This window comes from Cryobacterium zhongshanensis (assembly GCF_022760445.1).
GTDB classification, from domain to species: Bacteria; Actinomycetota; Actinomycetes; order Actinomycetales; family Microbacteriaceae; genus Cryobacterium; species Cryobacterium algoricola.
In genome coordinates, this window is record NZ_JALGAR010000002.1 from 284149 (window position 1) to 339228 (window position 55080).

The window sequence follows — 55080 nt, forward strand, 5'->3', positions numbered from 1 at the left end:
GATCCGGAAGCCGGTGCTGAGCATCGTCTTGAAGTCGATGAGGCAGCAGTTCGTCATCGGGGCATAGGGGTGGTAGTCGAGGTCGTGGTAGTGCAGGTCGCCCTTCTGGTGGGCGTTGGCCACGTGCGGCGGCAGCATCTTCAGCCCGATCGCCTTGCCCACCGCTCCGGCGGTCAGGTCGCGCTGGGTGTTGAAGACGTCGCTGTCCTTGTTGGCGTTCTCGTTGACGACCGTTTCGTCTTTACTGATCAGCTTGATAATCGAGTGGTTGATGTCGGTTGACTTGCTGCGCGCGAAGTCGCGCTGGATCCGGTAATTGATGTACGCCTCGGCGGCGTCGTATTCCTTGCTGTCCAGCAGGGCGTGTTCCACGATGTTCTGGACCTCGTAGATCTTGATGTCCACGGCGAAGCGGGACGCTATCTCGCGGTCGACGCGGGCGACCAGGTCGCGGATAATCCGGTGCGTGAGCGGGGTCAGTTCACCGTTCACTTCCGTGAAGCTCTTGGCTAGCGCGGCGTAGATTCGTGCGTCATCGAATGCGAGCCGGCGACCGTCGCGTTTCGCCACCATGAGTGTGCTGAGACTGCTGCCAGCCGTAAGTGTCCCGGTGCCGGGGGTTTCCATCTTCAACACGCGCTGCCGTCTCCTTGACTAATACTCCCCACGACAATCGAGCGGGACAGTAAGTCGGGCGAAAGACCATATCTAGTGGTTGGGGCGTGAGATCGATACTACCTGTTGTGGTCAGACCACAGCAGCATATTCTGCATCGCGTCGCAGAAATCGAGATGGCGGCATCAATCGTTCCGGACCGCACTCGGGCTCGGTCGAAGGCCTGCAGGGTGGGGCTGCGCGGTGCGTGGGCAGCCTGGCGAGGGGCTGCGTGGTGACGCCTGGCGAGGGGCAGCCTGGCGAGGGGCTGCGTGGTGACGCCTGGCGAGGGACAGCCTGGCGAGGGGCTGCGTGGTGCGGAGGCCTGTGGGCAACTCCGCACCACGCGCACGGCGATGCCCCGCTATCGCGCATGAACTCGCGTCGTGCCTGGTTCGGACATGCCGGTTACGGCGTTCCCCCCGGAACTGTAACCTAGACATGTCCAACCGAAGGTAAGCGTAGCAGACGTTAGACATGTCCAATGTTCGGTTCCGGAACCGACCTGGATGTGGCATGGATAGGGGAGTCGCCATGGATCACGACGAACGTCGAGAGCGGGCCAGCGAGCTGGTCGCGGCGCTCAAGCTGCCACGGCCGCTGACCGCGGAACTGCTCCACCGGCATATGGAAGGGCTGCGGCACAAGCGGATCGTTATCCGCGCGGCGAGTGCCCGGATGATGGAATCCGGGGTGTGCGGACTCTGGATCGCGGTCGATGGTGAGGACTTCGAACGGATTCATTACGCTCCAACCGAGTCCGCCGTGCACCGCCAGCAGTTCATCAACCACGAATTCGGACACATGATCCTCGACGGGGAGAAGGTCCTTCTACCGGCTGAACGGGTCGCGCTTCTCGCTCCCCTCATCCCCTATGACGCGATCGTGCATGCCCTGGCCCGGAGCAGCTTCACCGAGGAGCAGGAAGCGCTCGCTGAGGCCATCGGCGATTGCCTGGCCTTGACGATGTTGACCGATAGCACCGACGTTCGGCGCGGTCCGCAGACCGGATTCGGGCGGGTGCTCTGATGGTCGTGATCGTGCAAGTGATCGTATGTTCCCTCCTCTGGATCGCAACCCTGGTCTGCCTGCCTTCCGCGTTCCGTGGGCGTCGGCGGCTGCTGTTCTGGCTCCTGGCCACCTTCGCAGTACTCATGACGCTCCAGCCCGACCCCGTCTACGCAGTGATCGACTCCGCCATCGGCGGCGTGAACGTGACCTACTTCGTATTACACGCCGTCGCGATTGTTGCCGTTGCGCTCGTGAACAGCCTTGTTCAGGCGGCGGCCTCGCCCGATGGGATCACCCGGCGTCAGGCGAAAGTGACCGGGAGCGTGACGGTCGCGGTCATCGTTGTTCAGGCGGTCTTGTTCTTCGGAGCGGACTGGCGGATCACGGACGATATCCACCATTCGTTCTTCGACCGCTGGGACTACACGATCTATGCGTCGACGACCTGGGTCGTTTTCGCATACTTCTCGGTTTCGGTTGCTCTCGCTTGCCTGGCCGACATGCGCCGCCAGCGCCGTACCCTGACCCGGGTTTCCCTCGGCTTCGTGGCGCTCGGCTGTCTCGGAGTGTTGATCTGGGCGCTCGTCAGCATCACCAACGCCACGATGACGGTCATGCACCACGATTCCGACTTCACCAACTGGTCACGGCCGCTCTATTTCACTACCTTGCTTCTTTCTCCCCTGTGCATGGTCGTCGGACTCGGGCTCACGGCCGCCGTTGACGGAACGCTCACGGTGCAACGCCGGGTTCGGGACCGCGTCCTGTTGTGGCGACTTTCCCCACTCTGGGAGCGCCTTCTTGCCTCGTCCCCTGAGCTCAGCATGGACGCGTCGGTTCCAAGGATCCGGCTGGTCCTCTCCCGCGATCCGGCAGCGCGGCTCTACCGTCGCTACGTCGAGATCAGGGATAGCCTGCTGCTGTATCCTCAGCACATATCTCGCTCGGAACAGGTCCTCCTGACCGCCACTGAACGTCAGACTCATCCCGAAATGGCAGGCGAACACACGGTATGACCGACAACTCGACGAGCGGCCCCGCTCCGTCAACACCACAGGTCGAATTAGCTCGCAAGCTGAATCTGCTCCTCGACGTCGTGGTCGCAGAGGGGAACACCCCGCACACCTACCGTGAAATCGCCGAGGGCCTTCGGGAGAAGTCCCTGTCGCTCTCCCGCGCCCGGTGGGCGTACATGATCGCGGGGTCCGGTCCGCTCGTCACGGACGTGGAGCTCCTGACCGGAATCGCCGAGTTCTTCCGAATTCCGCCCGCGTACCTCCTGGGGTCTGATGACGACCTCCCTGAACGAGTGGATGCCCAACTCGCCTTCGTGAAGAAGATCCGCGCCCAGCGCGTGGTCACCTTCGCTGCGCGGACCCTGGGTGACGTTTCCCCGGAAACCCTGCGCACCATCACCCAGCTCCTGGAAGACGACGGCCTCGAGTAGCTCCGCCCGATCCCGCTCAGCCGAGCGAACTCAGGCGGCGATCGTCAGGACGAGTGCGAGGGCGGCGGGGAAGAACTGGAGCGAGGCCGCACGTCGGTAGGAGCGGCCCGTCGAAGCGAGGACGATCCCGGCGATCGACATGCAGGCCGTGCCGAAGATGACGGCCGTCTTGCCCGCAGTGAACGCGGATCCGGACTGCGCGAGCAGCACGACACCGACGAGTACCCCGCCGGCGAGCGCGAGGTTGTAGAAGCCCTGGTTGTATGCCATCGACCGGATCGTTGCCGCTTCCTCGTGCGAGGCGATCCCGAATCGTCCGTAGACGGACGGCCGCATCCACAGCACGCTCTCGAACACGAAGAAGACGACGTGCAGCAGGGCGGCGACGGTGGCGACGATTTGGGCGGCGATGAGCATGAATTCCTCCGGAATATTGTGGACCAATCGGTACGGAATCTATTCTGCCGTATCCGCGTCCCGAGCGCGACCACAGGAAACGACGGCCACCGGGGTGCTGAACAGACGGCAAACAGTGGCGGTTTCGAGGTTCGCGGGCCGTCGACACGGCCATGATCAATCATGCGATCACTTCTCGACGCCTGGATCGGCCCCCATACGGGTGATCGTGTGGTCTGCCTCACCGATCTGGCCACGGATGCGCAACTCATCTCCGCGAGTACCCCGGTTTCCGAAATCGACAGGATCTTCCGGTCCGAGCGCCAGCTCCGTTCCATCGTCGTCCAGGAGGGTGAGATCTATTCGCTGCTCTCCCGCGATCAGGTTGAATACACCCTGACCGGACGACTCGGCTACGGCCGCGGACTGCACAGCCGGTCGACCGCGGCCCAGCTCGTCCCCGAACGGTCGCTGGCGCTCGACGGGAGCATGAACCTCGCCCAGGCGGCCCAGCGCATCCTCGTCCTGCCCGAAGACGTCCGGTACCGCGACGTGCTCGTGCTCACCGAGGAGGGCCCCCGGGTCGTGTCGGTGTCCCAGATCTTCCAGCAACTCTCCGCTGACTTCCGTTACGCGGCCCTGCACGATTCCCTGACCGGGCTGCCCAATCGTCGCCAGCTCGAGGAACGCGCGGCCGCGATCCTCGAGGCCGGCAGAGACTTCGCCGGTATGGCCGCGCTGTACATCGACCGGGTTCAAGGCCGTCAACGACAGTCACGGTCACCGGGTGGGCGACCAGGTGCTCGTCGCCTTCGCCGATCGCCTGCGGGAGCACTCTCGGCCGGCAGATATCCTCGGCCGCCTGGGCGGGGACGAATTCGTCGTGCTCCTCGACAGCGTCACGAAGGCCCAGGCCGCATCCTTCGCCGAGCGCATCCACGCGAGTGCGGCCCGTCCCTTCGCCTGCGAGGGGCGGCACCCGCACGTCTCCGCGACGATCGGAATCGCGATGGCCGAAGACACGGGGGAGTCCGGCGACCTGCCTCGGCTCGAGGTGCTCCTCAGGAACGCCGACGACGCCATGCGAGCCCAGAAACAGGCGGGAAGCCGGTCGGCGAAGCCGGCCATGCTCGCCGCAGCGTCCTCGGCTCAGGGATTCTGACCGCGCCGTCCGCGCGTGCCCTCGGGGTCGTCAGCCGATGCGGGCGACCGTGACCGCGATCTCGGCGATGACCGGGTCTCCGGCGCGACTGAAGTGCTCCGCGATGGCGTCGTGAACGCGGCGGCAGACATCCGGTGCAGCATGGTCGGGGCCGACGCCGATATTCGCGGCGATGGAGAGTCCGCCGGAGCGCTCGACGACGACGACCGGATTGGGAGCGTCCACGCTCGGGATCAGCGCGGCGACGACCGAGGTGACGACCGTGGCCAGGAGGGGGCCGGCCGGGTAGAGCGCGTCGACGCCGGGGACGGCGAGGATGTCGTCGTCGAGTCGATCGGGTGCGACGGCGGGCTCACTCATCGGCGTCTCCTTCGGGGGTCGACGGGGTCGTCCTGAGGTACAGGTCGGTGACCGTGATGTCGACGGCGGCGATCGAGAGTTCGGTCTGCTGCACGAGCACCGCGTAGACCGACGCGCGCAGGCGGGCCGTGAGTACCGGGACGCTCTCGCCGGCATCCATCCCGTCGGTACCCACCGAGACCTCGAGGCGCACCGTGATCGGCGCCCCCGGCTCGGTGACGTCGCCGTCGAGGCGGCAGCGACTGATCAGGATGCCGTCGATTCCGTCCCCCGCGGTGCGCAGGACACCGATCACCGCGCCTTCGGTCAGCGCCAGCCGGGCGACCGGTGAGTCGGACGCGAGCGGGATCCGCCGGCCGGCCCGGGTTTCAAGCCGGATGCTGTCGATGATGGTCGCGACCCAGCCGTCGTTCCGCGCTGCTTCCCGGTCCACGGCGGCCGAATCGACCCGGCGCAGCGCTGAGCGGAGCCGCTCGAGCCGGGTGAGTGCCGTCGTGCATGCCGGGGAGTCGTCGATGCTCGAATCGCTCGGGGTGCGGCCGCGGTCGAGGTAGTCGTTGAGGTCCTCGATCGTGTGCCCGGACAGGCGGGCCTGTTCCTCGGCCTGTTCCTCGGGGTCGAACGCCACAAAGGGGGTGTCTGGGGTGCTCATCGCCAGTCCTCCAATTCCCGCAGCAGGGTTTTTCGGGCGCGTGCCAACAAGCCTCGCACGGTCGACACGGGCAGGTCGAGTTCTTCGGCGATATCGGTGTAGCTGTATTCGCCGAGTTCCCGCAGCGTCCAGCAACGCCGCTGGTCGTCGGGCAGTTCCGCGAGGCAGCGTGCGAGCGCCTCGGCCTGTTCCTGCGTCTCGGCGACGTGGTGCGGCGTGAGGGCGGCCGGGGCCGCGGCATCCGTCTCGGTGATGTCCGCGTGGTCGCGGCGGGCGCGCACCCGGTCGATGCTCTTGCGCCCGCAGATGCGCATCAGCCAACTCTTCACGGCCGCGCCGTTCTCGAGGGTCGGCAGTTGCCGCCAGGCCGTGATGAACGACTCCTGCACCACATCGTCCGTTTCGTCGTTCGAACCCAGGATCCGGGTCGCGTGCACCCGCATCAGCGGGCCGTGGCGGCGGACGAGGACCTCGAAGGCGCGCACATCGCCGTCGGCCGCACGGTCGGCGAGGAGGGCATCGGAGGCGGTGTCCAGAGCGGATGCGACGGCGAGCCTGGTAACTGTTGTCATCACGTCCTTCCCGAATCACCCGGTGGTGGGTTGAATCAATTTTCGATCTCCGCGTGACGAAACGGTTGCGGACTCCGTCATACCAGTGACGATCACCACGATCATCGCCCATCGACAACGAAAGAATACCTATCATGGCGCTTTCCCGTGCTCTTCGCGGTATTTCCGATCGCGACTCGTCTGGCGGTGCGTCCGGTGGCGATTCGCCCGGCGGGCAGACCGTCATCAGCGACAGTGTCGTCGCCAAGGTCGCGGGGGTCGCCGCCCGTGGCGTGACCGGGGTGCACTCCCTCGGCAGCGCTCCCGTCCGTGCCTTCGGCGCCATCCGGGAGGCCCTGAGCGGAACGGACCTGAGCCAGGGCGTCAGCGTGACGGTCGGCGACACGGACGTCGTCGTCGACATCGTCATTGTGGCGGAGTACCCCGTTCCCGTGCATGAGGTCGCGGCCGAGGTGCGGGCGAGCATCACCCGGGCGATCGAGGACTTCGTCGGCCTCGCGGTGTCGGCGGTGAACGTCACGGTCAACGACGTGCACCACCCCTCAGAAGACGACCAGACTTCCCGCGCAACCGCGTCGGGCATTCCCAGAGAAACACCGAGAGAAAGTGACAACACGATGAGCGCATCGGACAAGATCAAGAACGCGGCCGAAGACCTCAAGGGCAAGGCCAACGAGGCCATCGGCAAGGCCACCAACGACGACTCCAAGGTCGCCGAGGGGCGCGCGGAGCAGGCAGCCGCGAGCGCCAAGAAGGCCGGCGAGAACATCAAGGACGTCTTCAAGGACTAGTCCTGTCTCGGCGCGGCGGGCCCCGGCCTGCCGCGCCGATGTCGTGTCACCGCACGACTGCTTCACCGCAGGACCGTTTCACCGCACGACCGATTCACGGCACCACCGTTTCACCACATCATTCGCAACCACGCGTGACCAATATAGAAAAGAGCACCCCATGGGCTTCTTCGGTTTCCTTCTCCTCGGCCTGATCGCCGGGGCCATCGCCAAACTCATCCTCCCCGGCCAGCAGGGCGGCGGCTGGTTTGTGACCCTGCTCCTCGGTGTCGTGGGAGCGCTCCTCGGCGGGTTCCTCGGCGGCATCCTGTTCAACGCCCCGCTGCAGGACTTCTTCTCGCTGCAGACCTGGCTCCTCGCCATCGGCGGCTCCATCGTCGTCCTCCTGATCTACGGCCTCGCGACGGGTCGTCGCCGCGCGGCCTAAGCATCCGTTTGCCCCCCATTCTGGTGGGGCGCCGCGCATTGACAGGGCCGAAAGGTCACCCGTTAATGGTTCCTCCGGCGCCCCAACCCGACTGTCTTCCGTGCCGCCCCGGCGCGGAAGACAGGGGCCCAGAATGGAGCTCAGCGACATGGACGTTCAGCCAGGCATTCCTGCGGCCGGTAGTCACCGGCCGACCGGCGGATTCAGGAGAAGCCGCCCCCGTTGGATCGCCTGGGTCTCGACCTTCGTGCTCGCACTCGTCTCCGTCGGAGTCGCCGACGGATTCGCCGCCCTTCCCGCAAGCGCCGCCGTTCCCGCCGTCATCACGCTCACGTTCGACGACGCGAACGCGGACCAGATGACCGCCGCCTCGATCCTCAAGGCGAACGGGCTGCACGGCACCTTCTACACACCGTCCGGCTACGTCAATCAGCCGGGCTATCTGACGGTCGCGCAAATGCAGAGCCTCGTCGCCGACGGCAACGAGATCGGCGGACACACCGTGACGCACCCCGACCTCGCGACCCTGCCGACGGACGAGGCCACCCGCCAGGTCTGCAACGACCGGGTCAACCTCACCAACTGGGGATTCCGGGTCACGAGCTTCGCCTACCCCTTCGCCTCGCTGCTCACGCCCGCGACCGAGACCATCGTCAAGAACTGCGGGTACAACAGCGCCCGTGGCCTCGGCGACATCCAGACCCGGTTCGGTTGCACCGGCTGCGCGCTCGCCGAGACCATCCCGCCGGCGGATCCGTACCTGACCCAGGCTCCCGACGAGGTCGACAACACCTGGAGCCTGACGGATCTCAAGAACACCGTCACCCAGGCCGAGACCGCAGGCGGCTGGCAGCAGCTGACCTTCCACCACATCGCGACCGGGCTCACCGACCCGCTCACGATCAGCCCGACGCTGTTCACCCAGTTCGTGCAGTGGCTGAAGACCCGCCCGGCCACGACGACGATCAAGACGGTCGACCAGGTCATCGGCGGCACGGTGAAGGCCGTCGTCTCCGGCCCGGCCGTCACGCCCAAGCCGGCCGGCAGCAACCTCGTGTCCAACCCCGGCTTCGAAACCCTCACGGCCGGGGTTCCGCAGTGCTGGCAGGGTGCCTCATTCGGCACGAACACCCCTGCCTTCACCACTGTCACTCCGGGACGCAGCGGCAACCGGGCCGGCCGCCTGACCGTGACGGGCTACTCCAACGGTGACGCGAAATGGCTGCCGACCCCCGACCTCGGCGGATGCGCCCCGGCAGCCACCCCGGGCACGGCCTACGCGCTCGCGGCCTGGTACAAGTCCACGGCGGCGACGCAGATCGAGGTCTACTACCGCACCGGACTCGGGTCCTGGACCTACTGGACCGCAAGCCCACTCTTCGCGGCGTCCGCGACCTACCAGAAGGCGAGCTGGACGACCCCGGCCCTGCCGGCGGGCGCGAGCGCGATCACGTTCGGGCTCAACCTCCTGAGCAACGGCACCCTGACCACGGACGACTACACGGCCTTCGACGCCGCAACCCTGCCCGTACCGCCGCCGCCGGCCCCCGGAACCAACCTGGTTCAGAACTCGAGCCTGGAGACCGCCGGCGTCGCCGCCCTCCCGCAGTGCTACCAGATCGGCGGCTACGGCACCAACACCGCCGCGTTCACGACCGTCGCGACGGCGCACAGCGGAACCAAGGCGGAAAAGCTCGTCGTGACGAACTACGCCAACGGTGATGCGAAGCTGCTGCCGAGCCTGGACAGCGGGGCCTGCGCCCCGCCCGCGATCGCCGGGCACACCTACTCGCTCCGGGCCTGGTACACGTCGACGACGTCCACCCAGTTCGCCGTCTACTACCGCGATGCGAGCGGGACCTGGCAGTACTGGACGTCGAGCCCGTGGCTCGCGACGGCATCCGCTTTCACCCAGGCGAGCTTCACCACCCCGGTGCTGCCGGCCGGCGCCACCGCGATCAGTTTCGGGCTGAACCTGTTCAGCAACGGAACCCTCGTGACCGACGACTACGCGATCTTCGACACGGTCGGGGCCCCCGCGCTGTAACGGTGGCGGATGCTGGGCGCGACACCTGGGGCCGCGCCCGGCATCCGCTGGTCGTTGCCCGGTCGTGCCTGTCTCAGATCCAGTCGTTGCGCTTGAAGAGCAGGTAGAGGAGCGTGGAGAGGCCCACGATGAGCGCGATGGAGCTGTAGAAACCGCCCAGTTCGCTGAAGCCGGGGTAAGGGACATTCTGGCCGTAGAAACCGGTGATTGCCGTGGGCACCGCGATGATCGCCGCGTACCCGGTGACCTTCTTCGTGATCACGTTGAGCCGGTTGCCCTGGATCGCGAGGTTGGCCTCGAGCACGCTCGTGGCGAGGTCCCTGAGGCTCTCGGTCCACTCCATCGCGCGCAGCACGTGGTCGTAGACGTCCTGGAAGTACGGCGCCATGTCGTTCGGCAGCAGGTGCACGTCCCGGCGCAGCAGGGTGTTGACGACCTCACGCATCGGCAGGATCACCCGGCGCATCAACACGAGGCTCTTCCGGAGATCGAAGGAGCGGCGCTGCACGGCCTCCTGGTCGCTCCTCGGTTCGAAGAGCTGGCTCTCGAGCTCCTCGACCTGTTCGTCGAGGGCCTCGACGGCCTCGAAATAACCGTCGACGAGGAAGTCGAGGAGGCCGTGCAGGAGGAACGCGACACCATTCGAGGCGAGGTCGGGGGAGGAATCCCAGCGGGCTACGACGGCGTCGATGTTGAAATCGGGGTCCTTGTGCACGGTGACGAACGCGCGGTCGGTGATGAAGGCGGCGATCTCCGACGTTTCCACGTCGGCTGTCTCCGGCGAGAAGGTGATCGCATACGCGGACAGGAACAGGTGGTCGGAATACCGGTCGAGTTTGGGACGCTGGTGCAGCTTCATGGCGTCCTCGACGGCGAGGGCGTGCAGACCGAGTTCCTCTGCGAGCAGGTCGAGGTCGGCTTCCTCGGGCGAGCAGAGGTCCACCCAGACCACGCAGCCCTCGTCGGCGAGGTGTTCGGAGACGTCGGCGAGCGGGAAGCCCTCATCGACGAGGTCCCCGTTCCGGTAGCAGCGGGTTTTCGGTGTGCGCACACCTCAGTCAATCAGCATCCGCTCGGCCGCGGGGCCAACGCCCCTGCCGAGTCTCAGCGCCGCCCGGGACGAGTCTCAGGCCGCCGTGTAGGGCTCGTCGAGGTTGTGTGACGTTGCTTTACGTTTCGTGACCGGGCGTGACCGGCGGGAATGTCGCCCAGGGCATTCGGTGAATAACGTCGTCTCGAGGCCACCCAGGTCTCGTGACCAGTCCGGGTGCCTCGGGGCACGCCGTCCACCGAATGGAAGTGAAGCCCATGTCCACCAAGACCCCCACCACTGCTCGTCGCGCGGGGATGCGCCTCGCCCTCGGCGCGGCATCCGTCGCCCTGCTCGCCACCACCCTGAGCGGATGCGCCGCCTCGGCCGATGCCGCCTCCGTCGGCGCCTCGGCAGGCCCCGCCGCAGAGCTCCGGCTCGGCTACTTCGACAACGTCACCCACGCCCCCGCCCTCGTCGGACTCGAGAACGGCCTGCTGCAGGATTCCCTCGGCAGCACCAAGCTCAGCACCCAGATCTTCAATGCCGGCCCCGCGACGATCGAGGCGCTCAGCGCCGGGGCGATCGACGCGGCATACATCGGCCCGAGCCCGGCCGTGAACAGCTATATCAAGAGCAAGGGCGAGTCGATCAAGATCGTCGCAGGCGCGACGAGCGGGGGAGCGGCCCTCGTCGTGCGCGACGGCATCAACTCCGCAGCGGACCTGAAGGGCAAGACCCTCGCCTCCCCGCAGCTCGGCAACACCCAGGATGTCGCCCTGCGGTCCTGGCTCAGCGGCCAGGGCTTCACGACGGACACGTCCGGCGGTGGTGACGTGAAGATCACGCCGACCGACAACGCCCAGACGCTCACCCTGTTCCAGAGCGGTGCGATCGACGGCGCCTGGCTCCCGGAGCCGTGGGTCTCCCGCCTCGTCGTCGACGCGGGCGCGAAGGTGCTCGTCGACGAGTCCTCGCTCTGGCCCGACGGCGCATTCCCGACGACGGTGCTGCTCGTCCGCAAGGCCTTCCTGACCGAGCACCCGGACACCGTGCAGGCGCTCGTGGCCGGCAACGCGGCATCCGTCGACTGGCTGACGAAGAACCCGGCGGATGCCGCGACCGTGATCAACAAGAAGCTCACCGCCGACAGCGGCAAGGCACTCTCCGACGCCGTGATCACCCGCGCACTGACCAAGGTGACGTTCTCGACCGACCCGCTCGCGTCAACGTTCGCGGTGAGCCTCAAGAACGGCGTCACGGCCGGTACAACCAAGACCGGCGACCTGACGAACCTCTTCGACCTCACCGCGCTCAACAAGGTGCGCACGGCGGCCGGCGAGCCCCCGGTCTCCGCGGCCGGCCTCGGCGCCGAGTAGCGCCGAGCCGCCGCGTGTCCTCCGCGAAAGCGGGTGAATCGTCGGTTTCAGTGCGTCAAACCGACGATTCGCCCGCTTTCGCGTGAGGGGGAGGCGAGGAGGGCGACGAGAGCGAGGATCGCCAGGGCGAGGACGAGGCTCACCGGGCCTGTACCGAGGTCGAGGCCGCCCCGCGCGGGTGAGACGGCGGCCCAGTCGGCGAAGGATGCCCCGAGCGGCCGCGTCAGGACATACGCGAACCAGAATGCGAGCGTCGCATTCATGCCGAAGCGGAGATACGCCACTGCGGGGATCGCGATGAGCACGGCGAAGACGATCCCGGACGCGAGGTAGCCGAGCCCGAAGGTCATCGCGGTCAGGTCGCCGGCCGCCGTGCCGAGCGCGAAGGTCGTGAGCACCGTCGCCCAGTAGAAGCACTCGCGGCGGCGGGCGACGATGCTGTGGATGGAGAGCGACTTCTCGGTCGTCCGCCAGGCCAGGAAAAGGGCGGCGAGTGCGAGGACGAAGGCGACCGTGGAGACGAGGTAGGGGATTCCAAGGCCGACGTGCACGGCATCCGCTGCCATGGTGCCGAAGATGCTCACCATGACGACGGCGAGCCAGTAGACCCCCGCGACGTACCGGCGGAGGGCGAACTGCAGGAGCAGAATGGCCAGCAGGCCGAGGCCCGCGAGACCGACGGCGAGGGGCGGGTCGATCTGGTGCACGAGGTAGTCGGCTGTCGTCTCGCCCATCCCGGTCGTGAGCACCTTGGCGACCCAGAACGCGGCGGTCACCTCGGGGACCCTGCTCAGCATCGGCCGGGTGCTCTGCTCGATCTCTGCCACGTTCGCTCCGCTCGTCAGCCCTCCACGCTACGGAGCGGCGGGCGCGGAACGGTGGCGGATGGGGTCCGCGGTCAGGTTGCGGTCAGGCGCACCACCACGGAGTAGCCGTGCATCAGCGGCCGGAGCACCGATCGTCAGTGGCGATCGCGTCGATCGAGGCCCGGTGCGGCCGTCCGGGGAGGATCGCGCGCACGGCCCCGCTCCCGTGTTCGCCGAGGGCGTGAGCCGGGGAGGGCCAACGCAGGCGGAGCCCGAGTACATTGGCCGGCATCCGCAGTGACTGCGGGCAAGGGAAAGGGGAAGACGGGCGATGACCGAGGCAGGGGACGAGACCACCGAGGGTCCGCTCGACGCGTACTCCCGGGTCGTGACCGAGGTCGCCGCGACCGTGACCCGCCAGGTCGCGGCGATCGAGATGTCGGTCACCACGCCGCGCGGCCGGGTGCGCCGCGGCGCCGGTTCGGCCGTGCTCTACTCCGCAGAGGGCTACCTGCTCACGAATGCCCACGTCGTGCTCGGGGCGGATGCCGGCCTCGCCCTCTTCTCCGACGGCACGAGCAGCGCACTCGAGATCGTCGGCTCCGATCCGCTCTCCGACCTCGCCGTGCTCCGTTCCCCTGCCCTGACCCTGCCGGAACCCGCCCGGCTCGGCAACGCCGACACCCTCCGCGTCGGCCAGCTCGTCGTCGCGGTCGGCAACCCGATGGGCCTCGCCGGCTCGGTGACCGTCGGCGTCGTCAGCGCGCTCGGGCGCTCGCTGCCGACCCGGTCCGGTTCGGCGGCCCGGGTCATCGAAGACGTCATCCAGACGGATGCCGCACTCAACCCCGGCAATTCCGGCGGGGCGCTCGCCGACTCGCGGGGCATCGTCGTGGGCATCAACACGGCCGTCGCCGGCGTCGGCCTCGGCCTCGCCGTGCCGATCAATCCCACGTCCCGACGCATCATCGACGCTTTGCAGCGGGATGGCCGGGTGCGCCGGGCATACCTCGGCCTCGTCAGTACACCGATACCGCTGCCGCCCGACGTTGCCGCCCGCGTGCACCAGGACGTGGCCCTGCGGGTCGTGGACGTGATCGCGCGTTCGCCCGCCGATCGGGCCGGCCTCAAGCCCAACGACCTGATCCTCGCCGCGGGGCGCGAACCGGTCAGGGACGCGCAGGGACTCCAGCGTCTCCTGTTCGGCGACGCCATCGGCCGGCCGCTTCCGGTCACCGTGCTCCGGGGAGCGGCGATGGTCGACGTGATCGCCGAGCCGGAGGAGCTCGCCGCCGTGCGCTGAGCCGCTGAGCCCGCACTGCTCCAGACGACCGGGTGCGCGGGAGTGGGCGCGATTCCGTGCTAATTTCTCGACTGATGTCCGTTCCCGCAGCAGAAGTCCCCGCCCGGCCCCGTCCGGCGCGCTCCCGCTCCCGCGTCGAGGTGGCCGACATCGCCGTGCGCCTGTTCCGCACCAACGGCTACGAGGCCACGACCGCGAGCGACATCGCCCGCGCGGCCGGCGTCTCGCGCAGCACCTTCTTCCGCCAGTTCCGATCCAAGGAAGACGTGATCTTCGCAGACCACGACGAACTCGCCGTGCAGATCGCCGCGTACTTCGCCGTGCGCCACGACGACCCCTGGCTCGCGGTCCGTGACGCCGCGACGATGGTCTTCGAGCGGTTCCGCGAACGGCTCGACAGCGTCCGCGTGCGCGACCTCGTCGTCCGTGATACCCCGACCCTTCGCGACCGCGAGACGATCATGGCCATCCGCTACGAGCAGATGTTCGCCGCCTACCTCCGTTCCTCCCGCCCGGAGGTGCCCCCGCTCACCGCCATCCGCTACGCCGCAGCAGTCACCGCGACGCACAACTACGAACTTCGCCGCCTGATCCGAGGTGCCGCCCCCGCTTCGTCTCGGGCGGATGCCGCGTCGGGCGCCGAGCCGGATCCTGCGGCCGCTGCCGCGACGGTCTCCGCGGCCGAGTCCGGGGCGAGTGCCGAGCCGGGCGCCGAGAGGGGCTCGACGATCGGTGCCGAGCCGGATGCCGCGACAGACGCCGAGCATGCCGCGCATCTGGCGGCGGAGCTCGCCGCGGAACTCCGCGAAGTGGGGCGCCTGTTCCACCCGGACGCAGCATCCACCCGGGTCCGGCAGCCGGCGGACGGGCACCAGCCGGCGGGGGAGGCCCCGGCCGAGCTCGTGGTCGCGGTGTTCCCGGGAACGATCTCCCCGGACGAGCTCTCCCGAGAGGTCGCCCGCGCCCTCGGCGGTCGCCGCGCCGCGCACACATCGGGACCCGCAACTTGACACTCAGTGTCATTTGACCCGACACTGAGTGTCACACCAGCCGAACCCAACGAAGGGGAACCGTGCCCGACTACGACGTATCCGTGCCGCTTGACACCGACTACTACGAACTCTTCCGGGACGTGCCCGCGGCCGACCGCGCATTCTGGGACCGAGCCCGCGCCTTCGCTATCGACACCCTCGATGAGGTCACCGAAGCCTGGGACAAGGCCGAGTATCCGCTGCACCTCGTCCGCAGGCTCGGCGAGCTCGACCTGCTCACCGACGGCGTCGCCGGCCCCGGCCTCACCCCGATGTCCCCCCTCGCCGCCGGACTCGTCAACATGGAGATCTCCCGCGGTGACGGCTCGATGGGCACCGTCGTGGCCGTGCAGGGCGGGCTCGCGCTTCGCAGCATCGCCCTCTACGGCAGCGAGGCGCAGAAGGCGGAGTGGCTCGTGCCCCTCGCCCGCGCCGAGAAGCTCGGTGCCTTCGCCCTCACCGAGCCCGACCACGGCTCCGACTCCGTCGCGCTCGAGACGACCGCGACCCGCGAGGGAGACGAATGGGTGATCACCGGCGAGAAGAAGTGGATCGGCAACGGTTCCGTCGGCGACGTCACCGTGGTGTGGGCCCGCGACGACGACGGCAATGTGCGCGGGTTCCTCGTGCCGCAGGACACCCCCGGCTACCAGGCCCAGACAATCACCGGAAAGGGCTCCCTGCGCGGCATCCACCAGGCCCGCATCGTGCTCGACAACGTGCGCGTGCCCCTCGACGCCCTGCTGCCGGGCACCCGCACCTTCAAGGACACCGCGACCGTGCTCTTCGCCACCCGCCTCGGCGTTGCCTGGTCGGCGCTCGGCCACGCCACCGCGGTCTTCGAGGCGGCTCTCAGCTACTCGAACCAGCGCATCCAGTTCGGCAAACCCCTCGCCGGGTTCCAGCTCGTGCAGGAACGACTCACGCGGATGCTGTCCCAGCTGACCGCGATGCAGCTCTACTGCCTGCGCCTCGCCGAACTCGACGCCGCCGGAACCATGCGACCGATCCAGGCGTCCCTCGCCAAGTACCACAACACCCGGGCCGCCCGTGAGATCGCGGCGACCGCGCGCGACGTGCTCGGCGGCAACGGAATCCTGCTCGAGAATCACGTGATCCGGCACCTCGCCGACATCGAATCCCTGCACACCTACGAGGGCACCGAGAGCGTGCAGTCCCTCCTGATCGGGCGCGACCTGACCGGGGTGAGCGCCTTCCGCTGACCCTCCCCGCTCGCGCTTCCGTTCACCCCCGCCGCGAGAGCGCACTTGTGGCCCTTAAAACCGCGGTTTAAGGGCCACAAGTGCGCTCTCGCGAGACGGAGGGCTCCCGACCGATACACTCCGATTCATGGTTTTGTCCCTCATCGGCGCCGGTCTACTCCTGCTCGGCACCGTCGCCGCGGCAACCGGCCTGCTCCCGCTCCCCGAACTGCTCGTGCTCGTCGATCGGGTGGCGCCGATCCTGGCGTTCGTCGTCGCGATGACCGTCGTCACCGAGCTCTGCAGCGAGGCGGGGGTGTTCCGCTGGATCGCCCGCCGGCTGCGGCACTGGGGCGGCGGCCGGGCCTGGCTGCTCTGGCTGTGGGTCGCCGGGATCGCGATCGTCACGACCGTGTTCCTCTCGCTCGACACGACCGCCGTGCTCCTGACGCCGGTCGTCGTCGTGGTCGCGCGGCAGGCGGGCCTGCCGCCGCTGCCGTTCGCCCTGACGACGGTGTGGCTCGCCAACACCGGCAGCCTGCTGCTCCCGATCAGCAACCTGACCAACCTGCTCGCCCAGAACCGCCTCGGCGGCATCTCCCCGATCGCCTTCGCCGGTCTGACCGCGGCCCCCGCCCTCGTCGCCGTGATCGTGCCGATGGCCATGGTCGCGCTCATCTTCCGCAAGGACCTCAGCAAACGGTATGCGAGCGTGCCCGTGCAGCGGATGCGCGTGGCGGGCACGTCGGGAGCGGAGGCATCCGTCGACCGGGTGCTGCTCGGGACGAGCGCGCTCGTGCTCGCGGCCCTGCTGCCCGCCCTCGTCGTCGGCCTCCCGGTGTGGCTGCCGTCGAGCATCGCCGCGCTCGTGCTGGCCGTCGTCTTCGTCGTCAGGCGCCGGAGCGTGCTCCGGATCACCCTGATTCCGTGGTCGCTGCTTTTGTTCAGCGCCGGCCTGTTCCTCGCGATGGAGGCGCTGCAGAACCTCGGGCTGCCGGTGCTGCTCACCGCGCTCGCCGGGGCGGGGAACGCTCCGGGCGACCTGTTCCGCCTGGCCGGCACGAGCCTGGTCGGCTCGAACCTGGTCAACAACCTGCCCGCCTACCTCGCGCTCGAGCCGGTCGCCGACTCGACCCCGCGGCTGCTCGCCGTGCTGATCGGCGCCAACGCCGGCCCGCTGATCACCCCGTGGGCCTCCCTCGCGACCTTGCTCTGGCACAGCAGGCTCGAGAAGATGAACGTGCTGATCACGTGGCGCGGGTATGCACTCTTCGGCCTCGTGCTCGCCCCGGTCACGGTCGGGTTGAGCGTGCTCACGATGATCCTCGTCACCGCGTGACACCCGCCCGGCCGCCCGGTGCGGTGCGAGAATACAGGAACCCAGCCGTGCCTCGAGCGCGTGCCTCCAGGGAAGGAATGACCGAATGATCACCCTCGAAGGGATCGACGACATCGTCGTCAACGGCGGTGTCGTCGTGACGAGCGACGGGGTGAAGCTCGGCTCGGTCGAACAGGTCTTCCTGAGCGAGGACTCCGGCCAGCCGGCCTTCGTCACGGTGCGTACCGGCCTGTTCGGCATGCTCGAGTCGTTCGTTCCGCTCTACGGTGCGACCATCGACGGCCCGCGCGTGGTCGTGGCCTTCGACCGCGACCGCATCCGCAACGGCCCCCGCATCGAGAGCGACCGGGGATCGATCACCGCCGACGAGGAGAACGAACTCTACGGCTACTACGGCACGGCCGCGCCGGAGTCGGCTGGTGCGGCTGCGGCAGAGGAGGTGACCGAGCCTGCCGAGTCGGTTGTTCCCGGCGAGTCAGGCGAGGCCGGCGTCCCGGTCGAGTCCGGCGCGATCACAACGGATGCCGCCGGCCGTCCCGAGACGCGGCTGCCGTCCCCGGGCACGCCGCCAACCCCTGGGCAACCGCACCCTCACCCGTACGACGGCCCGCACCCGCCTCCTCACCCGAACGACGGCCCGCATCCCCACCCGCACCCTCCGCACGACGGCCCGCATCCGCACGGACCGCACGATGGGCCGCCCCCGGTCCCGCCGCACCTGCGCAAGCACGAGGTCGACGGCCGCCCGCACCCCCACGACGGCCCACACCCGCCGCCGCCGCACGACGGCCCGCCGCCACCGCGCCCCCGTCCCTGACGAATTCGACGGAGATTCTGGGGTTTCGGCACGTGGGAACGCCCCTGAATCGGTTCAGAAACGAAAATCTCCGTCGAATCGGTTCGGTGATGCGCCTGTAACACAGTGACGTTTATGTGACGATTCATCAGTTTCGCTGCGCGTTCGGTGTGGCGCCGCCCTACTCTGGTCAGCAACATAACTGCCTCGCACGAGACGTCGATCCCTCGACGGCTCTCACGCGAGAGTGACGACCGGCTCGATGCCCGCAGTGGGCGTCGCTCACCACCGTCCGATTCAGTTGAACCACCAGGCACCGTTGCCGGCGCACGACGCAAGCCGGCGGTGTCGTGAACCAGAAACAGTGCTGTGAACCAGAAACACGCAACCATGACCGATGATGAACTCCTGCTCGAGACGGACTACACGAGTTACGCCAACTCCTGCCGCGACCCGCACATCACGGCGACCCAGGAACTCGTGGAGTGCCGCCGCCAGAACGGCCACGACGACACCCACGCCACGCGCGCGGGGATCCGCGCCATCCGCTGGCACCCCGGGACCGAGAACCTGCCGCTCGCGGGCTGAGCCGAGCCCGGCTGTAGCCGACCGGGTCGTCGCGCTCCACGCCGTCGCACGTCAGGTCTGTGCGACCGTCGTGGAGTCAACCGCCCGCAGCCCGGCCGTGACCTGACGAGTCCTCACTCCGATCTCCCCCGTTCCGGCGCGCCGGAATGGATGCCCGCCCCGCCGCGGCCAAGCTGGGGGAATCCCACGAAATCGGTCGAGCCGCGGTTGCTGAGGCACGAACCACCGAACCCAGCAACTCTGTGCCCCGATCGGACTCATGCGCACCGTCGCTCCACTCCTGATCCACCCTGCCAGGCTCCTTGTCACCCTCGCCCTCTCGACAGCGCTCGCGGTGTCGGTAGTGCCTGTCGTCGCCACCCCGCCCGCCGCGGACACCGGGCACGCCGCTCCCGGTTCGGGAGCCTCCGCCTCCGCAGCATTCATCGCCCCCGGCGGGCCGGCGGGCGAGGTGACCTCGTCCGCTGTCCCGACAGCGGTCGCGGGGACTGCTGGCCCGGTCGACGGGGCAGGGAGCCCGGCCCCGGCATTCGCCCCGAAACCGATCGTCGACGAGCACGGAGCGCCCGTCGTGCCCAGAGCCGGCTTGCCGAATGCCGCCCCCGCGACGGGCCCCGCAGCGCAGTCGGGCGCCCTCGCTTCGATGGGAAAGCTCGGCGCGGCAACCGCGGCGACCGTGGCGGGTACATCGAGCGGATCAGCGGACACGATCACGGGAGCGACCCTCGCCGATCGCAACGAGCAGCTCGTCGTCGCCGTGCTGTCCGGAACCGACCAGTCGGCGACCGGGTACCCCCTGCACACCAACATCGTCTCGACGACATTCTGGGTCGGTGAGATCTTCAACGCGAACCTCAGCGACGGCAGCCAGGTCTGCAGCACCTACGACGGCCAGTGGGCGTTCCACTACACCGGGATCACGAGCGGGATCACTCCGGCCGCGGCGTCCGGTTGTGCGGGCAGCGCCTATGGCGGCTGCGACGGCGTGAGTTCCGGGACCGGCACCGCCTTCCGCTGCGCGACCGAGGCCCGCTCGGCGGCCAACGGGTTCCTGCCCACCCGTCAGCCGGCACCCCTGCAGAATGCCTTTTACCTCGACCTGCCCTTCGACGATGTCAACGACCCGACCGCATTTGCGACGCGCTGCACCATCGTGCCGTGGGCGGCGACACTCGGCCTCAGCCACTGCGCCGACCCGGGATTCTCCTACCTGAAGAATCGCTGGGTCCGCATCGTGGGCCCGAACGGTCACGTCTGCTACGGCCAGATCGAAGACGCCGGACCCTCGAGCGGCGCGCTGTACCACGACGCCGGTTACGTCTTCGGCTCCACCAACGCGCGCCCGGTCAACCTCAAGTTCAGCGGCGACAGCAGCCAGGGCGCAGGCATGGATGTCTCGCCCGCGCTCAACGGATGCCTGGGCTTCACCGACCTGGACGGCGATGCCGACCATGTCGACTGGTCTTTCACCGAGCGCGCCGATGTCCCGCCCGGGCCCTGGCTCCGCACGGTGACGACGAGCCAGGTCTCCGGCTGAGGTTCCGTGCCCGAGACTCGCCGCTTGTTCCGAGAGGTCCCTGCGTACCGTCGACGGCAGTCGCGAGCGGCGAATCTCCGCGATTCCGGGGCGCTGGCGCACGGCTGCCCGGGTGCAACTGAGGAAGAATCACGCCTAAACGAGGGGTAATCACTTCCGCCCGTTAGGCTGGTCTGTGGCGCGGTCCAGTTATTCCGGAGCGCACCAAAGCACGAAGAGCTGAGCTCGACGGAAAAAAGGCTGACCATGAAACACGAAGTATCCGTACCTCCTCGCATCCAGGCAACGATTCGTAGCAACGGAACCGGCGAACTGATCATCGACGGGGTGGGTCAGCAGGTGACGGCCGGCGACGAAGCCGGTGTTCGGGAAGAGATCATCAACCGCGTGACGGATGCCGCCCGTGAACTCGGCCGCCCGGTGCGGCTGACCGCCGACGACGAGCAGGGCCAATGGCCCCTCGTCGTGCACCCGGACGGCGAAGTCGAGGCCGCAGGCGACTTCATCCCCGCCGCCGCGCTCTCGAGCGCAGCACTCGAAGCCGAGGAATCCGCGGCGCAGGGCAAGATCGCCAAGCGCGCCATGGCCCACACCGGAGACCGCAGCGCCGCGGCATCCCTGGCCGAACCGATGGAACCGATCGACGCCCTCGAGGAACTGGCCGAGCTGGTAGCCCTCGGCGATCCCCTCGACGCCGCGGCGCAGTCCTCGGCCGACGAGGCCGATGCCGAGTCCGCGACGGAACGCGAAGCCGAATCCCACTCCCACTCCCACGCTGACGCCGACGCCGATGCTTCCGTCCCCACGGCTGCCGCGCCCGAGGCCGCAACCGGGCACGATGCCTCGCAGCCCGCTGAGCCCCTGACCGGCGAGTCCCTGAGCGCCGAGTCGCTGCCCGCCGAGTCCCTGCCGGCCGGCCCCCGCCGCACGCCGGGGCCGCCGCCCGGACTCTTCGAGGACATCATCTTCGAACACGGCGATCTCGACGCCGACGACGACGATGTGGAAATCGCGTCCGGTTCGGTCGCCGCCTTCCGCTCCACACCGGTCTCCGCGTCCTCCGCCCTGCTCGTCCCGGCACCGCACGCGACCCTGGTCGCCGCGGAAGACGGGCCGAACCTCGCCGACTTCATGAGCTCCCGTCCCGCGATCGTGGCAGGCCCCGCCCTGCTCGGCTGGCAGGGCACCGTGCGCCGGGTCACCGGCGGCCTCGTGAACCCGTCGCCCGGCCGGAGTGAACTCGCCCGCCGCGCCGCGATCGCTGCGGTGCAGCGCAGCCTCAGCGGTCCGCGCACGATCGTGGTGCTCAACCCCAAGGGCGGCGCGCACAAGACCACCGCGACCCTGCTGATCGCCGCGACCTTCGGCATCCACCGTGGCGGGTACACCCTCGCCTGGGACAACAACGAGACGATGGGCACCCTCGGCGTGCGGGCGCAGGGCGCCCATCACACGAACACGGCAGTCGACCTGCTGCGCGACCTCGATGACTTCGCGTACTCGACGTCTGCCAGGGTCGGCGACCTCGACAAGTACGTGCGCAACCAGGGCGACGCCCGCTTCGACGCGCTCGCCTCCGACCTCGATCCCGCCGGCGCCGCGAGCATCGACGATGTGGCCTTCCGCAAGCTGCACGCCGCGCTCAGCCGCTTCTACCGGATCCTGATCATCGACACCGGCAACAACATGCGCGCCTCCAACTGGGAGGCCGCCGTCGAGACCGCCGACCAGCTCGTGGTCGTCTCGACGATCCGGGAGGACACCGCATACGGCGCAGCCTCCCTCCTCGACGGGCTGCGGCTCAAGGGGCACGGCGACAAGGTCGCCCAGGCCGTGACCGTGCTCGCGTCCCCGGCGAAGACGGCTGACCGAGCCCTGTCCGCCCGGTTGCATGACCACTTCAGCCAGCTCACCCGCGCCGTCGTCGACGTGCCGTACGACCCTGCGCTCGTCGCGGGCGGCCCGCTCAACATCGATGCCCTCGCCCCGCGCACCCGCGAGGCATGGCTCTACGCGACCGCGGCGATCGCCGAAGGCCTGTAAGCCGCGACTACCGGGCGGCGGTGAAGCGGCCGCAGCCCCCGGCCGGGCACAGGCTGCAGTCCGTTCCGGGACGGTAATGCTCGTGCGCCGCCCGGACGTGCCCGCACGTGCAGAGCGCTTCGCCAGCCTCGATTGCAGATTTCATGGGGCCTCATCCGTGAATTTCTCCAAGGATAGTCCCGGGGCGCCCGGGCTCGTGCTCCGGTCCGGTCACTCTGTCCACGCGCGTGATACACGCGGTTCGCGGATGCTGCAATCCCCCCGAACTGGACCCTCCCCCGAACGGCCGTGACCCGTACAGTGGTGCCAACTTACCCAAGTTGACGTTGCACCAAGGACGCTGCGGCTGACAATCCCTTCCTGTTCCACGCGACCCCGATAGTCGACAGGACGAAATTATGAGCCAGCACAGCGGCGCGCCTGCGCCTGGAATTCCGCGGATCTCGATCGTGATCCCGGCCCGCAACGAAGCCAGGAACCTCGAGGTGGTGCTGCCCACCCTGCCCGCGGTCCATCAGGTCATCCTCGTCGACGGTCATTCCGTGGACGGGACCGTCGAGACCGCCCTCCGGGTGCTTCCCGGCATCGAGGTGATCCAGCAGACCCGTCGCGGCAAGGGCAACGCCCTCGCCTGCGGGTTCGCCGCGGTGACGGGGGACATCGTCGTCATGTTCGACGCGGACGGCTCGGCGGACAGCGGGGAGATCCCCGCGTTCGTCGAGGCCCTCCTCGGCGGGGCGCACCTGGCCAAGGGCAGCCGCTTCCTGCCCGGCGGCGGCAGCGCCGACCTCACCGTGATCCGGCGGATCGGCAACCTCGGCCTCAACCTCGTGACGAACGTGCTGCTGGGCACGCGGTACACCGACCTCTGCTACGGCTACAACGCATTCTGGACCGAGGCGCTGCCGCACCTCGACCTACCGGATCCCGGGCTGCCCGAACGTGAGGACGGCCGGATGCACTGGGGCGACGGTTTCGAGATCGAGACGATCCTCAACTGCCGCATCGCCGTCGCCGGCCTCGTCATCGCCGAGGTCCCGAGCGTCGAGAAACTCCGCATCCACGGGGTCAGCAACCTCAGCGCCGTCCGCGACGGCTTCCGCGTGCTCAAGACGATCCTCGACGAGCGCCGCCGCCCGGAAGCCGGACGTTCGCGCCCGGCGATCCAGCGGATGCAGGCACTCCAGCGTCTGCAGCTCCTCGCGGCGCTCCGCCGCCCGAGCCTGCGCGGCCTCGAGCAGGAGCCGACGGAGGAGGCGGCGTGAGCGGGCTCGTCCCGGTCAGCGTCGTGATCTGCGCATACACGCAGCGCCGCTGGGAGGAGCTCACCCTCGCCGTCGCCTCGGCCGCCGCCCAGCCGGAGACCGCCGAGGTGATCGTCGTCATCGACCACGAACCCGAGCTGCTCCGTCGCGCGTACCTGGCCTGGCCCGAACTCACCGTCCTCCCCAACGAGGAGAGGCAGGGCCTGTCCGGCGCCCGCAACACCGGCATTCGCGCGGCCGGCTGCGGCATCGTCGCCTTCCTCGACGACGATGCCGCAGCGGCCGCCGACTGGCTGCACTGGCTCGTCGACCCCTTCGCGGATCCGAACGTGGCCGCCGTCGGCGGGCGGGCCGACCCGGTCTGGCCGGCCGAGGCATCCGCTCGCCTGCTGGCCCCCGAGCTGCTCTGGATCGTCGGCTGCAGCTACCGCGGCCTGCCGGTCGAACGCGCCGACGTGCGGAACGTGATGGGCTGCTCGATGGCCTTCCGCCGTGACGTCCTGCTCTCCAGCGGTGGCTTCAACCTCGACACGGGCAGGGTCGGCCGGCTGCCGCTCGGGTGCGAGGAAACCGAGCTGTGCATCCGGGTGCGCCAGGCGGATGCGACCGCGCGCGTCGTCTACGAACCGCGCGCGACCGTGCACCACCGGGTGAGCCCCGACCGCACGGGCTGGTCGTACCTGTTCAGCCGCAGCTACTTCGAGGGCGTGTCCAAGGCGGCGCTGAGTCGCACTCTCGGCCGCCGCGACGCCCTCGCCGCCGAGTCCTCGTATGTGCGCACGGTGCTCCCGCGCGCCGTGGTCCGCGAGCTGCGCGGCACCGGTTCCGGCGGCGCCACCCGCGCGGCGGCGATCGTGCTGAGTCTGGGCGCCGTCGGCTCCGGCTACCTGCGCGGCAGCGTGCGCCGACCGGCCCGGGTCGCCCGCGCGCTGCGTGCGGTCTCCGCGGTCTCCGCGACGTCCGCGGCACCGGGGACAGGGGTGTCCTCGTGACGGGACAGGGGGCGACGGCCGGTCCCGCGCACGCGTCCACGACCGTGCCGGCGACCCCGGCAGTCGACCCGGCAGTCGACCGGGCCGTGGACCGCGCGGCAGGCCAGTCCCTCAACCGGCGCGTGACCGTCGATTCACTCTGGATCCTCGCCGGGTACGCCGTCACCAGCGGTGCCGGGTTCGTCTTCTGGATCGTCGCCGCCCGGCTGGTCCCGCCCGCCGAGCTCGGACTCAACACCGCGATCTACTCGATCGTCACGGCCGCCGCCGCCGTGGCCGCGAGCGGGGTCGGCAACGCGCTGCTCGTGATGCTTCCGGTGAGCGGCGGCGCCCGCGCCCGGCTGCTGCGGCTCGGCGCGGGCACCGGAATGGGCATCGCGACCGTCACCGGTCTCATCGCCGGCGTGCTGGTCGCCGTGTTCGTCGCGCCGCAGGGGCCCCCGGTCGTCACGGTCCTCGGCGTCGCCCTGGTCACCGTCGTCTGGTCGCTCTTCGTGGTCAAGGACCCCGTGCTCACCGCCCTCGGGCACGCCCGCTACACGCTCGCCGTGAACGGGCCTGTGAACGTGGCCAAGCTGGGACTGCTGCCGCTCCTCGTCGTCGTGGCCGGCACATCCGCCCTGCCCGTCGTCGTGGCAAGCGTCGCCCCGGCCGTGCTCGCCTGCCTGCTCGTCTTCGGGTTCAGCCTGCCGCGGTTGCTGCGCCGCACGCCCGACGGGGCCACCCGGACTGCCGACAGAGCGGATCAGAGCCGAGACGAGGCCGCCACGGCTTCAGGTAATGGGATCTCCCCGGTTTCGGTTTCGGAACCGGAAACCGTCCCGGAAACCGTCCCGGAGACCGTCCCGGAGGCCGTCCCGGAGACCCCGAGGGGCTGGCTGGAACGCAACCGGCGCGCGTTCGCCCTGTTCGTGCTGCGGGACGGCACCGCCAACGGGCTCTACCTCGGCGTGATCCTCGCACTGCCCTTTCTCGTGACCGCGCTCGCCGGGGCGGAGCAGGGCGCCGTGTTCGCGCTGTGCTTCCAGATCAGTCTCGTGCTCGACCTCGTCGTGATCGGGGTGGGTGCGGCCCTCGCGACCCACTCGGCCGGTGCGGAAACCGGAGCGCCCGCCGCCGCGATGCGGGTCTGGCTCCAGGTGCTCGCCGTCGTGACGTTCGGGGCGGTGGCGCTCATCGCGGTGGCCCCGTTCCTGCTCGGCGCCCTCGGCCGGTTCTACGAAGGCAGCGCCGGCATCACCGTGATCGTGCTCCTCGCCGCCGGTTCGGTGCTCCGCACGAGCTTCGAGATCTGGAGTGCGACCCTGCGTGCCCGGCAGCACACCACGATCGTCCTGATCTGCACCGCCCTGTTCGCCGCCGGCCTCGTGCCGCTCGTGCTCGTGCTGACCCCGCGCTTCGGGGCCGTTGGTGCGGCCGCGGCGCTGCTCGTCGTCACGGTCGGCCTGGGCGTCGCCGGTGTCGTCGGGTTGCTCCGTCCCCTGCTCGCGGGCCGCCGGTCGGCGCCCGCCGTGCCTGCATCCGTTGTGCCCGTGCCCGCGGAGACTGGGGTCCGCGCATGACCCGCCTGCGGCTCGAACCGGCCATGCACAACCCGATCGCCCCCGACTGGCCAGGGGCCAGCTGGGTCGGCACCATCGACGAGTTCACGCTCGCGCGCGCCGTCGCATCCCCAGCATCTCCCGCAGGGTCGGCCGCGTCCCGCGCGGCGGCGGGGGCAGCAGGGCAGGCAGACGCCGTCGCCGAGTGCGTCGACGCGACCGGCTACGCCAGGGCGCGCCTCCTGGTGCGACGCGGGGCGGACATCCGTGGGTTCGTCGACGTCGCCCTGACCGACGGATGCCTCGACCTGGCCGATCTGCACGCGCGCGTCGCCCTGCTCCCGCCGCCGGAAGCACGCATCGGGCCCGTCCCCGCGCCGGAGACGCTGCCCGCGTTCACCGTCGTGGTCTGTACCCGTGACCGGACCGCCCTGCTCCGCAGCGCACTCCTGTCTGTGCTCGCCATCGACTACCCGCACTTCGAGGTGCTCGTGGTCGACAACGCCCCGGCGACGCACGAGACTCGCGACCTGCTCGCGAGCGAGTTCGCCGGCCGGGTGCGCCGGATCGAGGAACCCGTCCCCGGCCTGTCCCAGGCGCGGAACACCGGCCTCCGGAACGCCCTCGGCGAGCTTGTCGCCTTCACCGACGACGACGTCACGGTCGACCCATACTGGCTGCACGCGCTCGCCACGGGCTTCGCGCGCGGCGAGGATGTCGAGTGCGTCGCCGGCCTCGTGCCGAGCGGCGAACTCCGCACCGCCGTTCAGGCCTTCTTCGACGGCCGGGTGAGCTGGTCGCGCAACCTGCGCCCGCGGCACTTCCGTCTCGCCGACCCGCCGGAGGGACTGCCGATGTTCCCGTTCTCGGTGGGGGAGTTCGGAACCGGCGCGAACTTCGCGCTGCGCCGCAGCTACGCGCTCGGGATCGGCGGCTTCGACACGGCCTTCGGCGTCGGCACCCGCACCGGGGGAGGAGAGGACCTCGACATGTTCACCCGGGTGATCCTCGCCGGGCGCGGCCTCGTCGTCGAGCCGTCCGCGCTCGTCTGGCACCGGCACCGCGACGACCTCGCCGCGCTCCGCCACCAGGCCCGCGGCTACGGCACCGGCCTCGGGGCGTGGCTGACCAAGATCGCGCTCAACCCGCGGACCGCCCGCATCGCCCTGCGCCGCAGCCCGACCGCGCTCGTGCACCTGGTCAGGAAGGGCGGCGGTGCGCTGCCGGATTCCGGGGGGCGGATGCCGGCGGCCGGCTCGGCAACGGACGCCGCGCTCCGCCGCGAGATCAACCGCGTCGGCTGGTACGAACTCGCCTGCGTCGCACGCGGGCCGTGGGCCTACCTCCGCCAGCGCCGGACCGGTGCACAACTGTATAACTCCTGCAGATCCGAACCGCCCGGCCAAACTCCCCCGGAATTCCGGGGGACTCCCCTCGGCCGTGCGGAATCTGCAGGAGTTATGCCATTCCGTGAGCGGGACCGGGGAACGGAGGCGGCCTCGTGAACGGGCGCCGGCCCACCCCGTGGGGGATCGTCGCGATCGCGGCCGGGGCCGCGGGGCTCGTGGCCGCCGCCGGACTGCTCCCGACGCCCGTGCAGGCAGTGCTCGTCGCGGCCCTCGTGCTTGCGGGGCCGGGGTCCGTCCTGCGGATCTGGGTTCCGATGCCCGCCTCGACCGCCGCCGTCCTCGTCCCGGCCATCGGGCTGACGACGCTCATCCTCCTGACGACGGCGATGGAGACCCTCGGCCACTGGCAGCCGGCAGCCTCCCTCCTCACGCTGTCGGGAGTCGCGATCGTCGGCGGCCTGAGCCGCTGGCGGGCCGCACGCGGTGCACCCGACGCGCCCGTCCCTGCGGGCCCTGCCGGGATCGCCCCGACCCGGACGGAAGAGGCGCCATGACCGCGCTTCAGTCCGGGGCGGTCGCGCCCCCGGCACCGGATCCGGCCCCCGCCGGTCGCGCCGGTCGCGCCGGCCGCAGCATGCGCCGGCTCATGACCGCGCCGCTCCTGCTGAGCCTGCTCGCGGCCCTCGTCTTCGCGGTCGCGCTTCCGGGCCTGGCCGACGCCATCCCCACCCAGAGCGGACTGCTCTTCTCGAGCGCACCGGGTCTGCCGGCCGGTGCGGTGTTCGTCAGCGCGGTGCTCCTCGCCGTGCTCGCGTTCTGCCTCGCGGTGCGCCGCCGGAACCCGCTCGAGGCATCCGTCGCCCTGCTCGTCTATATCGCGTGCTTCCGGCTTCCGGTCGCCCTCGCCGCTCCCGAACCGATCTATGGCTGGACCTACAAGCACCTGGGCGTCGTCGACTACATCGAACGCCACGGCACGCTCCTACAGGGGATCGACATCTACTCCGGCTGGCCCGGCGTGTTCGCCGCGATCGCCTGGTTCGGCACCGTGACCGGGGTCCCGGTCGTCGTGATCGCCCAGTGGTTCTCGCTCGGCATCCATCTCGCCCTCGCGGCGGCCGTCTTCGCCCTCTGCCGGGCCTTCGGCCTGGCCCCCCTCACGGCCCTCGTCGGGGCGTTCGTCGCAGAGACGGCGAACTGGATCGGCCAGGACTACCTCTCCCCACAGGCCCTGACCTACCTGCTCGCCGTCATCATGCTCACGCTGCTCCTGCGCAGCCGCGAACGGCCCGTGTTCGGCTGGCTCGCCGTTCCCCTGTTCGCGGCGATCACGGTCAGCCACCAACTCACCCCTTACTGGCTGATCGGCATCACCCTCGCGCTCGGCCTCACCCGGCAGGTCCGCCCGCGCTACCTCGGTCTCGTCTTCGCGCTGATCGCCGGCGGCTACCTCGCCGCCAACTACGACGCCGTCGCGTCGTTCGGCCTGCTCTCGGGCTTCGACCCGGTCGCCAACGCCCACAGCGGGTTCGCGGGCTCCGGAAGCCTCGGGCAGACCCTGACCGCCCTCGCCGCCCGCGCCTCGGCGATCGCACTCTGGGGTGGTGCGGCGCTCGCCGCCGTCCTCGCCATCGTCCGAGCGAAGCGGATGCGCGCACCCACCTGGATCGCCCTCGTCCTGGCGTTCTCCTCCTTCGCCCTGCTCGCCGGGCAGAACTACGGCGGTGAGGCGATCTACCGGGTTTTCCTCTACTCCATCCCCGGCTGCGCCCTCCTTGTCGCACCGCTCGTGGAGCGGGCGCTGTCCGCGGGACGGCCGGCCGGCCCGGGCAACCCGGCCAGCCCGGCCAGCCCGGCCAACCCGGCCAACCCGGCCGTGCGTCGGCGTCCCCGGCACGGGGTGGTCGCGGCGACGCTCGTCGCACTCCTCCTCTCCGCCGCCTCCCTGCAGGCGTACTACGGCGCCTGGTTCTCGAACCTGATCCGCAGCGACTCGCTCGCAGTCGCCGAGAGCCTGCTCCGCACCGGGAAGGCCCCGGCGCTGATCCTGAGCATCGCCCCGGTCGGCCCAAGCCGGATGCTCGCCGAATACGCCGACTTCGCCGCGATCGACGGCCAGTACGACGCGAGCATGACCAGCTGGTCCGGCTGGCTCGGTCAGGGGTTCGAGACGACGGATGCCACCGACCGGCTCACGACCGACCTCGCCGACTCCGACAGGCCGATCTACGTCTTCGTCACGAGCCAGATGGCCGACTACAGCGACTACTACGGCCTCTACCCCGCGGGGGCCGTCGACCGGTTCACCGCCCAACTGGCCGCGAACCCCGGCTGGACGACCCTCGTGGATACCCCGACCGTGCACCTCTTCACGCTGAAGGACCGCCGATGAGCACACCCCGCGAAGACCTCGCCCGGCCGACCCCGGCCCGCCCCGATGCGGCAGCCGTCGCCCCGGCACCCGCCGGCCCGGTCCTCCGTCTCCCGATGGCGATCGGCGACCGGATGGGCAGGGGCGGCATGATCGCGTGCGCCTTCGGCCCCCTCGACCTGCCGGACCGCACCGCGATCGTCGACGCCCTGGTGCGGATATCGACGGCGAGCCCGGAATCCCGCGCGGGACTCGCGTTCGCCGCGACCGGTTCCGGCTGGATCCACGACCCGGCCGGCCTCGCCGCGCACTGCGCCGGGGCCGTCTCGGTCGTCGACCCGCTCGACCCCGACGACCTCGCCGGCGACCTCTGCCGCCGGGCCCTCGACATCGACGCGGACCGGCCGCTGCACTACCAGCTCGCCGGTGACTACCTGCTCCAGTTCTTCGATCACAGCGTGGGGGACAGCGTCCTGCTGCTGAGCCTCCCGGCCGCGATCCTCGGGGTTGCCGCCGGGGGTCCGCTGCCGGAGTGGCTCGGGGAACGCACCGCGCGGCATCCGCTCGCCGACGCCGTGCGGCACACGTTCCTCCGGCATCCCGGCCAGTTCCTCGCCGCTGTCAACGCGCGCCAGGATCCCCGGGCCGAGCTCGACGCGCGAGCGGAGGCCGTCGGCCTCCCCGATCCGGTGCGGCCGCGGCCTCGGGAGACCCGCCCCTGGCGACCCGAGCCCGCGTTCTCCGCGGTCACGATCACGAAGGACAGCGCCAAGCTGATCCGGAGCTGGTCCCGGAAGCACGCGGGCGGCGCCTCGTTCACGGCGGTCCTGACGATGATGCTCCGGCGCGCGCTCGAGCGGAGCGGCGTTCCGGTCGCCCCGGCGAGCACCCTCGTCTACGACCTCCGTCGCTACCTGCCGCCGGGCTCGACGGTGTTCGGCAACTTCATCACGGGCATTCCGCTGCGGGTGGCGAACCCCGACGACCCGGAACAGCTCGACGCCAGGATCCAGGAGACCGTCGCCTCCGCCCGCCCGCTCGCCGCGCTCCTCGCCGGGGCCGCCAAGCACCGCCTGCGGCCGGCGCCGGTCCCCGTTCCGGACCGGGTGCCCGTCGATCCGGTCGCGACCCTGGTGCTGAGCAACGCCGGCGTGTCCCGGTCGCTGCAGCAGCTGCCGTGGACCCGCACCGAGGGCACCCCGCACCACGCCATCTTCGGCGTCCGCACCGTCGGCGCCGAACAGTTGAGCGTGCTGCTCACGATCCTCGACGGCGATGTGCACATCACCGCGACCTTCCACGGCAACGTCTTCGATCCCGCCGCCGTGGCGGGCGCACTGCGCCTGATGGCGGCGGAACCGGAGACGCTGCTGCTCGATCCTGCGGATGCCTGATGCCGGCCGGACCCACGGCTCCGGTGCCCCTGTGCACTCCGCGCCGGCGGCATCCCCGGTCCGCCGCCGCATCGTCGTGGCCGCAGCGGCCGGGACCGCGCTCGCGCTCCTCGCCGGGGTGTTCGGCGTCGTCGTCGCCTCGAGCGGAACGGCCGCGCTCGCCCACCCCGAGCCCCTGACCGTCTGGTCCGACGAATTCGACGGCCCGGCCGGGTCGCTCCCGAACCCGGCGAACTGGACCTTCCAGCTCGGTGCGGGCGGGTGGGGCAACCACGAACTGCAGACCTACACCGATACCAACGCCCGGCTCGACGGCGACTCGCACCTCCTGATCACCGCAGCGATCGGCACGGATGCCGACGGGCGCCCGACCTACACCTCCTCCCGGCTGACCACGGCGGGGAAGGTCACGGTGCAGTACGGGACACTCGAGGCACGCATCCGCCTGCCGGACGGCCGGGGACTTCTGCCGGCGTTCTGGCTGCTCGGCGACACCGTCGACACCGTCGGCTGGCCTGCCGCGGGGGAGATCGACGTCGTCGAAACGCCGGGGAGCACGGCCAGGAGCGCGCATCACCTGCACGCGGCCGCGACGACGGACCGGAGCGCCGACCGGAGCCTGTCCGCGGATGTTGCGCACTCCCCGGCCCTGAGCGGGGACTTCCACCTCTACTCCGTCGAGCGTGAACCCGGCAGGGTCACCATCCGGGTCGACGGGCGGGCCGTGCTCTCGGCGACCCCGGACACCGCGCCCGCAGACCTCGCCTGGGCCTTCGACGGGCCCTTCCAGGTGCTGCTCGACGTCGCCATCGGCGGCGACTGGCCCGGCGCCCCCGACGCGACGACCCCCGCGATCTCCCAGCTGATCGTCGACTGGGTGCGCCTCACCCCGGACCCCGGAGGCGCGAACCTTTCCGTTCGCCCGGATACGCCATAATGCACGGCGGGCACGCCAATCGGGGCCGCCCGCCGACAAGAAGGTCTACGCGTGCGCAGCTACCCCGCCCTCATCTCCCTCGGAGCCTCCGCAGGTCTCGTCGCGGTCTGCGTCGTGCTCGCCCTCACCGGGTGCAGCCCGGCCGCGACCCGGTCACCGGCCGCCCCTGCCGGCTGCGCCCAGCCCGGGGCGGCCTCCGATGCCGTGGCCGCGCCGGGGGCCGTCGGCAGTGTGCCGGAGGTCAGCTTCACGACGCCACTGACCGCCGCTGACACCGAGCGCACCGTCCTGACCGCCGGCACTGGGGTCCCGGTGCAGACCGGCGACTACGTGGAAATCGGCGTGGCGTTCTACAACGGCAGGACCGGTGCGAAGATCGACGCCCGAGGCTTCGGGCCCGGCACCTCCGGCCTCGACACCGGAGCCCCCGTCGGGGTGAACCTCGCAGCACCGGCCGGCACTCTGCCCGCCATCCTCAGGGGCGTCACCTGCTCGACGGTGGGCTCCCGGGTCGCCGTCGTCGCGAACCCGGCGGATGCCTGGGGAGCGAAGGAGAACGTCGACCTCGACCTCCACGGGAACGACAACGTCGTCATCGTCGTCGACGTGCTCGCGGCAGCGGCGACCCCGCCCGTCGCGACCGATGTCCCCGCGACAGGCGCACCCGACACCAACGTCGGTTAGCGACTGCCGGCGGGCGGCCGATTCAGGCTACTCATAGATGCATGGTCCATACTGACCGAGGCCCATCATCGAAGAGACCACTCTCGAAAAAGAAAGATCAGCGTGCGCAAACTTCCAGCCCTCATCACCGTCGCAACCGTCGCGGTGCTCGCCCTCACCGGGTGCAGCGGATCCCCGTCGTCGACTCCGACGGCATCCGCCGCTGCCGCGCTGACCTGCACGGACCCCGGCACGAGCTCCAATGCCGTGACCGTCGCCGGTGACGCCGGTGTCGAGCCGACCGTCACCTTCACGGCGCCGCTCACCGCGACCGCGACCGAGCGCACCGTGATCACCAAGGGCGACGGCGACGCCGTCAACACCGGTGACGCCGTCGAGATCGCGTACACCGCCTACAACGCCACCTCGGGCACCAAGCTCAACGCCGGCGGGTACGGCGCAGAAGCCGGCCTGACCGTCACGGTCGCCGAAACCGGCTCCGTCATCCCCGGCATCCTCAAGGGCATCGCGTGCTCCACCATCGGCTCGCGCGTCGCCGTCGTCGTGCCGCCGGTCGACGCGTTCGGCACCACGGGCAACACGGACCTCAACGTGTCCGCGACCGACAACATCATCTTCGTGATCGACGTCAAGGGCAAGGTGCCCACCCGCGCGAGCGGCGCAGACCAGGCACCGCAGGACGGTTTCCCCACCGTCGCGCTCGCCGACGACGGCGCCCCGACGATCACCATCCCGAAGGCCGACGCGCCGACCGAGCTCAAGACCGAGGTCCTCAAGAAGGGCGACGGCGCGACCGTCGCCGACGGCGCGACCGTGACCGTGCAGTATGCGGGCGTCGTCTGGGCCACCGGCAAGGTCTTCGACCAGAGCTGGGGCAAGGGCGGCCCGGCCACCTTCGCGACGGCCAATGTCGTCCCCGGCTTCGCCCAGGGCCTGATCGGCCAGACCGTCGGCTCGCAGGTCGTCATCGTCATCCCGCCGGCACTCGGCTACGGCAGCACCGGCAACGAGACCGCGGGCATCTCGGGAACGGACACGCTCGTGTTCGTCGTCGACATCCTCGCGACCGCGTAGTCGCCGAGCAGCGTCATCGCCTAACCAGACACCCGTACCAGGCGGCGGCCTTCGGGCCGCCGCCGGAAGGCCCAGTTCCACCATGCAGCGCACCATGTTCAAGTCCAAGATCCACCGCGCCACCGTGACGCAGTCCGACCTGCACTACGTCGGCTCGCTGACCGTCGACGAGGACCTGATGGAGGCCGGCGATCTGCTCGCCGGTGAACGCGTGAGCATCGTCGACGTGAACAACGGCAGCCGCTTCGAGACCTACCTCATCGCAGGCAAGCGCGGCAGCGGGGTCATCGGCCTGAACGGGGCCGCCGCCCGCCTCGGCATGCAGGGCGACCTGATCATCATCATCTCCTACGCGCAGATGAGCGACGAGGAAGCCCGCAGCTACGTCCCCGTCGTCGTGCACGTCGATGCCGACAACCGGATCGTCGCGGTCGACGCAGACCCCTCAGGTGTACATGTCGCCGGCCTGAGCCGTCCGCCGCTCACTGCCTGACGTCGAGCGCTCCTCGAACCGGCCGGTCTTCTCGGTCAGCCGGATCCGGTACAGAACCGGCGCCTGACCGGATGCCGCCACCCGGCCCGCCGAGGGCGGCACCGGCTCCGACGCGGTCGTCCGGATCCCGTGGAACGTTCCGTCGGGACCCGAGACCGGCTGCGCCGTCGTCGAGGTCACGTAGGGTGCGAGCCGGGCGAGCAGCTTGCGGAGGCCGTCGTCGGCATCCGCGCCGTGGAGTTCCTCGAACTCGCCCCACGCGACGACGGTGCGCCAGTTCGCGAGGTCGTCGAGCTGCTCGACCTCGAAGCAGACGGCGGGGTTGGCCCGCATCATCTCGACCTTCGTGCCCGCGGCGCTGTGCGCATAGACGGAGTCGCCGTCGAAGGCGTAGGTGATCGGCACGATATAGGTGCGGCCGTCGCTGTGGCAGCCGATCCGGCCGACGACGCTGGTGTGCAGTACTGCATCGATTTCACGAGTGTTCAATTCCCCGAGCATGAGCCCAGCATGGACCCGCCCGGCGAGGCGCACCAGTGCCCGGGATCGGCTCATCCGGCGTGTCCCTGCGACCGGCGCGACGCGCTGGCGAGGGCGGTATCGCGAGGCGCCGGGCGCATGCCATCATCGTGGGATGGAACGTAACGCATCCGCTCGCCTCGCCCTCGACGTGCGGGCGCCCGCCCGCCTGATTCTCTCGATCGGCGTCGCCGAAGACCCGGCCGTCTCGGTCGTGGAGACCTTCACGGCGACGCAGGACGGCACGCCCCTGGCGGCGCGGATCGTGTTCGACCAGCACGGCACGCGGCTGCACGTCGTCGAGGCGGAGGCGGGCTCCGTCGACATCGACTACCTCGTCACCGCGACCGGGCAGGCGAGCGACGCCGGCTTCTCGGAGATCGACCTCGTGCGCTACCTGCGCCCGAGCCGGTACTGCGAATCCGACCGGCTCTGGGGCACGGCGGCCGCCGAGTTCGCCGGGCTCTCCGGCACCGTTCTCATGAACGCCGTCGCTGCGTGGGTGGGCGGGAAGCTGCGCTACGAGCCGGGGTCGAGCCTGCCGACCGACGGCGCCGTGCGCACCCTGATCGACCGGCAGGGCGTCTGCCGGGACTTCGCGCACCTCGTCGTCGCGCTGCTCCGCGCGCGGGACGTTCCGGCCAGGGTCGTCTCCGTCTACGCGCCCGGGCTCTCGCCGATGGACTTCCACGCGGTCGCCGAGGTCTTCGTCGACGACGCCTGGCATGTCGTGGACGCGACCGGGCTCGCCCCGCGGCAGACGCTCCTGCGCATCGCGACCGGCCGCGACGCCGCGGACACGGCCTTCCTCACCACGATCGGCGGGGCAGTGTTCCTCCGCGACCTGACCGTGACCGCGACCGTGGACACCCTGCCCCGCGACGACCGGTACTCCCTGGTGCGCCTGCACTGAGCGGATGCGCCCACCCAGCGCCCGCCCGCATCCGCCGCCGCGCCGGTTTCGGCAGCCCGCGCCCAGATGTGTCCACCGCCGCGCCTGTTTTGGCAGGCCGCGCCCGCCGTTTCGGGAGCGGGCTGCGGATTCGGTAGCGGCGGTGGCTGGGAGGGGTCGGGCGAGCAATTTCCGGGGGTCGTGCGCGCAGGCATCCGCCGCCGCGCCCGTCTTCATCCGCGGCCGCGCCGGTTTTGGCAGCCCGCGCCCACCAGCATCCATGGCCGCGCCGGTTTCGGCAGGCCGCGCCCGTGAGCATCCGCCGCCGCGCCCGTTTCTGCAGGCCGCGCCCGCCGTTTCGGGAGCGGGCTGCGGATTAGGTCGCGGAAGCGGGGCGCGGCGATCTCAGTCGCCCGGTCGCCTCACTTGCCGGCGCCCTGGTCTCGGGTGAGCTCGGCGACGCGGTCGACGATCCACGAAGCGAGCGTCGCCGTCACGACACCGACGAGGGCGATCCCGCCGAGCATGAGGGCGACGGCGATCAGTCGGCCCTCGATCGTCACGGGGGTGAAGTCGCCATAGCCGACCGTCGCGATCGTGACGAAGGTCCACCAGAGCGCGTTGCCGAACGAGGTGATGTTCGCGCCGGGTGCGCGCCGCTCGGCGTCGAGCACCGCGAGGGAGGCGAGGAACACGAGCAGGACCGTCGCGGTCGTGACGTAGATGCCGACCCGGGATCGCACCGCCGTCCCCGGCGAGCGGGGAAAGACGGACAGGGCGGTCACGAGGCGGAGCAGGCGCAACGAACGCAGGACCGGCAGCACGACGACGAGCAGGTCGAAGAGGTGCGTGCGGAACCACAACCAGTGCTGGGGCGCGAGCACGAGGTTCATCAGGTAGTCGAGAAGGAACACCGACCAGGCCGCTTCGAGCACGAAGGTCAGGATGAGCCCGGGTTCGCCTTGGACATCGGCGAGAACCTTCCAGGCGTAGTCGACCAGGAAGATCGTGGCCGCCCCGAGGAGCGGCCACTGCACGAGCTGCTGCCAGCGTTCTTGAGTCATGCCCACACTCTAGGAGGACCGCCGCCCGCGCGGCAGGGCCGGTCGGCGGCATCCGCCTGCCTGCTGCCGGGGCGGCGGATGCCGCGACGCGCGGGTCAGCCGCCGGCGCCGGGAACGAGCAGCCCGCTCTCGTAGGCGATCACGACGAGCTGCGCCCGGTCGTGCGCGTAGAGCTTGGCCATGGTGCGGTTGACGTGCGTCTTCGCGGTCAGCGGCGAGATGAACAGGCCGGCGGCGATCTCGTCGTTCGACCGCCCGCGCGCGACGAGCGTCAGGACCTCCCGCTCCCGGTCGGTCAGGTGCGCGAGGCTCGGCGGCACCGCGGCCGCGCGCCCGGGCTCCGCGGGGAGCACGTACCGTCGGATCAGGCTCTGCGTCGCCGTGGGGGAGAGCAGGGCGTCGCCCTGGTGGATCGTGCGGATTGCCCGCATCAGGTCGGTGGCCTCCGTGCCCTTGCCGATGAAACCGCCGGCACCGGCCCGCAGCGCCTGCACGACGTACTCGTCTTCCTCGAAGGTCGTCAGGATCAGGATGCGCACGGCCGCGAGCCCGGGATCCGCGCAGATCGCGCGGGTCGCCTCGATGCCGTCGAGCACGGGCATGCGGATGTCCATCAGGACTACATCGGGCAGCAGCAGCCGGGACTGGGCGAGCGCTTCGGCCCCGTCAGCGGCTTCGCCGACGACCTCGAGGTCGGGCTCGTGCCTGACCAGTTCGCGCACGGCCGTGCGGATGAGGGTCTGGTCGTCCGCGATCAGGACCCGGATCACGAAGTCGCGCCTGCTGCAGGGTCTGGAGCCGAGGTCGGGGCGGACATACGGGCAGGGTCCGGCGGCTCGGGTGCCGGGACTTCGGCGGCGGCGCCGACCAGGGCGTCCGCCCCGGTGCTCGATATCGGCAGGCTCACGGCGAGCCGGAACGTGTCCGGGGGACGCACTCCGAACTCAACCGTGCCGCCGATGGTGCCCGCGCGCTCGGCGACGCCGACGAGACCGTGGCCACCCGGGACATCCGCTGCGGGGTCGAGCAGGTGGAAGGCGACCGGATTCTCCACCTCGATGTCGACCGTGTCGCTTCCGTAGCTGATGCGGAGTTCTGCGGTGTGGCCGGCGCCGTGCTTATGCGCGTTGGTGAGGGCCTCCTGCACGATCCGGTAGGCGATGGTGTCGACGGGGGCGGGCAGCCTGGTGCCCGCGCCACGCACGCTCACCGTCACGGCGAGTCCGTCGCGGGCGAAGTCGGCCAGGAGCGCGTCGACCCGGCCGAGGCCGATCTCAGCGGCCGGGGGTCGGGGGCGGCCGGCCGAGTCGTCCCTGAGCACGGCGAGGAGGGTGCCGATCTCGCGGAGTACGGCCTGGGCGGCCTGGCGGATCGTCGTGAGCGAATCCTGCGCGTCGTCCGGGCGGTCGGGAAGTGCTTGGGTGGCGACCCCGGCGTGCAGGTTGATCACGGCCATCTGGTGGGCGACGGCGTCGTGCAGTTCGCGGGCGATGCGCAGCCGGTCCTCGGCGACCCGGCGCAGCGCCTCGGATTCGCGGGTCTCCTCCGCGTTCCTGGCGCGTTCGGTGATGGCGGTGATGTACGCGCGGCGCGACCGCACAGCGTCACCGGTCGCACCGGCGAACCCGATGATCGCCGCGAACTGCAGCACCCGGGGTTCGAGCAGGCTGCCCGGGGTGACGACCAGGCTGGTAACCACGAGGGCGAACGCGTTGAGGGAGGTGGCCACGATGGTCGTGCGCCGGTCGGTGCGCTCGGCGACGTTGAAGGCGGCGAACGCCGTGGGCGCGACGAAGGCGGTGAGGGGCACGCCGAGGCTGCCGGCGATCATGAACAGGGCGACGCAGACCGCGAGAACCTGCAGTGGCCAGCGCCGCCGCACCAGCAGCGCCGCGGCGGCGGTGACGGCGACGAGGATGCCTGCGACGCTCGGCACCACCCGGAAGTTGCCGCCGGCGGGCAGGAACGCGCTCGCGAGCACCACGAGGGTGATCAGTGTGTCGGTGGCCCAGCGCGGCAGGTGCGCGTGGCTGTACATCGAGGTCATCTCCCAAGGATGCCCCCTGCGCCGGGCTGCGGCATCCTCCCGGGGGACGAGAGGCCGTACCGCGCCTGCGGTACGGCAGGTTGCCGCCGCAGGAGGATGCCCCGCACGACGGATGCCGCGACGCTGGAACAGTGCCGGCTCGCGGCATCCGCCAGGCTCCACCCGGCGCACCCACGCAGCCCGGCACGCCGCCACCCACGCAGCCCACAGCGCTACATCACCCGGAGGAGAACTCGATGTCCCATCCCATACTCGCCGCCTACGACCTGAAGAAGTCGTACGGTCGCGGCCCGAACCGATTCGACGCGCTCAAGGGGGTCACGCTGGAGATCTTCGCCGGCGAGTCCGTCGCCATCGTCGGGAAGAGCGGCTCGGGCAAGTCCACCCTGATGCACCTGCTCGCGCTGCTCGACAAGCCGAGCACCGGCACCGTCGAGCTCGGCGGCAGTGACACCGCGACCCTGAAGGGGAAGCGGCTCAACGAGACGCGCAACAAGACCTTCGGGTTCGTCTTCCAGCAGTTCTTCCTCACGCCGGGGGCATCCGTGCTCGAGAACGTCGTGTTGCCGCTCAAGATCGCCGGCATCGGCTCGCGGAGCCGCAGGGTGCGGGGACACGCGGCACTCGACCGCCTCGAACTCGGCGACAAGGCGAAGAGCAAGGCCAACGCCCTGTCCGGCGGCCAGAAGCAGCGGGCCGTGATCGCCCGCGCCCTCGTCAACGATCCGCGGATCATCTTCGCCGATGAGCCCACCGGCAACCTCGACAGCGCCACCGGCGCGATCGTCGAGGATATCCTCTTCGGGCTCAACCGCGAGCAGGGCATCACCCTGATCATCGTGACCCACGACGAGGACCTCGCCGCCCGCTGCGACCGCCGGGTGTACATTCGCGACGGCCTCGTCGTCACCGAGGAAGCCCGGGTGGCAGCATGAGGGCCATCGACGTCGTCGGCTCGGCCATCGGCAACAGCTTCCGCAGCCGCCTGCGCACCACGCTCACCGTGCTCGCGATCTTCATCGGCGCGTTCACGCTCACCATTACCAACGGCCTCGGCACCGGGATCAACGCCTACATCACCGATACCGTCGCGGCCATCGGCGCGAATGACGTGCTCACCGTGACGAAGGTGTCGGCGGATGCGACGACGACCGGCCCGCAGGAGTACTCGCCCGACCAGATCACCAGTGGTGGGGGCGCGGCCGGGGGCGCCGCGGGGAGGACGACCGTCGCCGCGATCACGACCGCTGACCTCGCCACGATCGCCGCCATCGACGGGGTCACGTCCGTGCAGCCGAGCCTCTCGGTCACCCCGGACTATGTGACGACGGGCAGCAGCAAGAAGTACCGGCTCGGGCTCGGCAGCTTCGTCACCGGCACGACGCTGCAGCTGTCCGAGGGCGCCCAGCTCGACCCGGACTCGTCAGAGCTGCAGATCGCGCTGCCCGTGTCGTTCGTCGCACCGCTCGGCTTCGCGAGCGACGCGGATGCGATCGGCGCCATCGTGCACATCGGCGTCACCTCGGCCGCGGGAACGCAGAGTGTCATCGACGCGACCGTCGTCGGGGTCTCGGAGGCCGGTCTCGGTGCGACCGGGAACGCGACCGCGAACACCGCGCTCACGACCGCGCTCTACGACGCGCAGAGCGTCGGACGCAGCGCGACCGCGAAGGACAGTTACGCCCAGGCCGTCGTGCACTTCGACCAGAACGCCTCGGCGAGCGAGGTCACCGCGCTCCAGGGTCGCTTCACCGCCGCGGGCTTCACCGCCAAGACGGTCGCCGACCAGATCGGCACCTTCAAGTCGGTGATCGACGCGATCGTGCTCGTGCTCAACGCCTTCGCCGTGATCGCCCTGCTCGCCGCGAGCTTCGGCATCGTCAACACGCTCCTGATGAGCGTGCAGGAGCGCACCCGCGAGATCGGCCTGATGAAGGCGATGGGTATGGGGGCCGGCCGCATCTTCGGCCTGTTCAGCATCGAGGCCGCGTTCATCGGCTTCCTCGGCAGCGCGATCGGCGCCGGCATCGCCATGATCGTGGGCACGGTCGTGAGCACCGCGCTCTCGGGTGCGTTGTTCGCAAACCTGCCGGGGCTCACCTTGATCGCGTTCACGCCGGGGTCGATCATCGCGATCATCCTGATCGTGATGGGCATCGCCTTCCTCGCCGGCACCCTGCCGGCCTGGCGTGCCGCGCGGCAGGACCCGATCGAGTCGCTCCGCTACGAGTAGCCGGGGTGCCCGCTCGCGCCGCGTAGCGGCATCCGCTGACCTCGGGCGGAGTGCTCCCTCTCTCGGGAGGGTGCGTCCCGGCGAGCGGATGCCGGTCTCGCGCGGGTACGCTGCCGCGCCGGTGTCGGCAGGCCGCGCCCGAAACGGCGGGAGCGGTTTGCGGAAACCGGCGCGGGCACGGACCCGGGGCATCCGCTGCATCGGGAGGTGCGTCCGGGCGAGCGGATGCCGGGCTCGCACGGGCGACGTGGCACGCCGCCGCGTTGGTGTCGGCAGGCCGCGCCCGAAATGGCGGGAGCGGTTTGCGGAAACCGGCGCGGGCGTGCCAGGAAGTGGGCGCGGTTTGCGGAAACCGGCGCGGGCGCGGGACGAGTCGGCTACAGGCCCTGCTCGACCATGGTCACGACCCGGCCGATCAGCGCCTGGGTCGCCTGCGGCGGCAAAGACCGGAGCGGGCCGTCGAGGAGCAGCGAGGCGAGGCCGTGCACCGCCGACCAGGCCAGGAACTCGGCGCCCGGCCGGCGCTCGGCGGGGAGGACTCCCGTGGTCACGAGGTTGTCGAGCGCCTCGCTGAGCAGCTGGAACGGAGTGAGTCCCCGCGCACCGGCGCGTGCTGCGCTCGTCGCGCTCTCGAGGTCGGACGAGGCCGTGAACGCGGTGCGGAACAGCCCTGGTTCGGCCAGCGCGAAACGCAGGTAGCCGGAGCCGACGGCGCGAAACCGGAGCCGAGCCGTCTCCGCGGTGAGGGGCGCGACCGGCGCCGGGTTCGCATCCGTCTCGCCGGGTGCGGGCGTCGTGCGCCCGCCCGCCCGGCCGTCAGATACGGACACCGCGGTCACCGCGGTCATGTCGGTCATGTCGGCCATTACGGATGCGGCGGCATCCGCCACCGGGATCGCCGCCTGCTCGTCCTCGATCGCGCGGGCGACGCCGGACTGGCACTCCGAGCAGACCGCCTCGAGGAGAGCCTGCCGGTCGGCGAAGTGCCGGTATGCGGCGTTGGGGGAGACCCCGGCGCGGCGGGTCGCCTCGCGGAGCACGACCGCGGCCGGCCCGCCCGAGCGGGCGAGCTCGAGACCGGCGTCGATCAGGGCACGCCTCAGGTCGCCGTGTCGGTAGGTCGTGCGACCATGGGATTCGGTGGCTGGATCGGTGTTCATGGTTGTCAAAGTGAGGCCGCCTCGTTACGCTGGAGACCGAATGTGTACAACGTCCACAATAGCGCGGGGATAGACACGATGACGATCATCGAGGCCACGGGCCTGACCAAGACGTACCGCTCCAAGAGCGGGCCGGTGCATGCGCTTGCCGGGCTCGACCTCTCGGTGCCGCGGGGCAGCGTGAAGGCCCTGCTCGGTCCGAACGGTGCGGGCAAGACCACCGTCGTGAAGATGCTCACGACCCTGATCCGGCCCGATTCCGGTACGGCGTTCGTCGACGGCATCGACGTCGTCGCCGACCCGAAGGCCGTGCGCCGGATCATCGGGGTGTCCGGCCAGTACGCGGCCGTCGACGAGAACCTGACCGGCTTCGAGAACCTCGAAATGGTCGGCCGGCTCTACCACCTCGGCGGCCCGGCGGCCCGGCGTCGCGCCCAGGAGCTCATCGACCTCTTCGAGCTCACCGCGGCGGGCAACCGACCGGTCAAGGGCTTCTCCGGAGGCATGCGCCGGAGAATCGACCTCGCGGGCGCGCTCGTGATCAACCCCAAGGTGCTCTTCCTCGACGAACCGACCACCGGGCTCGACCCGCGCAGCCGCATCGCGCTCTGGAACGTGATCAAGCGACTCGTCGCCGACGGCACGACCGTGCTGCTCACGACCCAGTACCTCGAAGAGGCCGACCAGCTCGCCGACGACATCGTCGTGGTCGACGACGGCCGGGTCATCGCCGAGGGCACCTCCGACCAGCTCAAGGCGCAGATCGGCGGGCACCGCCTCGAAGTCGCCCTCGTCGACGCCGGCGCCGGCGCGAGCGAAGCGGCCCGCGGCATCCTCGCCCGCTTCGGCGACGGCGAACCGATCGTCACGAGCGACGGCCGCGGCCTCGAGGTCGCGGTGACCGACGGCCCGCTCGCCCTGCAGCACGTGCTCGCCGCCCTCGGCGACGCGGGCATCGAGCTGCACGACGCCGGCATGCGCCGCCCGACGCTCGACGACGTCTTCCTCAAACTCACCGGGCACAAGGCCGACAAGGCGCAGGGCGCAGCGGATGACGACACCCTCGACAAGAAGGAAGCGGTGAAGACCCGATGAGCGCGATCTCCACGACCCTGCCGAGCTGGAACCCGTTCTCGCTGTGGTACTCCGACGGCTGGACCGTCACCAAGCGCAACCTGATCAAGATCAAGCGTTCCCCGGACATGCTCGTCTTCGCCGTGATCCAGCCGGTGATGTTCGTGCTGCTCTTCAGCCAGGTCTACGGCGGTGCGATCCAGGTGCAGGGCACCGACTACACCCAGTTCCTGATGGCGGGCATCTTCGCCCAGACCGTCGTCTTCGGGTCGACGTTCTCCGGGTCGGCGATGGCGCTCGACCTGAAGGAGGGCATCATCGACCGGTTCCGCAGCCTGCCGATGAGCTCGTCGGCGGTGCTGATCGGGCGGACGAACAGCGACCTCGTGCTCAACACCATTTCGATGGTCATCATGATGGCGACCGGCCTCGCCGTCGGCTGGCGGGTGAACTCCTCGCCGGCCGAGTTTCTGGCCGGGGTCGGGCTGTTGCTGCTGTTCAGCTACGCGTTCAGCTGGGTGATGGCGCTGCTCGGCATGAGCGTGAAGAGCCCCGAGGTGATCAACAACGCCTCGTTCCTGATCCTGTTCCCGCTGACCTTCGTCTCGAACGCCTTCGTGCCGAGCGACACCCTGCCCACCCCGCTGCGGATCTTCGCGGAGTGGAACCCGGTCTCCTCGCTCGTGCAGGCGGCGCGGCAGCTCTTCGGCAACGAGGGCACCGCCCCGGTGCCCGACATCTGGACCATGCAGCATCCGATCCAGACGGTGCTGATCGGCATCACCGTCATGCTCGTCGTGTTCGTGCCGCTCTGCATCCGCAAGTTCGCATCGATCAGTTCGCGGTAGCGTGACGACGGGCGATGTCGGTTGACGACCGCATCGGTCGGAGTCCGCAGCGCTTGACCTCCGCCGGTCCGGGCGACGTGTTCCATCCACTCACACAAGGGAGATCGACATGACTGAGTCAGAGACCGGAGCGGCGACGACCGACCGGGGGATCGGCATCCTCGAGGCATTCAGCGGTTTCGCGGTGCCCGACATCGAGGCAGCGCGCGCCTTCTACGGCGGCACGCTCGGACTCGATGTGACCGACGGCGGTATGGGCCTGCTGCGCATCGAGCTGCCCGGCGGGGCGCACGTGATCGCCTATCCGAAGGCCGACCACGTGCCGGCGACGTACACGATGCTCAACCTCGCGGTCGGCGACGTCGACGTCGCCGTCGACGCGCTCACGGCCCGGGGAGTGGTCTTCGAACGCTACGCGGGCTCGCCCCAGGACGAGAAGGGCATCATGCGCGGCAACGGACCGACGATCGCCTGGTTCACTGACCCGGCCGGCAACATCCTCTCGGTGCTCGAGGATTCGGCACAGCCCGATGAGTAACGAGGTGCCGTTCACGACCGACCGGCGCACCGGCCAGTTGCGTGCGCCGCGGAACACCGCGCCGCGGTCGACGGGACCCTACGACGTGAAGCGGGAGGACAAGGCCCTGTATGCGCCGACGAACCGCGACTGGGAGCTGATCGAGGTTCCCGCGCAGCGGTACATCGCGGTCGACGGGCGCGGCGACCCGAACGTCGCGCCCGCGTACACCGAGGCGGTCGAGGCCCTCTACGCCGTCGCGTATGCGATCAAGTTCGCGGCCAAGCGCGGCCTCGGGCGCGACCTCGTCGTCGCCCCGCTCGAGGGTCTCTGGTACGCCGCCGACCCGGCCGGCTATGCCGCGTTCGCCGCCGGCGACAAGGCGTCGTGGAGCTGGACGATGCTGATCAGCCAGCCCGACTGGGTGACGGATGCCTTCATCGCTGAGGCCGTTACGGCGACCCGGGCGAAGAAGAAGCTTCCCGCCCTCGCGAGCGTGCGCATCGAGTCCCTCGACGAGGGCCTCAGCGCGCAACTGCTGCACGTCGGACCCTACGACGACGAGGCGCCGGCCCTCGCGCGGCTGCACGGGGAGTTCCTGGCCGACCACGGGCTGCGCCTGAACGGAATGCACCACGAGGTGTACCTCGGGGACCCGCGGCGAGCCGCCCCGGACAAACTCAAGACGGTCCTGCGGCAGCCGGTCGCCCCCGCCTGACGCGCCACGGTTACCTTTCCGGTCGAGAGTTCCCAGTGCGCCGGTAACTCTCGACCGGAAAGGTCGATCTCGACACGCGGCATCCGCCGCCGGCCGAACGCGGGGCGCGGCAGCCGCGCGGCTCAGCGGCCGGTGCGCTTGCCGAGCTTGAGGTTCGCGGTGCTGCGGGTGCGGCCGGGCGCGGACTGGGTCTTCCTGGCCACCGCCGGCTTCGCCTTCGCGGCGGCAACGCGCAACGCCTTCGCGGCGGCCTTGGCCTTGTCGGTCTTCTTTTCCTTCTTGACCTTCTCGCCGCCGGCCGGCACCGAGTCGACCCGGGAACTGGCCTTCGTACGGCCGCGCACGATGCCGATGAACTCTTCGATGTCCTCGGTCGTCTCGGCGGCGAGCCACGCGAGGGAGACCTGGCTCTCGGCGACGTCCTCGACGGGGCGGGAGACGAGGTCTTTGCGGCTGTGCAGCCGGGCGATCGAATGCGGCACGATCACGATGCCGACGCCCGCGGCGACGAGCTCCATGGTCTCGTCCATGTCGCGCACGGCGGCGAGCGGGCGGCGGATGCCGTCGCGCACCTCGGTCGCGACGTCGCGCCACTCGGGAACGGCGTCGGGGTCCTGCAGCAGGTGCTCGTCGGCGAGGTCGGCGACGAGCAGGCTGTCGGCGTCGGCGATGAAATGGTCCTTCGCGGCGACGACAACCGGGATTTCCCGGTACAGCGCGATCAGGCTCAGGTCGTGCTCGTCGACCGGGAGGCGCACGATGCTGACCTGCGCGCGGCCGTCGTGGAGCACGGCGGACTGCTCGTCCGGCGTGGTGCGGAAGACCTCGAGGGGCTGGTCGGGGCGCCGTTCTGCCCAGGTGCGGGTCCACTTGGTCGGCGTGACGCCGGCGGCGAAGGCGATGGAAAAGGTCACCGGCATCCTCTCTGTTTGTGGCGCGCGGGGCGGCTCACCGTTATGATCCGCCGAAGCGGTGGTGCTCTCAGGCTATACGCTGGACTGATGAGCGAGAAGAAGACCCAGACCATGAAGCCCGCAACGGCGGCCCAGAAGCTCGGGATTCTGCTCGAGGCAGCCCCCGAAGACTTCCAGAACACCCTGATCTCGCGCACCGAGCTCACCGAACTCGACACGAACCCGCCGGAGTGGCTCGTCGAACTGCGCGCCAACGGCCCGCACCCCAAGCAGGTCGTCGCCGCGAAGCTCGGCGTCTCGATCTCCGGGCTCACGCGCGGCAAGGTCACCGAGCCGCTCACGAGCGCCGAGATCCTCGCGCTGCTGCAGCAGCCGCCGGCGTGGCTCGTCACCGAGCGCGCCACCCAGTTCGAGGTGCGCGAGGAGCAGATCCGCGTCAAGGACCGCGACGCCGAGCGCGCCCGCAAGGCCGCGCACGCCGCCCGGTTCGCCGCCCAGAACGAGAAGGCCGCCGCGAAGAAGCGCTAGCCCGCGCGCTCGCTTTCCCACGCTGTGCTCGCACCAATTCGACGGACTCTTTGGTTCTTGGTACGCAAGAGCCCGGGTTAAGCGCTTTCCGGCAGAAACTTCATCGAATTGGTGGGGTCGAGCGGATGCCTGGACGCGCGCCGCCGGTGGCGGGGAACGCAATGTCGGAGTTTTTCGCGACTCGCGGCATCCGCTGCCGTCGCAGACGGCGTGTCGCGAAAAACTCCGACTTTGCGACGCGGGAGACCCCGCGGCAGTGCGGGGACGGCGCGTCGGCGTGCTGCGCGCGAAAAACTCCGACGTTGTTACGCGTCGGTGCCTGCTGGTGCGCCCGCGTACTGGGTGCGGAGGAATCCGACGATGTCGGAGAGTTCGCCCTGCGAGATCGAGTGGCCCATGCCCTCGTAGATGCGCTCGGTGAGCACCGAGTGGCCGGGCAGCCAGTCCTGGGTGCGGCCGACGGCATCCGCCTGGATCACCGGGTCTGCGGTGCCGCGCCCCCAGAACACCGGGACGGGCCGTTCGGCGAGGTCGGCGTCACCGGGCTGGGGCGCCGCGGCGACGAAGCCCGAGAGCTGCACCGCGAACGTGAACCGGTCGGGTGCCTGGCGCAGCAGCTGCAGCGCCATCGCGCCGCCCTGCGAGAAGCCGAGCAGCCCGACGGATGCCGGCGGCACGACGAGCGCGTCGAGCCAGGCGAGCACGCCGTCCGTTGCCGCCTCGATAGCGGACGCGCTCGGGGAGCTCGGGTTGACGTTCTCGCCGGGGACGCCGATCGGGAACCAGGCCCAGCCGTCGCCGACCGGCAGCGGCGCACGCAGTGCCGCGAGGACCGGTGTGAGCGGGAGGTGCGGCGCGAGGGAGAAGAGGTCGCCCTCGTGGGAGCCGTAGCCGTGCAGGATCAGGAGCAGTGGGCGCCCGACCCGGTCGGCGTCGGACGCCGACCAGAGCACCGCGCCGGGGTCGATTAAGAGTGCGGCAGAGGTGGATGCACCGTCATCGGTGCTCCCGGTGCTCCCGGTGTTCCCGGTGCCGCCGGTGTTCTCCAGATCGTGGTCGTCCATGTCGGTCCTCCTGCCGTGCGCCGAGGCCGGAACGCGTCGACCAGTCAATACTTCCACTGCCTCGACCCCGGATGCTGCGCCGACCCCGCATCCTGCGCCGCCCGCCCGAGGAGCGCGACTACTGCGCAGGCTTACAGGAGGAGCCTGCAGGCGAACGCGACTCGCCCCAAACGGAGCAGGGCGCATCCGTTCCCCGGTTAGGGGAGAATGAAGGCATGAGCGTGCGCACCCCTGACCCCGACCCGGACTGGACGCCTGGCCCCGAGAACATCCAGCCACCCAATCAGAACCAGGGCTGGCTGAGCGATGTCGAGCTCGCGGACATCCGCCGGCGCCTGCCGATCCTCTACATCGAGGCCGTCCCCGTGCGGGTCGACGGGCTCGGCCAGGTCGTCGAACTCGGCGTGCTGCTGCGCGCGCGGCCGACCGGCGAGATGACGCGCACCCTGGTCTCCGGGCGCGTGCTCTACGGCGAGACCCTGCGCGATGCGCTGTTCCGGCACCTCGAGAAAGACCTCGGGCCGATGGCCTTCCCGCAGCTGCCCGCGAGCCCGGTGCCATTCTCGGTCGCCGAGTACTTCCCGCTGCCCGGCATCACCGCCTTCACGGATGAGCGCCAGCACGCCGTCTCGCTGGCCTACGTCGTGCCCGTCACCGGCACCTGCGACCCCCGCCAGGACGCCCTCGAACTCACCTGGATGACACCCCTCGAGGCGGCATCCGAGGCCGTGTCCGCCGAGATGGAGGGCGGCCGCGGCTCCCTGCTGCGGATGGCGCTCGCCTCGGTCGGCCAGCTGCGCTGACGCGTCCGGTGGGCGAGCCGCCTGCCGCAGCCGCAGCCGCAGCCGCGACCGCCGCACCCGCCGCTACGAACCGGCCGTGGGAGCGGGGGCCGGCGTGGACGTGCCCGGGGCGGCGTGCTGGTGCGCCTTCACGTCGGCGCGCACAAGGTGGCGCAGGGCGTGGCGCCACCGCTTCGGTACGTCGGCCTTGGACTTGTCTGCCTTGGCGGCCTCGATCTTCGTGAGGTACTGGCTGGCCTGCGCGCCGTATGCTCCGGCGAGGACGTCCGTGCGAATGGCGGCGAGGGCCGCGGGCCGTGCGGCCGCGTCGAGCTTGATCGCCGCGCGCAGGTCCGCGCGCAACTGGGCAACGGTCTTCACGGTCTCGTCCGCGGCGACAGCGGTGTTGGCGGATGCCGACACGGCGGTCGCGAGTGAAGCGGCGACGGTGGACCCCGAGACGGAGGACGCTGCAACGGTCACGGGCATCTCGGCCGCGCTCGCCGCGCCGACCGCGAACGTGCCGCCCGCAATCAGGCCGAGGCTGAGCGTCCCCGCGGCGACAACGGTCGTGGCTCGCTTCGTGAATGCATTCATGTGTTCCTGCCTTTCGCTGGACCGGGAGGGTCCCGGCGGTGAAGCCAGAGTGGCAGGCGCACGCAAACGCCGTGTTCGGGAAATGTTCGGAACATGTAAGGCGAGTCGGGCATCCGCCCGCCCGGTTCGCAGCAACCGGCGCCTACTGGCTTAATGGATGCTGTGAGCGACGACAAAGGGCTGGTGCTGGTTGTCGAAGACGACCCCGCAATCGCGGACATCGAACGCCTATACCTCGTGCGCGCGGGTTTCACCGTGCATCTGGAGTCCGACGGGCGCGCGGGCCTCGAGCAGGTGCGCCGGTTGCGGCCGGCCGCGGTGATCCTGGATGTCGGCCTGCCCGGGCTCGACGGGATCGAGGTGTGCCGGGCCATGCGCGAGGCGGGGGACTGGACGCCCGTGCTCTTCGTCACCGCACGCGACGACGAGGTCGACCGCGTGCTCGGCATCGAACTGGGTGCGGATGATTACGTGACCAAGCCGTTTTCGCCGAGGGAACTCGTCGCACGGGTGAAGGGAATCGTGCGCCGTTCCTCGGGCCTCATCGGTGACGCGGTGCTGCGGGTGGAGGATGTGACGCTCGACCCGGCGACGCGCCTGGTCGCGCGCGGCGGCATCCGCGTGGACCTGACCGCGACCGAATTCGACCTGCTCGCCCAGCTGATGGCGCGGCCCGGACGGGTGTATGCGCGGGACGAACTGCTCTCCCTGGTCTGGGGAATCGCCGACTACAGTGCGAGCAGGACGGTCGACGTGCACGTCGCCCAATTGCGTGCCAAGCTCGGCGAGGGAAATCCGATCCGCACGGTGCGCGGCGTCGGTTATTCCGTCGTCGGCCGGGAGGGCTGAGCGGTGCGGCGCTGGTTCGGGTCACTCGGCGGCAGGATCCTGCTCGTCACGGTCGGCGTGGCGTTCGTTGCGGTTCTCGTCACTGCCGTCGTGTCCCTGCAACTCGTGCAGACCCTCGTCACGACGCAGGCCCAGGCGGACCTCGGTGCCCGGACGACCGCGCTGAGCCAGCGGCCGCTCGCGACCCTGCGCATCCTGCTCGAGGACGACACCCTCCTCGGCGCGCGCGGCGAGCGCTTTGTGTTGGTCGGCGCCGACGGGACGGTACCGGAAACAGGTTCGGGTGCGCGCACAGTCACGCAGGACGTCAAGAGACGCATCACCCAGGTATTGGATGCCGGCCGCTCGGTGTCGACGTCGCTGCAGATTCGGGGTGAGTCGTACGTGGTGGAAGCGCGGCCGCTCGCGGGAGGCGGCGGTCTCGTCGGCTTTGTGCGCGTTGCGGACATCACCGACTCGGGCAGACTCGTCGCCGGGCGCATCCTGCTGGCCGTGCTCGTCGGGCTCGTCGTGGCCGTGCTCGCCGGACTGTTCCTGTCCCGGCGGTTGGCACGACCGCTGGAGCGGACCGCACGAGCCGCTCGGCGGCTTGCCGACGGTGATCGCGGCGTGCTGATCGCGGCCCAGGGCATCCCGGAGATCGACGACGTGTCCCGCTCGCTCCGGGCGCTCGACCGCGCGCTGGGTACGAGTGAGACCCGCCAACGGGAGTTCCTGCTTTCGGTGTCTCACGAGATCCGCACGCCGTTGACCGCGATCCGTGGGTACGCGGAGGCCCTCGCCGAGGGCGTGATTCCGGCAAGCGGCAGCGCGGCGGTCGGCGAGGTACTGGTCGCGGAGACGAAACGCGTTGACCGTTTCGTGAGCGACCTGCTCGAACTCGCCCGCCTTGAAGCGGATGACTTCACCGTGCACCTTCAGCCGATCGACGTCGGCGGAGTGCTCGCGCAGGCCGCGCTCGCTTGGCAGGGTCAATGCACGCAGCTTGGCGTCGTGCTGCGCGTCGACGGGCCGGGGGACGATGCGGGCGCGGGCGCGGGCGCGGTGCCGGGTGTCCTCACGATCGTGACTGACGGCATGCGCCTGCGCCAGATCGTCGACGGCCTGCTCGAGAACGCTCTGCGCGCAACACCGACCGGCGGCGAGGTCGTACTCGCGGCCCGCCGGGTCGATGGCCGCCATGTACGTGTCGAGGTGCGCGACAGCGGCCCTGGTTTGAGCACATCGGATGCCACCGTCGCGTTCGAGCGCGGAGTCCTGCGAGCCAAGTACCGCGACATCCGCCCGGTCAACACGGGCCTGGGTCTGTCCATCGCCGCCCGGCTGGTGACCAGGATGGGCGGCACGATCACCGTGCACTCCGCGGCCGAGGGGGGCGCGTGTTTTGCCGTGGTGCTCCCGGTCGGCGACGGGCCCATTGCGCGTTGAGGCGAGCGGCGCGCGCCGGGGCATGCGCCTGCGGCGAGACCTACCGGACCAGGCGGACCTCGTGCAGCTGCTCGCCGAGCACTTCCTGCACCTGCTCGTGACCGTCTGGGGCGTAACCGTTGCGGGTGTAGAAGGCGTGGGCGCGCGGGTTGACCGCGGCGACCCAGAGGTAGGACGGCCCGGCGTCGACGACGGCGTCGAACAGCTTCTGGCCGATGCCGCTGCCGTGCTTGTCCTCGAGCAGGTACATGAAGTACAGCTCGTGGGCGGCGGGGGCACTTTCGTCGCGGGCGGGCCCGCTGCCGGCGAAGCCGACGACCTCTCCGTCGACGAGCGCGACGACCTGGCGGTATTCCGGCCCCTGCGTGGTGAACCGGCGCCACATGGCGGCGAGGCGCTGCGGCCGCAACTGGGAGAGGGCCGCCTGACTCAGCAGGTGATCGTAGGTTTCGTGCCAGCAGAGGGCGTGTACGCGGCCCAGACTCTCGGCATCCGCTTCTTCGACGGGCCGAACAACGACGGTGGTGGTGTCCATATTCTGACCCTAACCCAGCCGGGGGACACCGGTTGACCGCGTGTGCGGGGGCTAACTCAGGAGATTCGACGCGGTGGGACAGTGAGTACCCCGAATGCCGCCGGACTGCACGCGACGGAGGGACGATTTTCCTGAGTTAGCCCCCGACGGCCGCGGAGAACGCCCGGCGATGGTGGCCGCAGGCCGCGAAATCGCGCGGTGGTGCCGTGGATGGCACAGGAATCACGCACAAACGGGCCGGACTCCTGGTGGAGGCCGGCCCGTTGGGTCGTGCGGGGTGAAACGAGCGGATGCCGGGGGTTCAGCCCCGGCAGCCGGTCGCGCCCTGGTGCTGGTGCTGCTTAGCCCTGGGCGCGGCGCGGGGCCGAGCGACGGGCTCCGCCGGCGCCGGCTCCCGAGCCGGATCCGCGGACGAGTCCGCCGACCTGCAGGCCGCCGGAGCGACCGGAGCCCTGCGGGGCGTGGCTGCGACCGGATGCCGCGGGGCGGCCCGAGTGCTCCTGGCGCGCTCCGCCGGCCGAGGCGGTGTCGTTGCTGCGGCTGCCGCGGTTGCCGCGAACGGGCGCGGTGCTCGCGCCGTCGCGGTCGTCACGGCCGCGGGCGCGCTGTCCGTCGGACGAACGCGAGGTGTCGGAGGACGACGAGGACGCATAGGAGCGGCTGCCGCCCTGCGAGGAGGACGAGGAGCGTCCGCCGGAGCGACCGCCCTCGGAGCGTCCGCCCTCTGAGCGACCGCCCTGCGAGCGACCACCTTCGGAACGTCCGCCCTGTGAGCGTCCGCCCTGCGAGCGTCCGCCCTGGGACTGGCGCTGCTGCTGCGGCTGTTCGCTGCGCGGTGCCGGCTTGACGTATGCGGCGACGTCGCCGACGAGGGCGGCGACGGCGGGGGAGTCCGCGGTGACGCGCTGCGGGGTCACCTTGATGGCGGCCTTGCGCAGTAGGTCCGCGGTGTCGCGACGCTGCTCCGGGAGCACGAGGGTGACGACGTCACCGGCGTGCCCGGCGCGGGCGGTACGGCCCGAGCGGTGCGTGTACGCCTTGTGCTCTGCCGGCGGGTCGACGTGGATGACGAGCTCGATGTCGTCGACGTGCACGCCGCGAGCGGCGACATCCGTTGCGACGAGCACGCTCACGTCACCGTTGCTGAACGCGGCGAGGTTGCGGTCACGGGCGACCTGCGAGAGGTTGCCGTGCAGGTCGACCGAGGGGATGCCCGCCTCGGTGAGTGCCTTGGCGAGCTTCTTCGCGTGGTGCTTGGTGCGCATGAAGAGGATGCGGCGTCCGGTTCCGGAGGCCAGCTTCTCGATGAGCGCCTTCTTCTGTTCGGCGTTGTCGACCTCGAAGACGTGGTGCGTCATCGCGGAGACGATGCTGTTCGAGTCGTCGACCGAGTGCAGCACCTCGTTGTGGAGGAACTTGCGGACGATCTTGTCGACGCCGTTGTCCAGGGTGGCCGAGAACAGCAGGCGCTGGCCGCCGGTGGGCGTCTTGTCGAGGATGCGGGTGACGACGGGCAGGAAGCCGAGGTCGGCCATATGGTCGGCCTCGTCGAGCACGGTGATCTCGACGGAGTCGAGGTTGACGTAGCCCTGCTTCATCAGGTCTTCGAGGCGTCCGGGGCAGGCGACGACGATGTCGACGCCGGCCTTGAGCGCGGAGACCTGGCGGCCCTGGGAGACGCCGCCGAAGATGGTCGTCGTGTTGAGGCCGTATGCCTCGGCGAACGGGGTGAGCGCGTTGGTGATCTGGGTGGCGAGCTCGCGGGTCGGCGCGAGGATCAGGCCGAGCGGGCGGCCCGGGCGGCGCTTGCCGCCGGCGAGCTTGCCGCCGAGGCGCGCGGCCATCGGGATGGCGAACGCGAGGGTCTTGCCGGAGCCGGTCTTGCCGCGACCGAGCACGTCCCGGCCCTTGAGGGTGTCGGGGAGGGTGTCGACCTGGATCGGAAAGGGGCTGTCGATTCCCTGGGCCGTGAGAACGGCAACGAGGGGAGCCGGCACGCCAAGCGCGCCGAAGGAAATTTCAGACAAAGTGGTGCCTTTCAGGCATCAGAGCCCTCCGTCGAACCGTGTGCGCACCCCGAGTGAGGGAATGCAGGCTTCGGAGCCAGGAGGATTCACATGGCGAAGGTGCCGATGGGCACATCCGTTCGCCGTAAGAATGTTCATTCGCAATATGCGCTCGGCCCGCCAGGATGGTGGGCCGCCGCAACAAGAAGAGGGCGTTCTACGACGCAGCGAGCGCAGCGATGCATTCGCAAGTTGTTCCAGTGTAGCGGATGCTGTCAAGCACCCTCCCAGGAAACTCCCGATCAGCCCCGCCCGCCTAGTCGAGGCTTCCGGTGTAGAGCTCGCCGACGGGGACATCCACCGTGACGGTGTTGCCTGCCTGCGCGAGCGGGCAGGCCCACATCGGGTCGTATGCGCACGACGGGTTGTACGCGAAGTTGAAGTCGAGGATCAGGGTGTCGTCGTCGACGCCGGGGCCGAGGTCCGCCCCCTTGATCGTGTCGAGCAGGTAGCGCCCGCCGCCGTACGTTCCGCCGGGCCGGCCGGCGAGACCGTCCTTGATCGGCAGGAACAGGCCGCCGCCGTAACTGCCGAGTCGCCACAGGTCGATCGGGCCGAGGTAGGGCAGGCGC

The 55080-nt window shown here is 70.2% G+C and carries 58 protein-coding genes (2 of these 58 cut by a window edge); 38 read left to right on the forward strand and 20 right to left on the reverse strand.

Features of this window, described 5'->3' with window-relative positions:
- Positions 1 to 627, reverse strand: the start of a protein-coding gene (nrdD, locus tag MQH31_RS09860; RefSeq protein WP_243012166.1) for an anaerobic ribonucleoside-triphosphate reductase. 1611 nt of this gene lie to the left of the window's left edge; the window shows 627 of its 2238 coding nt (coding positions 1-627); its start codon is at positions 625 to 627; its stop codon lies off the left edge, out of view.
- Between the two features lie 561 nt (positions 628 to 1188).
- On the opposite strand from nrdD, the gene MQH31_RS09865 reads away from it, so the two are divergent.
- From MQH31_RS09865 to MQH31_RS09875, 3 genes are read left to right on the forward strand one after another with little or no spacing between them, the layout of a single operon-like run.
- Positions 1189 to 1683 (forward strand): hypothetical protein, encoded by a 495-nt coding sequence (locus MQH31_RS09865; RefSeq protein ID WP_243011887.1) that lies wholly within the window; start codon positions 1189 to 1191, stop codon positions 1681 to 1683.
- Positions 1683 to 2681, forward strand: coding sequence for an MAB_1171c family putative transporter (locus tag MQH31_RS09870; RefSeq protein ID WP_243011888.1), 999 nt, complete (start codon positions 1683 to 1685; stop codon positions 2679 to 2681). Before MQH31_RS09865 ends, MQH31_RS09870 begins: the two co-directional genes overlap by 1 nt.
- On the forward strand, positions 2678 to 3112 hold the full coding sequence (locus MQH31_RS09875; protein WP_243011889.1) for a hypothetical protein: 435 nt from the start codon (positions 2678 to 2680) through the stop codon (positions 3110 to 3112). The genes MQH31_RS09870 and MQH31_RS09875 overlap by 4 nt, the downstream gene beginning before the upstream one ends.
- 30 nt (positions 3113 to 3142) lie before the next feature.
- Here the strand turns inward: MQH31_RS09875 and MQH31_RS09880 are convergent, their stop codons facing one another.
- The gene (locus MQH31_RS09880) at positions 3143 to 3556 is read right to left on the reverse strand and encodes a DUF1304 domain-containing protein (protein ID WP_243011890.1); all 414 of its coding nucleotides are present in this window, start codon (positions 3554 to 3556) and stop codon (positions 3143 to 3145) included.
- Positions 3557 to 3697: 141 nt separating this feature from the next.
- Positions 3698 to 4276, reverse strand: coding sequence for a hypothetical protein (locus MQH31_RS09885; RefSeq protein WP_243011891.1), 579 nt, complete (start codon positions 4274 to 4276; stop codon positions 3698 to 3700).
- Positions 4277 to 4295: 19 nt separating this feature from the next.
- Between MQH31_RS09885 and MQH31_RS09890 the strand changes: the two genes are divergently transcribed.
- Positions 4296 to 4670 (forward strand): GGDEF domain-containing protein, encoded by a 375-nt coding sequence (locus MQH31_RS09890; protein WP_243011892.1) that lies wholly within the window; start codon positions 4296 to 4298, stop codon positions 4668 to 4670.
- A 30-nt stretch (positions 4671 to 4700) separates the two neighbouring features.
- Here MQH31_RS09890 and MQH31_RS09895 read toward each other — a convergent pair whose 3' ends face one another.
- The 3 genes from MQH31_RS09895 to MQH31_RS09905 are packed head-to-tail and all read right to left on the reverse strand — an operon-like array spanning position 4701 to position 6254.
- A complete protein-coding gene (locus MQH31_RS09895) occupies positions 4701 to 5030 on the reverse strand; it encodes a hypothetical protein (RefSeq protein ID WP_134535632.1) in 330 nt (109 codons plus the stop codon).
- A complete protein-coding gene (locus MQH31_RS09900; protein WP_243011893.1) occupies positions 5023 to 5682 on the reverse strand; it encodes an Asp23/Gls24 family envelope stress response protein in 660 nt (219 codons plus the stop codon). The genes MQH31_RS09895 and MQH31_RS09900 overlap by 8 nt, the downstream gene beginning before the upstream one ends.
- Positions 5679 to 6254: an RNA polymerase sigma factor gene (locus tag MQH31_RS09905; RefSeq protein WP_134535631.1), complete on the reverse strand. Its 576-nt coding sequence runs from the start codon at positions 6252 to 6254 to the stop codon at positions 5679 to 5681. Before MQH31_RS09905 ends, MQH31_RS09900 begins: the two co-directional genes overlap by 4 nt.
- A 134-nt stretch (positions 6255 to 6388) precedes the next feature.
- On the opposite strand from MQH31_RS09905, the gene MQH31_RS09910 reads away from it, so the two are divergent.
- The 3 genes from MQH31_RS09910 to MQH31_RS09920 all read left to right on the forward strand — a co-directional run bounded on the left by MQH31_RS09910 (position 6389) and on the right by MQH31_RS09920 (position 9519).
- Entirely contained in the window at positions 6389 to 7045 is a 657-nt protein-coding gene (locus MQH31_RS09910; protein ID WP_243011894.1) for an Asp23/Gls24 family envelope stress response protein, read from the forward strand.
- 160 nt (positions 7046 to 7205) lie between these two features.
- A complete protein-coding gene (locus MQH31_RS09915) occupies positions 7206 to 7472 on the forward strand; it encodes a GlsB/YeaQ/YmgE family stress response membrane protein (protein WP_134446342.1) in 267 nt (88 codons plus the stop codon).
- A 148-nt stretch (positions 7473 to 7620) separates the two neighbouring features.
- On the forward strand, positions 7621 to 9519 hold the full coding sequence (locus MQH31_RS09920) for a polysaccharide deacetylase family protein (protein ID WP_243011895.1): 1899 nt from the start codon (positions 7621 to 7623) through the stop codon (positions 9517 to 9519).
- Between the two features lie 73 nt (positions 9520 to 9592).
- Here the strand turns inward: MQH31_RS09920 and MQH31_RS09925 are convergent, their stop codons facing one another.
- Positions 9593 to 10570 (reverse strand): magnesium transporter CorA family protein, encoded by a 978-nt coding sequence (locus MQH31_RS09925; RefSeq protein ID WP_243011896.1) that lies wholly within the window; start codon positions 10568 to 10570, stop codon positions 9593 to 9595.
- Between the two features lie 257 nt (positions 10571 to 10827).
- On the opposite strand from MQH31_RS09925, the gene MQH31_RS09930 reads away from it, so the two are divergent.
- On the forward strand, positions 10828 to 11928 hold the full coding sequence (locus tag MQH31_RS09930) for an ABC transporter substrate-binding protein (protein WP_243011897.1): 1101 nt from the start codon (positions 10828 to 10830) through the stop codon (positions 11926 to 11928).
- A gap of 47 nt (positions 11929 to 11975) precedes the next feature.
- Here MQH31_RS09930 and MQH31_RS09935 read toward each other — a convergent pair whose 3' ends face one another.
- Positions 11976 to 12755 (reverse strand): COG4705 family protein, encoded by a 780-nt coding sequence (locus MQH31_RS09935; RefSeq protein ID WP_243011898.1) that lies wholly within the window; start codon positions 12753 to 12755, stop codon positions 11976 to 11978.
- 112 nt (positions 12756 to 12867) lie between these two features.
- Entirely contained in the window at positions 12868 to 13026 is a 159-nt protein-coding gene (locus MQH31_RS09940; RefSeq protein ID WP_243011899.1) for a hypothetical protein, read from the reverse strand.
- Between the two features lie 39 nt (positions 13027 to 13065).
- Here MQH31_RS09940 and MQH31_RS09945 point away from each other — a divergent pair, with 39 nt between their 5' ends.
- The 19 genes from MQH31_RS09945 to panD all read left to right on the forward strand — a co-directional run bounded on the left by MQH31_RS09945 (position 13066) and on the right by panD (position 34673).
- Positions 13066 to 14037: a S1C family serine protease gene (locus tag MQH31_RS09945; RefSeq protein WP_243011900.1), complete on the forward strand. Its 972-nt coding sequence runs from the start codon at positions 13066 to 13068 to the stop codon at positions 14035 to 14037.
- A 74-nt stretch (positions 14038 to 14111) separates the two neighbouring features.
- A complete protein-coding gene (locus tag MQH31_RS09950; protein ID WP_243011901.1) occupies positions 14112 to 15047 on the forward strand; it encodes a TetR/AcrR family transcriptional regulator in 936 nt (311 codons plus the stop codon).
- A gap of 62 nt (positions 15048 to 15109) precedes the next feature.
- Entirely contained in the window at positions 15110 to 16291 is a 1182-nt protein-coding gene (locus tag MQH31_RS09955) for an acyl-CoA dehydrogenase family protein (protein ID WP_243011902.1), read from the forward strand.
- Between the two features lie 127 nt (positions 16292 to 16418).
- Entirely contained in the window at positions 16419 to 17609 is a 1191-nt protein-coding gene (locus tag MQH31_RS09960; RefSeq protein WP_243011903.1) for an ArsB/NhaD family transporter, read from the forward strand.
- A gap of 85 nt (positions 17610 to 17694) precedes the next feature.
- Positions 17695 to 18426, forward strand: coding sequence for a PRC-barrel domain-containing protein (locus MQH31_RS09965; protein WP_243011904.1), 732 nt, complete (start codon positions 17695 to 17697; stop codon positions 18424 to 18426).
- A 369-nt stretch (positions 18427 to 18795) separates the two neighbouring features.
- Positions 18796 to 18993 carry a hypothetical protein gene (locus MQH31_RS09970; RefSeq protein WP_134535621.1) on the forward strand — a complete coding sequence of 66 codons (198 nt, stop codon included), beginning with the start codon at positions 18796 to 18798 and terminating at the stop codon, positions 18991 to 18993.
- Positions 18994 to 19252: 259 nt separating this feature from the next.
- Positions 19253 to 20530, forward strand: coding sequence for a hypothetical protein (locus MQH31_RS09975; RefSeq protein ID WP_243011905.1), 1278 nt, complete (start codon positions 19253 to 19255; stop codon positions 20528 to 20530).
- Positions 20531 to 20776: 246 nt separating this feature from the next.
- On the forward strand, positions 20777 to 22573 hold the full coding sequence (locus MQH31_RS09980; protein ID WP_243011906.1) for a MinD/ParA family ATP-binding protein: 1797 nt from the start codon (positions 20777 to 20779) through the stop codon (positions 22571 to 22573).
- Between the two features lie 398 nt (positions 22574 to 22971).
- A complete protein-coding gene (locus MQH31_RS09985; RefSeq protein ID WP_243011907.1) occupies positions 22972 to 23838 on the forward strand; it encodes a glycosyltransferase family 2 protein in 867 nt (288 codons plus the stop codon).
- Positions 23835 to 24830 carry a glycosyltransferase family 2 protein gene (locus MQH31_RS09990; RefSeq protein WP_243011908.1) on the forward strand — a complete coding sequence of 332 codons (996 nt, stop codon included), beginning with the start codon at positions 23835 to 23837 and terminating at the stop codon, positions 24828 to 24830. The genes MQH31_RS09985 and MQH31_RS09990 overlap by 4 nt, the downstream gene beginning before the upstream one ends.
- Complete coding sequence (locus MQH31_RS09995; protein WP_243011909.1) at positions 24827 to 26392, forward strand: lipopolysaccharide biosynthesis protein; 1566 nt, start codon at positions 24827 to 24829, stop codon at positions 26390 to 26392. Before MQH31_RS09990 ends, MQH31_RS09995 begins: the two co-directional genes overlap by 4 nt.
- Positions 26389 to 27876, forward strand: a complete 1488-nt coding sequence (locus MQH31_RS10000; protein WP_243011910.1) for a glycosyltransferase family 2 protein — start codon at positions 26389 to 26391, stop codon at positions 27874 to 27876. The genes MQH31_RS09995 and MQH31_RS10000 overlap by 4 nt, the downstream gene beginning before the upstream one ends.
- On the forward strand, positions 27873 to 28274 hold the full coding sequence (locus MQH31_RS10005; protein WP_243011911.1) for a hypothetical protein: 402 nt from the start codon (positions 27873 to 27875) through the stop codon (positions 28272 to 28274). Before MQH31_RS10000 ends, MQH31_RS10005 begins: the two co-directional genes overlap by 4 nt.
- The gene (locus MQH31_RS10010; RefSeq protein WP_243011912.1) at positions 28271 to 30112 is read left to right on the forward strand and encodes a hypothetical protein; all 1842 of its coding nucleotides are present in this window, start codon (positions 28271 to 28273) and stop codon (positions 30110 to 30112) included. The genes MQH31_RS10005 and MQH31_RS10010 overlap by 4 nt, the downstream gene beginning before the upstream one ends.
- Positions 30109 to 31485, forward strand: coding sequence for a hypothetical protein (locus tag MQH31_RS10015; RefSeq protein WP_243011913.1), 1377 nt, complete (start codon positions 30109 to 30111; stop codon positions 31483 to 31485). The genes MQH31_RS10010 and MQH31_RS10015 overlap by 4 nt, the downstream gene beginning before the upstream one ends.
- The gene (locus MQH31_RS10020) at positions 31478 to 32422 is read left to right on the forward strand and encodes a glycoside hydrolase family 16 protein (RefSeq protein WP_243011914.1); all 945 of its coding nucleotides are present in this window, start codon (positions 31478 to 31480) and stop codon (positions 32420 to 32422) included. Before MQH31_RS10015 ends, MQH31_RS10020 begins: the two co-directional genes overlap by 8 nt.
- A gap of 51 nt (positions 32423 to 32473) precedes the next feature.
- Positions 32474 to 33106, forward strand: coding sequence for a hypothetical protein (locus tag MQH31_RS10025; protein WP_243011915.1), 633 nt, complete (start codon positions 32474 to 32476; stop codon positions 33104 to 33106).
- Positions 33107 to 33208: 102 nt separating this feature from the next.
- Complete coding sequence (locus MQH31_RS10030; protein WP_241976361.1) at positions 33209 to 34180, forward strand: FKBP-type peptidyl-prolyl cis-trans isomerase; 972 nt, start codon at positions 33209 to 33211, stop codon at positions 34178 to 34180.
- Positions 34181 to 34262: 82 nt separating this feature from the next.
- Positions 34263 to 34673, forward strand: coding sequence for an aspartate 1-decarboxylase (panD, locus tag MQH31_RS10035; protein ID WP_134535610.1), 411 nt, complete (start codon positions 34263 to 34265; stop codon positions 34671 to 34673).
- Here panD and MQH31_RS10040 read toward each other — a convergent pair.
- A complete protein-coding gene (locus MQH31_RS10040; RefSeq protein WP_243011916.1) occupies positions 34626 to 35228 on the reverse strand; it encodes a pyridoxamine 5'-phosphate oxidase family protein in 603 nt (200 codons plus the stop codon). The genes panD and MQH31_RS10040 overlap by 48 nt on opposite strands.
- 79 nt (positions 35229 to 35307) lie before the next feature.
- On the opposite strand from MQH31_RS10040, the gene MQH31_RS10045 reads away from it, so the two are divergent.
- On the forward strand, positions 35308 to 36105 hold the full coding sequence (locus tag MQH31_RS10045) for a transglutaminase-like domain-containing protein (protein ID WP_243011917.1): 798 nt from the start codon (positions 35308 to 35310) through the stop codon (positions 36103 to 36105).
- 401 nt (positions 36106 to 36506) lie between these two features.
- On the opposite strand, the gene MQH31_RS10050 is transcribed toward MQH31_RS10045, so the two are convergent.
- The 3 genes from MQH31_RS10050 to MQH31_RS10060 form a co-directional block, all read right to left on the reverse strand.
- Positions 36507 to 37148, reverse strand: coding sequence for a potassium channel family protein (locus MQH31_RS10050; RefSeq protein ID WP_243011918.1), 642 nt, complete (start codon positions 37146 to 37148; stop codon positions 36507 to 36509).
- A gap of 95 nt (positions 37149 to 37243) precedes the next feature.
- Complete coding sequence (locus MQH31_RS10055) at positions 37244 to 37918, reverse strand: response regulator transcription factor (RefSeq protein ID WP_243011919.1); 675 nt, start codon at positions 37916 to 37918, stop codon at positions 37244 to 37246.
- Entirely contained in the window at positions 37915 to 39195 is a 1281-nt protein-coding gene (locus tag MQH31_RS10060) for a sensor histidine kinase (RefSeq protein ID WP_243011920.1), read from the reverse strand. The genes MQH31_RS10055 and MQH31_RS10060 overlap by 4 nt, the downstream gene beginning before the upstream one ends.
- 236 nt (positions 39196 to 39431) lie before the next feature.
- Here MQH31_RS10060 and MQH31_RS10065 point away from each other — a divergent pair, with 236 nt between their 5' ends.
- The gene (locus MQH31_RS10065) at positions 39432 to 40130 is read left to right on the forward strand and encodes an ABC transporter ATP-binding protein (RefSeq protein ID WP_243011921.1); all 699 of its coding nucleotides are present in this window, start codon (positions 39432 to 39434) and stop codon (positions 40128 to 40130) included.
- On the forward strand, positions 40127 to 41428 hold the full coding sequence (locus MQH31_RS10070; RefSeq protein WP_243011922.1) for an ABC transporter permease: 1302 nt from the start codon (positions 40127 to 40129) through the stop codon (positions 41426 to 41428). Before MQH31_RS10065 ends, MQH31_RS10070 begins: the two co-directional genes overlap by 4 nt.
- Positions 41429 to 41805: 377 nt before the next feature.
- Here MQH31_RS10070 and MQH31_RS10075 read toward each other — a convergent pair whose 3' ends face one another.
- Positions 41806 to 42588 carry a TetR/AcrR family transcriptional regulator gene (locus tag MQH31_RS10075; protein WP_243011923.1) on the reverse strand — a complete coding sequence of 261 codons (783 nt, stop codon included), beginning with the start codon at positions 42586 to 42588 and terminating at the stop codon, positions 41806 to 41808.
- A 78-nt stretch (positions 42589 to 42666) separates the two neighbouring features.
- Here MQH31_RS10075 and MQH31_RS10080 point away from each other — a divergent pair, with 78 nt between their 5' ends.
- From MQH31_RS10080 to MQH31_RS10095, 4 genes are all read left to right on the forward strand, one after another.
- Positions 42667 to 43683 (forward strand): ATP-binding cassette domain-containing protein, encoded by a 1017-nt coding sequence (locus MQH31_RS10080; protein WP_134535603.1) that lies wholly within the window; start codon positions 42667 to 42669, stop codon positions 43681 to 43683.
- A complete protein-coding gene (locus MQH31_RS10085; protein ID WP_134535602.1) occupies positions 43680 to 44510 on the forward strand; it encodes an ABC transporter permease in 831 nt (276 codons plus the stop codon). The genes MQH31_RS10080 and MQH31_RS10085 overlap by 4 nt, the downstream gene beginning before the upstream one ends.
- A gap of 109 nt (positions 44511 to 44619) precedes the next feature.
- On the forward strand, positions 44620 to 45048 hold the full coding sequence (locus tag MQH31_RS10090; RefSeq protein WP_243011924.1) for a VOC family protein: 429 nt from the start codon (positions 44620 to 44622) through the stop codon (positions 45046 to 45048).
- Entirely contained in the window at positions 45041 to 45745 is a 705-nt protein-coding gene (locus tag MQH31_RS10095) for a GyrI-like domain-containing protein (RefSeq protein ID WP_243011925.1), read from the forward strand. Before MQH31_RS10090 ends, MQH31_RS10095 begins: the two co-directional genes overlap by 8 nt.
- Before the next feature lie 122 nt (positions 45746 to 45867).
- Here the strand turns inward: MQH31_RS10095 and MQH31_RS10100 are convergent, their stop codons facing one another.
- A complete protein-coding gene (locus tag MQH31_RS10100) occupies positions 45868 to 46659 on the reverse strand; it encodes a LysR family substrate-binding domain-containing protein (protein ID WP_243011926.1) in 792 nt (263 codons plus the stop codon).
- Positions 46660 to 46746: 87 nt separating this feature from the next.
- On the opposite strand from MQH31_RS10100, the gene MQH31_RS10105 reads away from it, so the two are divergent.
- Positions 46747 to 47187 (forward strand): DUF5997 family protein, encoded by a 441-nt coding sequence (locus MQH31_RS10105; RefSeq protein WP_174775088.1) that lies wholly within the window; start codon positions 46747 to 46749, stop codon positions 47185 to 47187.
- A gap of 305 nt (positions 47188 to 47492) precedes the next feature.
- On the opposite strand, the gene MQH31_RS10110 is transcribed toward MQH31_RS10105, so the two are convergent.
- Complete coding sequence (locus MQH31_RS10110; RefSeq protein WP_243011927.1) at positions 47493 to 48251, reverse strand: alpha/beta hydrolase; 759 nt, start codon at positions 48249 to 48251, stop codon at positions 47493 to 47495.
- 215 nt (positions 48252 to 48466) lie between these two features.
- On the opposite strand from MQH31_RS10110, the gene MQH31_RS10115 reads away from it, so the two are divergent.
- Positions 48467 to 49054 carry an NUDIX hydrolase family protein gene (locus tag MQH31_RS10115; RefSeq protein WP_134446366.1) on the forward strand — a complete coding sequence of 196 codons (588 nt, stop codon included), beginning with the start codon at positions 48467 to 48469 and terminating at the stop codon, positions 49052 to 49054.
- 63 nt (positions 49055 to 49117) lie between these two features.
- Here MQH31_RS10115 and MQH31_RS10120 read toward each other — a convergent pair whose 3' ends face one another.
- Positions 49118 to 49630, reverse strand: coding sequence for a hypothetical protein (locus tag MQH31_RS10120; RefSeq protein WP_243011928.1), 513 nt, complete (start codon positions 49628 to 49630; stop codon positions 49118 to 49120).
- Between the two features lie 153 nt (positions 49631 to 49783).
- Between MQH31_RS10120 and MQH31_RS10125 the strand changes: the two genes are divergently transcribed.
- Together MQH31_RS10125 and MQH31_RS10130 are read left to right on the forward strand one after the other, a co-directional pair.
- Positions 49784 to 50479 carry a response regulator transcription factor gene (locus MQH31_RS10125; protein ID WP_243011929.1) on the forward strand — a complete coding sequence of 232 codons (696 nt, stop codon included), beginning with the start codon at positions 49784 to 49786 and terminating at the stop codon, positions 50477 to 50479.
- A gap of 3 nt (positions 50480 to 50482) precedes the next feature.
- Positions 50483 to 51907, forward strand: coding sequence for a sensor histidine kinase (locus tag MQH31_RS10130; RefSeq protein WP_243011930.1), 1425 nt, complete (start codon positions 50483 to 50485; stop codon positions 51905 to 51907).
- 40 nt (positions 51908 to 51947) lie between these two features.
- On the opposite strand, the gene MQH31_RS10135 is transcribed toward MQH31_RS10130, so the two are convergent.
- From MQH31_RS10135 to MQH31_RS10145, 3 genes are all read right to left on the reverse strand, one after another.
- On the reverse strand, positions 51948 to 52442 hold the full coding sequence (locus MQH31_RS10135; protein ID WP_243011931.1) for a GNAT family N-acetyltransferase: 495 nt from the start codon (positions 52440 to 52442) through the stop codon (positions 51948 to 51950).
- Positions 52443 to 52783: 341 nt separating this feature from the next.
- Positions 52784 to 54469, reverse strand: coding sequence for a DEAD/DEAH box helicase (locus tag MQH31_RS10140; protein WP_134536623.1), 1686 nt, complete (start codon positions 54467 to 54469; stop codon positions 52784 to 52786).
- Between the two features lie 295 nt (positions 54470 to 54764).
- Positions 54765 to 55080 carry the 3' end of a DUF1684 domain-containing protein gene (locus MQH31_RS10145; protein ID WP_134536625.1) on the reverse strand. The gene runs 323 nt beyond the window's last position, so only the last 316 of its 639 coding nucleotides appear in the window; the start codon falls outside the window, past its right edge — the gene reads right to left on this strand; its stop codon occupies positions 54765 to 54767.

Bases quoted from the DNA above. Each gene is read 5' to 3' on its own strand.
- MQH31_RS09970 (WP_134535621.1), top strand. From the start codon at position 18,796: ATGACCGATGATGAACTCCTGCTCGAGACGGACTACACGAGTTACGCC.
- MQH31_RS10095 (WP_243011925.1), top strand. From the start codon at position 45,041: ATGAGTAACGAGGTGCCGTTCACGACCGACCGGCGCACCGGCCAGTTG.
- MQH31_RS09865 (WP_243011887.1), top strand. From the start codon at position 1,189: ATGGATCACGACGAACGTCGAGAGCGGGCCAGCGAGCTGGTCGCGGCG.
- MQH31_RS10110 (WP_243011927.1), bottom strand. From the start codon at position 48,251: ATGGACGACCACGATCTGGAGAACACCGGCGGCACCGGGAACACCGGG.
- MQH31_RS09875 (WP_243011889.1), top strand. From the start codon at position 2,678: ATGACCGACAACTCGACGAGCGGCCCCGCTCCGTCAACACCACAGGTC.
- MQH31_RS10080 (WP_134535603.1), top strand. From the start codon at position 42,667: ATGACGATCATCGAGGCCACGGGCCTGACCAAGACGTACCGCTCCAAG.
- MQH31_RS10125 (WP_243011929.1), top strand. From the start codon at position 49,784: ATGGATGCTGTGAGCGACGACAAAGGGCTGGTGCTGGTTGTCGAAGAC.
- MQH31_RS09980 (WP_243011906.1), top strand. From the start codon at position 20,777: ATGAAACACGAAGTATCCGTACCTCCTCGCATCCAGGCAACGATTCGT.
- MQH31_RS10105 (WP_174775088.1), top strand. From the start codon at position 46,747: ATGAGCGAGAAGAAGACCCAGACCATGAAGCCCGCAACGGCGGCCCAG.
- MQH31_RS10040 (WP_243011916.1), bottom strand. From the start codon at position 35,228: ATGAGCCGATCCCGGGCACTGGTGCGCCTCGCCGGGCGGGTCCATGCT.
- MQH31_RS10120 (WP_243011928.1), bottom strand. From the start codon at position 49,630: ATGAATGCATTCACGAAGCGAGCCACGACCGTTGTCGCCGCGGGGACG.
- MQH31_RS09920 (WP_243011895.1), top strand. From the start codon at position 7,621: ATGGACGTTCAGCCAGGCATTCCTGCGGCCGGTAGTCACCGGCCGACC.
- MQH31_RS10045 (WP_243011917.1), top strand. From the start codon at position 35,308: ATGGAACGTAACGCATCCGCTCGCCTCGCCCTCGACGTGCGGGCGCCC.
- MQH31_RS09940 (WP_243011899.1), bottom strand. From the start codon at position 13,026: ATGCCGGCCAATGTACTCGGGCTCCGCCTGCGTTGGCCCTCCCCGGCT.
- MQH31_RS09900 (WP_243011893.1), bottom strand. From the start codon at position 5,682: ATGAGCACCCCAGACACCCCCTTTGTGGCGTTCGACCCCGAGGAACAG.
- MQH31_RS10020 (WP_243011914.1), top strand. From the start codon at position 31,478: ATGCCTGATGCCGGCCGGACCCACGGCTCCGGTGCCCCTGTGCACTCC.
- MQH31_RS10075 (WP_243011923.1), bottom strand. From the start codon at position 42,588: ATGAACACCGATCCAGCCACCGAATCCCATGGTCGCACGACCTACCGA.
- MQH31_RS09910 (WP_243011894.1), top strand. From the start codon at position 6,389: ATGGCGCTTTCCCGTGCTCTTCGCGGTATTTCCGATCGCGACTCGTCT.
- MQH31_RS09975 (WP_243011905.1), top strand. From the start codon at position 19,253: ATGCGCACCGTCGCTCCACTCCTGATCCACCCTGCCAGGCTCCTTGTC.
- MQH31_RS09905 (WP_134535631.1), bottom strand. From the start codon at position 6,254: ATGACAACAGTTACCAGGCTCGCCGTCGCATCCGCTCTGGACACCGCC.
- MQH31_RS10015 (WP_243011913.1), top strand. From the start codon at position 30,109: ATGAGCACACCCCGCGAAGACCTCGCCCGGCCGACCCCGGCCCGCCCC.
- panD (WP_134535610.1), top strand. From the start codon at position 34,263: ATGCAGCGCACCATGTTCAAGTCCAAGATCCACCGCGCCACCGTGACG.
- MQH31_RS09950 (WP_243011901.1), top strand. From the start codon at position 14,112: ATGTCCGTTCCCGCAGCAGAAGTCCCCGCCCGGCCCCGTCCGGCGCGC.
- MQH31_RS09960 (WP_243011903.1), top strand. From the start codon at position 16,419: ATGGTTTTGTCCCTCATCGGCGCCGGTCTACTCCTGCTCGGCACCGTC.
- MQH31_RS10135 (WP_243011931.1), bottom strand. From the start codon at position 52,442: ATGGACACCACCACCGTCGTTGTTCGGCCCGTCGAAGAAGCGGATGCC.
- MQH31_RS10070 (WP_243011922.1), top strand. From the start codon at position 40,127: ATGAGGGCCATCGACGTCGTCGGCTCGGCCATCGGCAACAGCTTCCGC.
- MQH31_RS09985 (WP_243011907.1), top strand. From the start codon at position 22,972: ATGAGCCAGCACAGCGGCGCGCCTGCGCCTGGAATTCCGCGGATCTCG.
- MQH31_RS09965 (WP_243011904.1), top strand. From the start codon at position 17,695: ATGATCACCCTCGAAGGGATCGACGACATCGTCGTCAACGGCGGTGTC.
- MQH31_RS09930 (WP_243011897.1), top strand. From the start codon at position 10,828: ATGTCCACCAAGACCCCCACCACTGCTCGTCGCGCGGGGATGCGCCTC.
- MQH31_RS09870 (WP_243011888.1), top strand. From the start codon at position 1,683: ATGGTCGTGATCGTGCAAGTGATCGTATGTTCCCTCCTCTGGATCGCA.
- MQH31_RS10010 (WP_243011912.1), top strand. From the start codon at position 28,271: ATGACCGCGCTTCAGTCCGGGGCGGTCGCGCCCCCGGCACCGGATCCG.
- MQH31_RS09945 (WP_243011900.1), top strand. From the start codon at position 13,066: ATGACCGAGGCAGGGGACGAGACCACCGAGGGTCCGCTCGACGCGTAC.
- MQH31_RS10050 (WP_243011918.1), bottom strand. From the start codon at position 37,148: ATGACTCAAGAACGCTGGCAGCAGCTCGTGCAGTGGCCGCTCCTCGGG.
- MQH31_RS10090 (WP_243011924.1), top strand. From the start codon at position 44,620: ATGACTGAGTCAGAGACCGGAGCGGCGACGACCGACCGGGGGATCGGC.
- MQH31_RS10085 (WP_134535602.1), top strand. From the start codon at position 43,680: ATGAGCGCGATCTCCACGACCCTGCCGAGCTGGAACCCGTTCTCGCTG.
- MQH31_RS10065 (WP_243011921.1), top strand. From the start codon at position 39,432: ATGTCCCATCCCATACTCGCCGCCTACGACCTGAAGAAGTCGTACGGT.
- MQH31_RS10000 (WP_243011910.1), top strand. From the start codon at position 26,389: ATGACCCGCCTGCGGCTCGAACCGGCCATGCACAACCCGATCGCCCCC.
- MQH31_RS10060 (WP_243011920.1), bottom strand. From the start codon at position 39,195: ATGACCTCGATGTACAGCCACGCGCACCTGCCGCGCTGGGCCACCGAC.
- MQH31_RS10115 (WP_134446366.1), top strand. From the start codon at position 48,467: ATGAGCGTGCGCACCCCTGACCCCGACCCGGACTGGACGCCTGGCCCC.
- MQH31_RS09915 (WP_134446342.1), top strand. From the start codon at position 7,206: ATGGGCTTCTTCGGTTTCCTTCTCCTCGGCCTGATCGCCGGGGCCATC.
- MQH31_RS09895 (WP_134535632.1), bottom strand. From the start codon at position 5,030: ATGAGTGAGCCCGCCGTCGCACCCGATCGACTCGACGACGACATCCTC.